Annotated in this window: 53 protein-coding genes and 1 pseudogene (1 of these 54 cut by a window edge); 35 read left to right on the top strand and 19 right to left on the bottom strand. The window is 57.0% G+C overall.

Going from position 1 to position 56,296, the window contains the following annotated elements:
- Window positions 1-622: the 3' portion of a glutamine synthetase family protein gene (locus ACZRMH_RS16080; RefSeq protein WP_464014289.1), read on the top strand. It extends 620 nt beyond the left edge of the window; the window shows 622 of its 1,242 coding nt (coding positions 621-1,242); its start codon lies beyond the left edge, outside the window; its stop codon occupies window positions 620-622.
- 65 nt (window positions 623-687) lie between these two features.
- Window positions 688-2,007, top strand: coding sequence for an MFS transporter (locus tag ACZRMH_RS16075; RefSeq protein ID WP_464014248.1), 1,320 nt, complete (start codon window positions 688-690; stop codon window positions 2,005-2,007).
- Between the two features lie 52 nt (window positions 2,008-2,059).
- Here ACZRMH_RS16075 and ACZRMH_RS16070 read toward each other — a convergent pair whose 3' ends face one another.
- The 4 genes from ACZRMH_RS16070 to flgA all read right to left on the bottom strand — a co-directional run bounded on the left by ACZRMH_RS16070 (window position 2,060) and on the right by flgA (window position 4,662).
- Window positions 2,060-2,800: a flagellar brake protein gene (locus tag ACZRMH_RS16070; RefSeq protein WP_464014247.1), complete on the bottom strand. Its 741-nt coding sequence runs from the start codon at window positions 2,798-2,800 to the stop codon at window positions 2,060-2,062.
- A gap of 96 nt (window positions 2,801-2,896) precedes the next feature.
- On the bottom strand, window positions 2,897-3,364 hold the full coding sequence (locus ACZRMH_RS16065; protein ID WP_464014246.1) for a flagella synthesis protein FlgN: 468 nt from the start codon (window positions 3,362-3,364) through the stop codon (window positions 2,897-2,899).
- 49 nt (window positions 3,365-3,413) lie between these two features.
- Window positions 3,414-3,740 carry a flagellar biosynthesis anti-sigma factor FlgM gene (gene flgM / locus ACZRMH_RS16060; protein ID WP_464014245.1) on the bottom strand — a complete coding sequence of 109 codons (327 nt, stop codon included), beginning with the start codon at window positions 3,738-3,740 and terminating at the stop codon, window positions 3,414-3,416.
- 151 nt (window positions 3,741-3,891) lie between these two features.
- Complete coding sequence (flgA, locus tag ACZRMH_RS16055; RefSeq protein WP_464014244.1) at window positions 3,892-4,662, bottom strand: flagellar basal body P-ring formation chaperone FlgA; 771 nt, start codon at window positions 4,660-4,662, stop codon at window positions 3,892-3,894.
- Between the two features lie 76 nt (window positions 4,663-4,738).
- On the opposite strand from flgA, the gene ACZRMH_RS16050 reads away from it, so the two are divergent.
- From ACZRMH_RS16050 to flgE, 6 genes are all read left to right on the top strand, one after another.
- The gene (locus ACZRMH_RS16050) at window positions 4,739-5,671 is read left to right on the top strand and encodes a chemotaxis protein CheV (RefSeq protein ID WP_464014243.1); all 933 of its coding nucleotides are present in this window, start codon (window positions 4,739-4,741) and stop codon (window positions 5,669-5,671) included.
- 44 nt (window positions 5,672-5,715) lie between these two features.
- Window positions 5,716-6,543 carry a protein-glutamate O-methyltransferase CheR gene (gene cheR, locus ACZRMH_RS16045; RefSeq protein WP_464014242.1) on the top strand — a complete coding sequence of 276 codons (828 nt, stop codon included), beginning with the start codon at window positions 5,716-5,718 and terminating at the stop codon, window positions 6,541-6,543.
- A gap of 297 nt (window positions 6,544-6,840) precedes the next feature.
- Window positions 6,841-7,248, top strand: coding sequence for a flagellar basal body rod protein FlgB (gene flgB, locus ACZRMH_RS16040; RefSeq protein ID WP_464014241.1), 408 nt, complete (start codon window positions 6,841-6,843; stop codon window positions 7,246-7,248).
- 3 nt (window positions 7,249-7,251) lie between these two features.
- Entirely contained in the window at window positions 7,252-7,695 is a 444-nt protein-coding gene (gene flgC, locus ACZRMH_RS16035; protein ID WP_464014240.1) for a flagellar basal body rod protein FlgC, read from the top strand.
- Window positions 7,696-7,710: 15 nt separating this feature from the next.
- Window positions 7,711-8,436 carry a flagellar hook assembly protein FlgD gene (gene flgD / locus ACZRMH_RS16030; RefSeq protein WP_464014239.1) on the top strand — a complete coding sequence of 242 codons (726 nt, stop codon included), beginning with the start codon at window positions 7,711-7,713 and terminating at the stop codon, window positions 8,434-8,436.
- 29 nt (window positions 8,437-8,465) lie between these two features.
- Complete coding sequence (gene flgE, locus ACZRMH_RS16025) at window positions 8,466-9,785, top strand: flagellar hook protein FlgE (RefSeq protein WP_464014238.1); 1,320 nt, start codon at window positions 8,466-8,468, stop codon at window positions 9,783-9,785.
- A 391-nt stretch (window positions 9,786-10,176) separates the two neighbouring features.
- On the opposite strand, the gene codA is transcribed toward flgE, so the two are convergent.
- The 3 genes from codA to bglX all read right to left on the bottom strand — a co-directional run bounded on the left by codA (window position 10,177) and on the right by bglX (window position 17,475).
- Window positions 10,177-11,415, bottom strand: a complete 1,239-nt coding sequence (gene codA, locus ACZRMH_RS16020; RefSeq protein WP_464014237.1) for a cytosine deaminase — start codon at window positions 11,413-11,415, stop codon at window positions 10,177-10,179.
- Between the two features lie 212 nt (window positions 11,416-11,627).
- Entirely contained in the window at window positions 11,628-14,501 is a 2,874-nt protein-coding gene (locus ACZRMH_RS16015; protein WP_464014236.1) for a ribonucleoside-diphosphate reductase subunit alpha, read from the bottom strand.
- Window positions 14,502-15,183: 682 nt separating this feature from the next.
- Window positions 15,184-17,475, bottom strand: a complete 2,292-nt coding sequence (gene bglX, locus ACZRMH_RS16010) for a beta-glucosidase BglX (RefSeq protein WP_464014235.1) — start codon at window positions 17,473-17,475, stop codon at window positions 15,184-15,186.
- A 243-nt stretch (window positions 17,476-17,718) separates the two neighbouring features.
- On the opposite strand from bglX, the gene ACZRMH_RS16005 reads away from it, so the two are divergent.
- The 11 genes from ACZRMH_RS16005 to ACZRMH_RS15955 all read left to right on the top strand — a co-directional run bounded on the left by ACZRMH_RS16005 (window position 17,719) and on the right by ACZRMH_RS15955 (window position 25,295).
- Complete coding sequence (locus ACZRMH_RS16005; protein ID WP_464014234.1) at window positions 17,719-18,327, top strand: LemA family protein; 609 nt, start codon at window positions 17,719-17,721, stop codon at window positions 18,325-18,327.
- A gap of 149 nt (window positions 18,328-18,476) precedes the next feature.
- Window positions 18,477-19,217 carry a TPM domain-containing protein gene (locus ACZRMH_RS16000; RefSeq protein ID WP_464014233.1) on the top strand — a complete coding sequence of 247 codons (741 nt, stop codon included), beginning with the start codon at window positions 18,477-18,479 and terminating at the stop codon, window positions 19,215-19,217.
- A gap of 27 nt (window positions 19,218-19,244) precedes the next feature.
- Window positions 19,245-19,859 (top strand): TPM domain-containing protein, encoded by a 615-nt coding sequence (locus ACZRMH_RS15995; RefSeq protein WP_464014232.1) that lies wholly within the window; start codon window positions 19,245-19,247, stop codon window positions 19,857-19,859.
- A 255-nt stretch (window positions 19,860-20,114) separates the two neighbouring features.
- On the top strand, window positions 20,115-20,336 hold the full coding sequence (locus ACZRMH_RS15990) for a LuxR C-terminal-related transcriptional regulator (protein ID WP_464014231.1): 222 nt from the start codon (window positions 20,115-20,117) through the stop codon (window positions 20,334-20,336).
- A gap of 56 nt (window positions 20,337-20,392) precedes the next feature.
- Window positions 20,393-20,944: a hypothetical protein gene (locus ACZRMH_RS15985; RefSeq protein ID WP_464014230.1), complete on the top strand. Its 552-nt coding sequence runs from the start codon at window positions 20,393-20,395 to the stop codon at window positions 20,942-20,944.
- Complete coding sequence (locus ACZRMH_RS15980) at window positions 20,925-21,509, top strand: 2OG-Fe(II) oxygenase (protein ID WP_464014229.1); 585 nt, start codon at window positions 20,925-20,927, stop codon at window positions 21,507-21,509. Before ACZRMH_RS15985 ends, ACZRMH_RS15980 begins: the two co-directional genes overlap by 20 nt.
- A gap of 3 nt (window positions 21,510-21,512) precedes the next feature.
- Complete coding sequence (locus ACZRMH_RS15975; RefSeq protein ID WP_464014228.1) at window positions 21,513-22,337, top strand: hypothetical protein; 825 nt, start codon at window positions 21,513-21,515, stop codon at window positions 22,335-22,337.
- A gap of 291 nt (window positions 22,338-22,628) precedes the next feature.
- Window positions 22,629-23,846: a class I SAM-dependent methyltransferase gene (locus tag ACZRMH_RS15970; RefSeq protein WP_464014227.1), complete on the top strand. Its 1,218-nt coding sequence runs from the start codon at window positions 22,629-22,631 to the stop codon at window positions 23,844-23,846.
- Between the two features lie 116 nt (window positions 23,847-23,962).
- Window positions 23,963-24,544, top strand: a complete 582-nt coding sequence (locus ACZRMH_RS15965; RefSeq protein WP_464014226.1) for a DJ-1/PfpI family protein — start codon at window positions 23,963-23,965, stop codon at window positions 24,542-24,544.
- Window positions 24,545-24,558: 14 nt separating this feature from the next.
- Window positions 24,559-24,864, top strand: coding sequence for a ribbon-helix-helix domain-containing protein (locus ACZRMH_RS15960; protein ID WP_464014225.1), 306 nt, complete (start codon window positions 24,559-24,561; stop codon window positions 24,862-24,864).
- Between the two features lie 98 nt (window positions 24,865-24,962).
- Entirely contained in the window at window positions 24,963-25,295 is a 333-nt protein-coding gene (locus ACZRMH_RS15955; protein WP_464014224.1) for a YegP family protein, read from the top strand.
- Window positions 25,296-25,361: 66 nt separating this feature from the next.
- On the opposite strand, the gene ACZRMH_RS15950 is transcribed toward ACZRMH_RS15955, so the two are convergent.
- Window positions 25,362-26,387, bottom strand: coding sequence for a DUF4917 family protein (locus ACZRMH_RS15950; RefSeq protein WP_464014223.1), 1,026 nt, complete (start codon window positions 26,385-26,387; stop codon window positions 25,362-25,364).
- Window positions 26,388-26,523: 136 nt separating this feature from the next.
- On the opposite strand from ACZRMH_RS15950, the gene yiaY reads away from it, so the two are divergent.
- Window positions 26,524-27,672 carry an L-threonine dehydrogenase gene (yiaY, locus tag ACZRMH_RS15945; RefSeq protein ID WP_464014222.1) on the top strand — a complete coding sequence of 383 codons (1,149 nt, stop codon included), beginning with the start codon at window positions 26,524-26,526 and terminating at the stop codon, window positions 27,670-27,672.
- Window positions 27,673-27,913: 241 nt separating this feature from the next.
- On the opposite strand, the gene ACZRMH_RS15940 is transcribed toward yiaY, so the two are convergent.
- A complete protein-coding gene (locus tag ACZRMH_RS15940; RefSeq protein WP_464014221.1) occupies window positions 27,914-29,437 on the bottom strand; it encodes a fumarate hydratase in 1,524 nt (507 codons plus the stop codon).
- 277 nt (window positions 29,438-29,714) lie between these two features.
- Here ACZRMH_RS15940 and ACZRMH_RS15935 point away from each other — a divergent pair, with 277 nt between their 5' ends.
- On the top strand, window positions 29,715-30,653 hold the full coding sequence (locus ACZRMH_RS15935) for an iron-sulfur-binding ferredoxin reductase (protein ID WP_464014220.1): 939 nt from the start codon (window positions 29,715-29,717) through the stop codon (window positions 30,651-30,653).
- A gap of 60 nt (window positions 30,654-30,713) precedes the next feature.
- Here the strand turns inward: ACZRMH_RS15935 and pyk are convergent, their stop codons facing one another.
- Complete coding sequence (gene pyk, locus ACZRMH_RS15930) at window positions 30,714-32,165, bottom strand: pyruvate kinase (RefSeq protein WP_464014219.1); 1,452 nt, start codon at window positions 32,163-32,165, stop codon at window positions 30,714-30,716.
- A 161-nt stretch (window positions 32,166-32,326) separates the two neighbouring features.
- Between pyk and ACZRMH_RS15925 the strand changes: the two genes are divergently transcribed.
- The 3 genes from ACZRMH_RS15925 (at window position 32,327) to sbcB (ending at window position 34,764) form a co-directional block, all read left to right on the top strand.
- Window positions 32,327-32,707: a tetratricopeptide repeat protein gene (locus ACZRMH_RS15925; RefSeq protein ID WP_464014218.1), complete on the top strand. Its 381-nt coding sequence runs from the start codon at window positions 32,327-32,329 to the stop codon at window positions 32,705-32,707.
- 198 nt (window positions 32,708-32,905) lie between these two features.
- On the top strand, window positions 32,906-33,265 hold the full coding sequence (locus tag ACZRMH_RS15920) for a PilZ domain-containing protein (protein WP_464014217.1): 360 nt from the start codon (window positions 32,906-32,908) through the stop codon (window positions 33,263-33,265).
- A gap of 47 nt (window positions 33,266-33,312) precedes the next feature.
- Complete coding sequence (gene sbcB, locus ACZRMH_RS15915) at window positions 33,313-34,764, top strand: exodeoxyribonuclease I (protein WP_464014216.1); 1,452 nt, start codon at window positions 33,313-33,315, stop codon at window positions 34,762-34,764.
- A 77-nt stretch (window positions 34,765-34,841) separates the two neighbouring features.
- Here the strand turns inward: sbcB and mvaT are convergent, their stop codons facing one another.
- A complete protein-coding gene (mvaT, locus tag ACZRMH_RS15910) occupies window positions 34,842-35,219 on the bottom strand; it encodes a histone-like nucleoid-structuring protein MvaT (RefSeq protein ID WP_016782206.1) in 378 nt (125 codons plus the stop codon).
- Window positions 35,220-35,570: 351 nt separating this feature from the next.
- Between mvaT and purU the strand changes: the two genes are divergently transcribed.
- Window positions 35,571-36,419: a formyltetrahydrofolate deformylase gene (purU, locus tag ACZRMH_RS15905; protein ID WP_463997036.1), complete on the top strand. Its 849-nt coding sequence runs from the start codon at window positions 35,571-35,573 to the stop codon at window positions 36,417-36,419.
- 134 nt (window positions 36,420-36,553) lie between these two features.
- Window positions 36,554-36,814 carry a hypothetical protein gene (locus tag ACZRMH_RS15900; protein ID WP_464014290.1) on the top strand — a complete coding sequence of 87 codons (261 nt, stop codon included), beginning with the start codon at window positions 36,554-36,556 and terminating at the stop codon, window positions 36,812-36,814.
- Here the strand turns inward: ACZRMH_RS15900 and ACZRMH_RS15895 are convergent.
- Together ACZRMH_RS15895 and ACZRMH_RS15890 are read right to left on the bottom strand one after the other, a co-directional pair.
- Window positions 36,737-37,501: a methyl-accepting chemotaxis protein gene (locus ACZRMH_RS15895; protein ID WP_464014288.1), complete on the bottom strand. Its 765-nt coding sequence runs from the start codon at window positions 37,499-37,501 to the stop codon at window positions 36,737-36,739. The genes ACZRMH_RS15900 and ACZRMH_RS15895 overlap by 78 nt on opposite strands.
- Before the next feature lie 93 nt (window positions 37,502-37,594).
- Window positions 37,595-38,626, bottom strand: a pseudogene (locus ACZRMH_RS15890) (HAMP domain-containing protein); the annotation flags it as partial.
- A gap of 195 nt (window positions 38,627-38,821) precedes the next feature.
- Here ACZRMH_RS15890 and ACZRMH_RS15885 point away from each other — a divergent pair.
- On the top strand, window positions 38,822-40,306 hold the full coding sequence (locus ACZRMH_RS15885; protein ID WP_464014215.1) for a helicase HerA-like domain-containing protein: 1,485 nt from the start codon (window positions 38,822-38,824) through the stop codon (window positions 40,304-40,306).
- A gap of 174 nt (window positions 40,307-40,480) precedes the next feature.
- Here ACZRMH_RS15885 and ACZRMH_RS15880 read toward each other — a convergent pair whose 3' ends face one another.
- Complete coding sequence (locus ACZRMH_RS15880) at window positions 40,481-40,936, bottom strand: DUF721 domain-containing protein (RefSeq protein ID WP_464014214.1); 456 nt, start codon at window positions 40,934-40,936, stop codon at window positions 40,481-40,483.
- 307 nt (window positions 40,937-41,243) lie between these two features.
- Here ACZRMH_RS15880 and secA point away from each other — a divergent pair, with 307 nt between their 5' ends.
- The 4 genes from secA to ACZRMH_RS15860 all read left to right on the top strand — a co-directional run bounded on the left by secA (window position 41,244) and on the right by ACZRMH_RS15860 (window position 47,002).
- The gene (gene secA / locus ACZRMH_RS15875; protein WP_464014213.1) at window positions 41,244-43,994 is read left to right on the top strand and encodes a preprotein translocase subunit SecA; all 2,751 of its coding nucleotides are present in this window, start codon (window positions 41,244-41,246) and stop codon (window positions 43,992-43,994) included.
- A gap of 115 nt (window positions 43,995-44,109) precedes the next feature.
- Window positions 44,110-45,327: a bifunctional glutamate N-acetyltransferase/amino-acid acetyltransferase ArgJ gene (gene argJ / locus ACZRMH_RS15870; RefSeq protein ID WP_464014212.1), complete on the top strand. Its 1,218-nt coding sequence runs from the start codon at window positions 44,110-44,112 to the stop codon at window positions 45,325-45,327.
- A gap of 101 nt (window positions 45,328-45,428) precedes the next feature.
- The gene (locus ACZRMH_RS15865) at window positions 45,429-46,061 is read left to right on the top strand and encodes a glutathione S-transferase family protein (RefSeq protein ID WP_464014211.1); all 633 of its coding nucleotides are present in this window, start codon (window positions 45,429-45,431) and stop codon (window positions 46,059-46,061) included.
- Window positions 46,058-47,002: a Nudix family hydrolase gene (locus ACZRMH_RS15860; protein ID WP_464014210.1), complete on the top strand. Its 945-nt coding sequence runs from the start codon at window positions 46,058-46,060 to the stop codon at window positions 47,000-47,002. Before ACZRMH_RS15865 ends, ACZRMH_RS15860 begins: the two co-directional genes overlap by 4 nt.
- Window positions 47,003-47,130: 128 nt before the next feature.
- On the opposite strand, the gene ACZRMH_RS15855 is transcribed toward ACZRMH_RS15860, so the two are convergent.
- From ACZRMH_RS15855 to ACZRMH_RS15845, 3 genes are read right to left on the bottom strand one after another with little or no spacing between them, the layout of a single operon-like run.
- Window positions 47,131-47,712 (bottom strand): cob(I)yrinic acid a,c-diamide adenosyltransferase, encoded by a 582-nt coding sequence (locus ACZRMH_RS15855; RefSeq protein ID WP_464014209.1) that lies wholly within the window; start codon window positions 47,710-47,712, stop codon window positions 47,131-47,133.
- 2 nt (window positions 47,713-47,714) lie between these two features.
- Window positions 47,715-49,751: a sensor histidine kinase gene (locus tag ACZRMH_RS15850; RefSeq protein ID WP_464014208.1), complete on the bottom strand. Its 2,037-nt coding sequence runs from the start codon at window positions 49,749-49,751 to the stop codon at window positions 47,715-47,717.
- Between the two features lie 46 nt (window positions 49,752-49,797).
- Window positions 49,798-50,763, bottom strand: a complete 966-nt coding sequence (locus ACZRMH_RS15845) for a putative 2-dehydropantoate 2-reductase (protein WP_464014207.1) — start codon at window positions 50,761-50,763, stop codon at window positions 49,798-49,800.
- A gap of 116 nt (window positions 50,764-50,879) precedes the next feature.
- Between ACZRMH_RS15845 and ACZRMH_RS15840 the strand changes: the two genes are divergently transcribed.
- A complete protein-coding gene (locus ACZRMH_RS15840; protein WP_007906601.1) occupies window positions 50,880-51,365 on the top strand; it encodes a YajQ family cyclic di-GMP-binding protein in 486 nt (161 codons plus the stop codon).
- A 136-nt stretch (window positions 51,366-51,501) separates the two neighbouring features.
- On the top strand, window positions 51,502-52,344 hold the full coding sequence (locus ACZRMH_RS15835) for a mechanosensitive ion channel family protein (RefSeq protein ID WP_464014206.1): 843 nt from the start codon (window positions 51,502-51,504) through the stop codon (window positions 52,342-52,344).
- Window positions 52,345-52,612: 268 nt separating this feature from the next.
- On the opposite strand, the gene ACZRMH_RS15830 is transcribed toward ACZRMH_RS15835, so the two are convergent.
- The gene (locus ACZRMH_RS15830) at window positions 52,613-53,896 is read right to left on the bottom strand and encodes an OprD family porin (protein WP_464014205.1); all 1,284 of its coding nucleotides are present in this window, start codon (window positions 53,894-53,896) and stop codon (window positions 52,613-52,615) included.
- Between the two features lie 770 nt (window positions 53,897-54,666).
- Here ACZRMH_RS15830 and ACZRMH_RS15825 point away from each other — a divergent pair.
- Together ACZRMH_RS15825 and ACZRMH_RS15820 are read left to right on the top strand one after the other, a co-directional pair.
- Window positions 54,667-55,092: an HIT family protein gene (locus ACZRMH_RS15825; RefSeq protein WP_464014204.1), complete on the top strand. Its 426-nt coding sequence runs from the start codon at window positions 54,667-54,669 to the stop codon at window positions 55,090-55,092.
- 2 nt (window positions 55,093-55,094) lie between these two features.
- Window positions 55,095-55,301: a SlyX family protein gene (locus ACZRMH_RS15820; protein ID WP_029611570.1), complete on the top strand. Its 207-nt coding sequence runs from the start codon at window positions 55,095-55,097 to the stop codon at window positions 55,299-55,301.
- A 67-nt stretch (window positions 55,302-55,368) separates the two neighbouring features.
- Here the strand turns inward: ACZRMH_RS15820 and ACZRMH_RS15815 are convergent, their stop codons facing one another.
- Window positions 55,369-55,971 (bottom strand): cold-shock protein, encoded by a 603-nt coding sequence (locus ACZRMH_RS15815; RefSeq protein WP_464014203.1) that lies wholly within the window; start codon window positions 55,969-55,971, stop codon window positions 55,369-55,371.
- Window positions 55,972-56,296 lie beyond the last annotated feature (325 nt).

Below are 56,296 nucleotides of genomic sequence, written 5' to 3'. Positions count from 1 at the left end.
CTGTATGGCCAAGCCGCTGGCGCATACCGCTGGCAGCTCGATGCATATTCACCAGAGCGTGGTTGAGCTGGGCAGCGGTCGTAACGTATTCAGCGACGAAGCGGGGCAGCCGACGGCCGCTTTCCGCCATTTTATCGGCGGGCAGCAGGCGGGTATGGCTGACTTTACCGCGCTGTTTGCGCCGAACGTGAATTCCTACCAGCGTTTGTTCCACCCTTATGCGTCGCCCAACAATGCCTGCTGGTCCCACGATAACCGATCTGCTGGCTTGCGGATTCCGGCCAGCTCGCCGCTGGCGCGGCGGGTCGAAAACCGTTTGCCGGGCGCGGATGCCAACCCGTACCTGGCGATTGCTGCCAGCCTGGCGGTCGGGTTATATGGTATCGAGCACGAGGTGGAACCGACTGCCGCGATACAGGGCGAATTCGCAGTGCCTGAGGCGCTGTCACTGCCCTGTACCTTGCATGCAGCACTTGAGCGCCTCAAGCGCAGCCACTTGGCGATTGAACTGTTCGGCACTGAGTTCATCGAAGGCTACATCGCGTCCAAGATGCTGGAGCTGACCAGCTTCCATGACGAAATCACTCCCTGGGAGCGTCGCGTGCTGGCGGCTCAGGCTTGACCGTTTAAATTTGTGCTGCCGGGCCAGTGCCTGGTTGCAGCCACAAGGAGCCACACGGAAAGCCAATGCACCAGATCTGGAAGTCGTTTCGAGCGTTGTACTTCGCCTCACTGATGATGTTGATCGGCTCGGGCCTTTTGAGCACCTATCTGGCCCTGCGCCTGGCGGCCGACAATGTCGACGGCCTGTGGATCGGTGCCCTGATGGCGGCCAACTATTTTGGCCTGGTGCTGGGTGGCAAGATCGGCCACCGGCTGATTGCCCGGGTGGGGCATATTCGTGCCTACGCCACCTGTGCCGGTATTGTCGGCGCGGCGGTGCTGTGTCACGGGCTGACGGACTGGCTGCCGATATGGCTGCTGCTGCGGGTGATCGTCGGCCTGGGCATGATGTGCCAGTACATGGTCATCGAAAGCTGGCTCAACGAGCAGGCCGATGCCAAGCAGCGTGGTGTGGTGTTCAGCCTGTATATGATCGCGTCGTACCTGGGCCTGGTGCTCGGGCAACTTATCCTGGCGATTCACCCGGCCCTTGGCCTTGAGTTGCTGATGGTGGTGGCCTTGTGTTTTGCGTTGTGCCTGGTACCAGTGGCCATGACCCGGCGCATTCACCCGGCGCCCCTGCATCCGGCACCGATGGACCCGAAATTCTTTATCAAGCGAGTGCCGCAGTCGTTGATCGCAGTGATGGGCGCGGGCCTGCTGGTGGGGTCATTCTATGGCCTGGCACCGCTGTATGCGTCGCAGCAGGGGCTGTCGACCGAACTGGTCGGTGTGTATATGGGCAGCTGCATTTTTGCCGGGCTGCTGGTGCAGTGGCCGCTGGGCTGGTTGTCTGACCGTTATGACCGGCCATTGCTGATCCGGGTTTTCGCGTTCTTGCTGGCGCTGGCTTCATTGCCGCTGGCGATCCTGCCGTCGGTGCCTTTGGAAGTGCTGTTTGTGGCCGGGGGCATGGCGGCCCTGATGCAGTTTTGCATCTATCCGCTGGCCGTGGCCTTTGCCAATGACCATATCGAGGCTGAGCGTCGGGTGTCGCTGACGGCCATGTTGCTGGTGACCTACGGTATCGGCGCAAGCGTCGGGCCGCTGGTGGCGGGGGTACTGATGAAGGTGCTGGGCAGTCAGATGCTCTATGCCTTTTTCAGCGTGGCAGGATTGATCCTGGTATGGCGAATCCGCCCGAATGCGGTGACCAATCTGCACCAGGTCGACGATGCGCCGCTGCATCACGTGGCCATGCCCGACAGCATGTCCAGCTCACCGCTGGTGGCTGCGCTTGACCCACGGGTAGATGAGCAGGATGTGCAGGATCAGATGGTGCAGGAGCCGGTGGTGGAAGAGGTTGATCCGCAGACGGACACCGAGTCACAACCCAAGCCGTAGCCATATGACCCTGTGGGAGCGGCGGTGCGACGACTCCCACACTATTCAGGGTTTAGTAATCATCATCTTTATCAAACTGCCGCGCCTCGCGCTGCAGTTGATAGACAAACCGCTCGACCTGACGCTGTACTGCGCCGCTGATATTGTGAAAGCGCATGCCGGCAAAGGTAATATTCAGCCGCTCTTCAAAGTGCAGGTAACGCAACTCCACCGGCGTGGAGATCAGGCCAAACGGCAGGTCGGCGCTGAAGCGCTCATACACCTGGCCCGGTTGCATGCCCTGGCTGATATCGCCCTCAAAGCGCAACTTGCAACCGGTGGCCGAAACGTCCAGCAGTTTGCCCTTGATCGGGTTTTTAAGCTTGTCCCCGGCCACTTCCACGCTGACCAGATTGGCCAGACGCAGTGCTGCACGAAACGCGCTGCGGCGCTGGTGGTACGACACTTCGCGGGGCAATGCGCCGCGATAGCAGCGGTGGTCGTTGCTCTCATCAATGGTCAGCTGGGTGGTGCATTCCCAGGCGATGCGCACACCGTCATGGAAGCCCTCAACCCGAAACGGTACACCCGCCTCAAGAAAACGTTCGCCACCCCGTGGGATCATTTCGTCCAGCGCCATGGAGTTGCGCTCGCGATCGACATCCACCACGTAGCTCTGGAAACGCTGGGTGCGGTCCTCGAACGTGATGATCAGCGGGTCATGGCTCTCTTGCAGCATCCGCAGGTTGGAAGCTATTTCCAAAGGCGTAGTCAGCACCTTTGGCGGTTGCGGAGCATCTTGGGCGTCGAACACGGTTGATCAATCTCCAGACAAAATACAACGACACGCAAAAGATGGGCATTCTGCCATCATGTTGTGTGTCTCGCTATATACGGTGGTGGCGCGGGTTCAAGCCTGGCTGTAGGCGCGGTGCTTGTTGAGCATCGAAGTGGTGCCGCGGGCGTCATACAGCGACGGAGCTTCGCCGCCATGCAGAATGCGCAGCTGGTTGGCAGTGATCGCCTGCTGGGTCTGGATCGACTGGCCATTGAGCAGGTTGGCGGCCTGGCATTGAGCCAGCAACTGGTTCAGCACATCGCTCTGACTGAGCAGTTGTGCACCCACGCTGGAATGGCTGGCAAGGCTTTCGAGGCCGCTACGATTGGTGGCCAGGCCAAGACTGGCGAGGATCTCGCTGCGCCTGCGGCCATGTTGCTCAAGCAAAATGATCAGCGACTGCTTGCGCGCCAGAATAGTCTCCAGCACCTGCATGTCGCGGCCTTTAAGGGCGATGGACTCGTCCTGCAACAAACCGAGCAATTGCCCGGCGGGTGCGAGGTCATCGTTGATCAATTGCAGTAAATTTTCGTCGTGCATGGCGGGCTCTGGGAGTTAAGCGTCCAAAAGCGCGGCACTGGCCGTGGGCCTAGCGCTGGGCTTCCATGTCAAGCAGTTTGCTGGCGACCCGCTCGCTGTCGACTTTATAGCTGCCGTCAGCGATGGCTTGTTTAAGCTCGGCCACCCGATTTTTATCGACGGCAGGTTGGTCACGCAACGAGTCGCTGATCTTCTGCAACTGTTGAGCCTCTTGGCTGAGGTGAACAGATTCCCCGCTTGGGGCGCTGGCGCTGGTTGGCTCAGGGCTTTTTGCCGGGGCCGCTTGCGTGGCAGTGCCGGCTTCCTGACTGGCGTTGCTGCGCGTACTGCCGGCGAGGGGCGGGGCGCTGTTGAGACGACTGAAGTCGATGACCATAACGAAAAACCTCGGGGTATTTGGACGCTTGCCATGTTTTCGGCCATACCCGGGAAAACTTTAGGCTCGATTAATCATAGCTTCACACAGAACTGTACTGATCTGCGTCAAACCACAGTGTAGGAAAGTCAGGAGACTGATGCCAACTTTCCTACAATGCCACTTCTACTTGCCCGGGCCCAGTGACCCGGGCGCGGATTACACGTTTGGAATTCAGGTTTTTTACCCGTATTTGCTCGCTAAGGCCACCGTCTGACAGGGCCTCGCCGGGCATTTTGACACTTAATGTGCCACTGCGGGCGCTGATCACCACATGATCGCCCTTGCGCACGGCAGCCGCCTGCTCCAGATGGGTGAGGGTCAACACCTGGTCGGTGACCATGGGCCGCAGCAGTTTTTGGCCTACGGCCAGCTCGGTCGCGGTCAGGTAGCCCTGGCTGATCAGGCTGACATCGCGTTCGCGCAGGGTCACGTCGGGGTAGTCGATAACCATGCCGCGCTTGAGTGGATGATTGACGGTGACCACATCGCGGAACAGTTTGACCTGGGCCGGCACAAAAATGGTCCAGGGCGACAGCCCTTCGCAGCGCACGCGCACGATCACGCGGCCCATGGGTTGCGCCGGGCTTTCCAGGGTGGCTGTCAATTCCTTGTCGCACTCGGCCAGACGCAAGCGCGGGTCCAGATTGTTGACCTGGATCTGATAGCGTCCTTCGGTCTGGCTGGTGGCCAGGTAGTCTTCAACGGTGAATTCAAGAAAGCCCTGGGTCACGCCGATAAGCTTTTCAGGCGATGTAAATGCGTCAGCCCTGCTATAAGTGCCTACGCTGAGCAAGGCTCCGGCGGCCAGCACGCTCAGGCAGCAGCGGCGCAGAGTCAGCGGGAAAAGTCGGTGGCAGGAATTTGTCGTTTTGGCGTTCATGGCCGATAAAAAGCAAGCCCCGTGCCGTTTACGGAGAATGCGGGTTGAAACTTTAAGTTTTTAAGAGGAGCTGAGTATGGCCGGAGTGATGGATGCGGTTAACCAGCGCACTCAACTGGTGGGGCAAAACCGCCTGGAGCTGTTGCTGTTTCGCCTGGATGGGCCACAGCTTTACGGGATTAATGTGTTCAAGGTCCGGGAGGTGCTGCAATGCCCCAAGCTGACCATGATCCCCAAGTCCCACCCTGTGGTGTGTGGCGTGGCGAGCATTCGCGGTGCGACCATTCCGATCCTCGATCTGGCAATGGCCACCGGGGCGGGTGCCTTGCAAGACCAGAGCAACCCGTTTGTGATCATCACCGAGTACAACACCAAGACCCAGGGCTTTCTGGTGCGTTCGGTCGAGCGTATCGTCAACATGAACTGGGAAGATATCCATCCACCGCCCAAGGGCACCGGCCACGACCATTACTTGACGGCCGTGACCCGGATGGACGACCAATTGGTCGAGATCATCGATGTTGAAAAGGTCCTGGCGGAAGTTTCGCCATCGCCGGAAACCATCACCCATGGTGTGGTCGATGTCGAAACCCGAAGCAAGGCGCTGTCATTGCGGGTGCTGACCGTCGACGATTCGTCGGTGGCGCGCAAGCAGGTTGCCCGCTGCCTGCAAACGGTGGGCGTGGAAGTGGTGTCGTTGAACGACGGCCGACAGGCGCTGGACTACCTGCGCAAGCTGGTGGAAGAGGGCAAGGACCCGGCCGAAGAATTTCTGATGATGATCTCGGATATCGAGATGCCGGAAATGGACGGCTACACCCTGACGGCGGAAATCCGCAACGATCCACGGATGCAAAAGCTGCACATCATTCTGCATACTTCGTTGTCCGGGGTTTTCAACCAGGCAATGGTCAAAAAGGTCGGTGCCGATGACTTTTTGGCCAAATTCAGGCCTGACGACCTGGCATCCCGGGTAGTTGACCGGATCAAAGCAGCAGACTTCAGCTAGGGGCTCAGCCCCTGGCGGTCAAAACGATTTAAGAGGCAGGACATTTGTCGACGGCTAATTTGGATTTTGAACAATTCCGGGTCTTTCTGGAAAAAGCCTGTGGCATTTTGCTGGGTGAAAACAAGCAGTACCTGGTCTCCAGCCGGCTTAACAAACTGATGGAGCAACAAGGCATCAAGTCGTTGGGCGAGTTGATTCAGCGTATCCAGAGCCAGCCGCGCAGTGGGCTGCGCGAGCAGGTGGTCGATGCCATGACTACCAACGAAACCTTGTGGTTTCGTGATACCTACCCCTTTGAAGTGTTGAAAAACAAGGTGCTGCCGGAGCAGATCAAGGCCAGCCCGGGCCAGCGTTTGCGTATCTGGTCGGCGGCCTGTTCTTCGGGGCAGGAACCCTATTCACTGTCGATGGCGATCGACGAGTTCGAGCGCAGCAACCTGGGGCAGTTGAAGGCGGGTGTGCAGATTTTTGCCACCGATCTCTCCGCGCAGATGCTCAATACCTGCCGCACCGGCGAATACGACAATCTGGCGATTGGCCGCGGCCTGTCACCTGAACGCCTGCAGCGTTATTTCGACCCCAAGGGGCCGGGGCGCTGGGTGATCAAGGCGCCGATCAAGAGCCGGGTCGAGTTCCGCCCGTTCAACCTGCTGGACAGTTACGCAGGCTTTGGCAAGTTCGATATCGTGTTCTGCCGCAACGTGCTGATCTACTTTTCGGCAGAAGTGAAGAAAGACATCCTGCTGCGCATCCACAGCACCCTGAAGCCGGGCGGTTACCTGTTTCTGGGCGCCTCCGAAGCGCTTAACGGCTTGCCGGACCACTATCAGATGGTCCAGTGCAGCCCGGGGATTATCTACCAGGCCAAATAGCCACCCTCTCTGTGGGAGCTGGCTTGCCTGCGATGCAAGCGCTGCGGTTTGTCAGAAAACCGCATTGATGCCATCGCGAGCAAGCCCGCTCCCACATGGGTCATGTGTTGTAACTGCAAAGCGGCAGAAAAGCGGCAGTCAGCGGTCAAGCGTTGCCGCTTTTCTGGCATTGCCGCCCTGCGCTACAGGTAAAACCCTTGATTTACGGGGCTGTAAAAACTGGCACGGGGTTTGCTCTATCCCTGTCATGTAAAACCTGAATCACTTTCTCAGGTCAGCCCACAAAGGTTTTTCGACATGAGCATCAGCTTCGACAAAGCGCTCGGTATCCATGAGCAAGCCCTTGGCTTTCGCGCTCAGCGCGCTGAAGTGCTGGCGAACAATATCGCCAACGCCGACACCCCGAACTACAAGGCTCGGGATCTGGACTTTGCCTCTGTGCTCGCCGCACAAAGCGACAAAAACCAGAACGGCACTTTTGCGTTGAACAAGACCAATACCCGCCATATCGAAGCCCAGGGCCTGAGCAGCGGCGACGAGTCGTTGCTGTACCGCACGCCGATGCAACCGTCGATCGACCAGAACACCGTGGACGCTCAGATCGAGCAGTCAAACTACGCAGAGAATGCGGTCAACTTCCAGGCCAGCTTCACCCTGCTCAACAGCAAATTCAAAGGGCTGATGTCGGCCCTGCGCGGGGAGTAACCCATGTCTCTAGCCAGTGTGTTCAATATTGCCGGCAGCGGCATGAGTGCCCAGACCACGCGTCTTAATACCGTGGCCAGTAACATCGCCAACGCCGACACCGTGTCGTCGAGCATCGACCAGACCTACCGCGCCCGTCACCCGGTATTCGCCACTATGTTCGAAGGCGCGCAAGGCACTGGCGGCGACTCGCTGTTCCAGAACCAGGACGCTGCCGGCAAAGGCGTGCAGGTGACGGCGGTGGTCGAAGACCAAAGCGAGTTGCAGGCCCGTTACGAGCCTAACCATCCATCTGCCGACGCCAAGGGCTACGTCTATTACCCCAACGTCAACGTGGTTGAAGAAATGGCTGACATGATTTCCGCCAGTCGTTCGTTCCAGACCAACGCCGAAATGATGAACACCGCCAAAACCATGATGCAGAAGGTCCTGACCCTGGGTCAGTGATAAGGGGCGAGACAAATGAGTGTGACCGATTCCACCAGCGGCTTGACCCTTAACCAGGTGCTTGCCAACTCCGCCCAGGCCAAGACCACCGATACCAGCGTGGCAGCGGCCACCAAGGGCGTGACGGGCAACACGGCACTGGGCAAGGATGCGTTTCTGCAACTGCTGGTCACCCAGCTGAAAAACCAGAACCCGCTGGACCCGCAGGACAACACGGCGTTTGTTGCGCAGCTGGCACAGTTCAGCAGCCTGGAAGGCATCACCACGCTCAATGACACGGTCAACTCCCTGTCGGGCGGTTTGCAGTCCTCACAGGCTCTGCAGGCCTCGTCGTTGGTGGGGCGCTCGGTCATCGTGCAAACCAGTGAAGCCTACGTAGACCCCGCCAGCGAAAAACCATTCAACGGCACCGTGGTGGTCAAGGACGCCGACTCCAAGCCCACTATCACCATTACCGATGCTGACGGCGAAGTGGTCCGCACCATCGAGATGGGCAGCCAGAAAGCCGGCAACGTGGACTTTACCTGGGACGGCAAGGACGACGACGGTGTGCTGCTGGACAAGGGTTCCTACACCTTCACCGCATCGAGCAAAACCGACACGGCGACCACGGCGCTCACTACCTATCTGCCAGCCACGGTCAACAGCGTGACCCTGAGCAAGACCGGCGGTGAAATCATGCTCAACCTCGCAGGCCTGGGCAGCATTGGCATGTCCAAAGTCCAGACCATTGGCCTCTAAGCCGACTCATACGCCTCAAGGAGAGAAACATGTCATTCAATATCGGCCTTAGCGGCCTCTATGCGGCGAACAAGCAGCTCGACGTGACCGGCAACAACATCGCCAACGCGGCGACCACCGGTTTCAAGGCCTCGCGCGCAGAATTTGCCGATATCTACTCGGCCAACAAGCTGGGCATAGGCAGCAAGACCATCGGCAGTGGCGTGAACCTGGCAGCGGTCTCGCAAAACTTTGGTCAGGGCTCGGTCAACAACACCGGCAACCTGCTGGACATGGGGATTCAGGGCAGCGGCTTTTTCGTGCTGAGCGATAACGGCTCCTTGAGCTACACCCGTGCCGGTACCTTCAAGTCCGATAGCAACGGTTACGTGACCAGCTCTGATGGCACCGCGCGCTTGCAGGGCTACGGCGTGGATGCCAACGGCAATATCATCAACGGCGTGTTGACCGACCTGCGGATCGACACCTCGAACCTGGCGCCCAAGCCGACCGGTTCGGTGACGTCAGAGATCAACCTGAACTCCAGCTCCGATGCGATCGATCAGACCAAGGTTCCGTTCGACCCGACCGTATCCACCAGCTACACCAAAAAATTCAGCACCACGGTCTACGACACCCAGGGCAACGCGCACCCGATGGACCAGTACATGGTCAAGACCGGGGCCAATACCTGGAGCTCTTATACCCTGATCGACGGCCGCAACCCGGATGGCACCCTGGCGTCAGGGGAAGGTGCCACGGCGCCCGTGGCCTCGACCATGGAGTTTGACTCGTCCGGTGCGCTGACCAAGGTCAGCCAGCCTGATCCGGTCGAGGATCAAGCTGAAAACACTCTGGTCGTCAGCGGCTGGAAGCCGGGCGCCATGATCAATGGTGAGTGGAAAGAGAACGGTGCAACGGCCAAAGTGGGTGGCATCGTCATCAATATGGCCAAAACCACCCAGTACAACACCGACAGTTCGCGTAACCCGCCGACCCAGGACGGTTATGCCACCGGCCAGATCAACAACCTGACCATTGACGGTTCGGGCGTGATGTTCGCCAACTTCAGCAACAACCAGAGCCGCGCCATTGGCCAGATCTCCCTGGCCAGCTTTACCAACGAACAAGGCCTGCAACCGGTAGGCGGCACTGCCTGGAAAGAAACCTATGCCTCGGGCATGGCCGGTTACGACGCACCGAAGATCGGCAGCCTGGGCGCGATCCAGTCCAACTCGCTGGAAGACTCCAACGTCAACCTGACCAATGAGCTGGTGGATCTGATCAAGGCGCAGAGCAACTACCAGGCCAACGCCAAGACCATTTCGACCCAAAGTACCATCATGCAGACCATTATTCAGATGACGTAATACCGGGCTCACAATGATCCTGCTGAGATGGGGTTTTGTGAGCGATTCAAAACCTGTGGGGCTGGCTTGTTTGCGATGGATCACCTCGGTTTGCCAGGCAGACCGTCATCGCCTGCATCGCGAGCAAGCCCGCTCCCACAATAGTCCCTGCAATGCTCAGATTTTGTGTTCAGCGCAAAACTTGTGGGAGCAGGCTTGCCTGCGATGGGCCACCTCGGTTCGTCTGGCAGACTTCACCGCCTGCATCGCGGGCAAGCCCGCTCCCACAATAGTCCCTGCAATGCTCCGATTTTGTGTTCAGCGCAAAACTTGTGGGAGCAGGCTTGCCTGCGATGAGCCACCTCGGTTCGTCTGGCAGACCGCGTAGCCGCTCTCGAAGGGAGACTACACCTCAAGTAAAGAACTCAACCCGCTCCGGCACCCGGGTCATCAGCACCTTACCGCCACGGATCGACACCCGCGCCTTGGCCTGACGGCGCACCGCCTCATAATCGCTCTCGGCATCCAGCACCAGCAGGTTGGCCGGGCGCCCCACCTTGATGCCATACCCTTCACCCAGATTCAGCGTGCGTGCGCTGTTGTCGGTCACCAGATCCAGGCAGCGCGCCAGATCCTCAAAACCCATCATGTGGCAGATATGCAAACCGGCATCCAGCACCCGCAGGATATTGCCGTTGCCCAGGGGGTACCACGGGTCCTTGATCGAATCCTGACCGAAACACACATTCATCCCGGCCCGGTCCAGTTCGGCCACCCGGGTCACGCCACGACGTTTCGGGAATGTGTCAAAGCGCCCTTGCAAGTGAATGCTCTCGGTCGGGCATGAGACAAAATTGATCTGCGAAGTCTTGAGCAAGCGGAACAGCTTCGAGCAATAGGCATTGTCATAAGAACCCATGGCCGTGGTGTGGCTGGCGGTCACCCGGCTGCCCATGCCGCGTACGCGGGTTTCTTCGGCCAGCACTTCCAGAAAGCGCGAATGCGGGTCATCGGTTTCGTCGCAATGCACATCCACCAGGCAGCCGGTGCGCTCGGCCAGGTCCATGAGGAACTTGATCGAACTGACCCCTTGCTCCCGGGTGTTTTCAAAGTGGGGGATACCGCCGACCACATCTGCGCCCATTTCTATTGCGCGAGTCATCAGTTCGCGCCCGCCTGCGTAGGACTCGATCCCTTCCTGTGGAAAGGCAACGATTTGCAGGTCAATCAGATGGCGGGCCTCTTCGCGCACTTCCAGCAGCGCCTTGAGCGCGCCAAGGGTCGGGTCGGTTACATCAACATGGGTGCGCACATGCTGGATGCCATGCTCGGCGAGCATGCGAATAGTGGCGTGGGCGCGCTGCTTGGTGTCTTCGTGGGTAATGGTGGCCTTTCGCTGTGCCCAGCGCTCGATGCCTTCGAACAGCGTGCCGCTCAGGTTCCATTCTGGCTGGCCCGCTGTCAGGGCTGCATCCAGGTGGATATGCGGCTCTACAAATGGCGCAATCAGTAACTGGCCTTTGGCATCAATATCGCCGTCTTGCGCAGGCACTGTGCCGGGCTGCAAAGTGATGGCGCTGATGCGCTCGCCTTCGCAACTGACCGTATACAGGCCGGGAGTTTTCCGCAGCGTGGCATTGATTATTTTCATGGGCGTTCCTGTCGTTGGCCTCCATGCAATGTAGTCGCTGGCGAGGCACGAAGGCTGCGAGCTTTTGATTTAAAGCTCGCAGCCTTCGTGCCTCGCCAGCGACTACGGGGAGTTTTTTCTCCCCACAAAACAAAACCCCCGCCAAACCCAGCTGTTACCAGGGTTTGACGGGGGTTTTGGGTCAGGCGGTTTGACCCGCCTGCCAGCTCAGCTTATTGGCAAGCTTCGCAATCCGGCTCGTCGATCGCGCAGGCCTTTGGCACCGGTGCTGGACCGGCAGGGGCTGCGACGACGTCTTCACTATGGTTGCCGCTCGATACTGCGTTGAGCTTGCCAGTGTTGACGGTGGACTTCTCGGTGCTGGTCGCGGCCAGGGCACGGAGGTAGTAAGTGGTTTTCAGACCACGGTACCAGGCCATACGGTAGGTCACGTCCAGTTTCTTGCCCGAAGCGCCAGCGATGTACAGGTTCAGCGACTGAGCCTGGTCGATCCACTTCTGACGACGGCTGGCGGCGTCAACGATCCACTTGGTGTCCACTTCAAACGCAGTGGCATACAGCTCTTTGAGCTCTTGCGGGATGCGTTCGATCTGCTGCACGGAACCGTCGTAGTACTTCAGGTCGTTGATCATCACCGAGTCCCACAGATCGCGGGCTTTCAGGTCGCGAACCAGGTACGGGTTGATCACGGTGAATTCGCCCGACAGGTTCGATTTCACATACAGGTTCTGGTAGGTCGGTTCGATCGACTGCGATACGCCAGTGATGTTGGCGATGGTGGCGGTCGGTGCGATGGCCATGATGTTGGAGTTACGAATGCCTTTCTGTACACGGGCACGAACCGGTGCCCAGTCCAGGGATTCGTTCAGGTCAACATCGATGTACTTCTGGCCACGCTGCTCGATCAGGATCTGTTGCGAATCCAGTGGCAGGATGCCTTTGGACCACAGCGAACCCTGGAAGGTCTCGTAAGCGCCACGCTCGTCAGCCAGGTCGCAGGACGCCTGGATCGCGTAGTAGCTGACCGCTTCCATCGACTTGTCGGCAAATTCAACGGCGGCTTGCGACGCGTAAGGAATGTGCTGCAGGTACAGGGCGTCCTGGAAGCCCATGATCCCCAGGCCAACCGGACGGTGCTTGAAGTTCGAGTTGCGGGCTTGCGGCACCGAGTAGTAGTTGATGTCGATAACGTTATCGAGCATGCGAACGGCTACGTCGATGGTGCGCTTGAGCTTGTCGGTGTCCAGCTTGCCGTTGACGATGTGGTTCGGCAGGTTGATCGAACCCAGGTTGCAAACGGCGATTTCGTCCTTGTTGGTGTTCAAGGTGATTTCGGTGCACAGGTTCGAGCTGTGTACCACGCCGACGTGCTGCTGCGGGCTGCGCAGGTTGCACGGGTCTTTGAAGGTCAGCCATGGGTGGCCGGTTTCAAACAGCATGGAGAGCATTTTGCGCCACAGGTCTTTGGCCTGGATGGTCTTGAACAGCTTGATCTTGCCCGGGTACTGGGACAGGGCTTCGTAGTACTCGTAGCGCTCTTCGAAGGCCTTGCCGGTCAGGTCGTGCAGGTCCGGTACTTCGGACGGCGAGAACAGGGTCCACTGGCCGTCATCGAAGACGCGCTTCATGAACAGGTCAGGGATCCAGTTGGCGGTGTTCATGTCGTGGGTACGACGACGGTCATCACCGGTGTTCTTGCGCAGTTCGATGAACTCTTCGATGTCCATGTGCCAGGTTTCAAGGTAAGCGCACACGGCGCCTTTACGCTTGCCACCCTGGTTAACGGCTACGGCAGTGTCGTTCACCACTTTCAGGAACGGTACAACGCCCTGGGATTTGCCGTTGGTGCCCTTGATCCACGAACCCAGTGCACGTACCGGCGTCCAGTCATTGCCCAGGCCACCGGCGAATTTGGACAGCATGGCGTTGTCGTGGATCGCGTGGTAGATGCCCGACAGGTCGTCCGGCACGGTGGTCAGGTAGCAGCTCGACAGCTGCGGACGCTGAGTACCGGCGTTGAACAGAGTCGGGGTCGACGACATGTAGTCGAAGGACGACAACAGGTTGTAGAACTCGATTGCACGGTCTTCTTTCTGCTTTTCTTCGATCGCCAGGCCCATGGCCACACGCATAAAGAAGATTTGTGGCAGTTCGAAACGTACGCCATCGTGGTGGATGAAGTAACGGTCGTACAGGGTTTGCAGACCCAGGTAAGTGAACTGCTGATCGCGCTCGTGGTTGATCGCCTTGCCCAGTTTTTCCAGGTCGAAGGTGGCCAGCACCGGGTTCAGCAGGTCGAACTCGATACCTTTGGCGATGTAAGCAGGCAGAGCCTTGGCGTACAGGTCGGCCATCTCGTGGTGAGTGGCGCTGTCAGCGACTTGCAGGAAGCTCAGGCCTTCGGCACGCAGGGTGTCCATCAGCAGGCGGGCGGTCACGAACGAGTAGTTCGGCTCGCGCTCTACCAGGGTACGGGCGGTCATCACCAGGGCGGTGTTGACGTCGCTCAGCGCTACGCCGTCGTAGAGGTTTTTCAGGGTTTCGCGCTGGATCAGGTCGCCGTCGACTTCTGCCAGGCCTTCGCAGGCCTCGGTCACGATGGTGTTCAGGCGGCCCATGTCCAGCGGCGCGAACGTGCCGTCGGCAAGGCTGATGCGGATCGACGGGTGCGCCTGCACGGCGTCTTCGGCCGGTGCGCGGGTGGCGCGCTCTTTGGAGCGTGCGTCACGGTAGATCACATAGTCGCGGGCCACTTTTTGCTCGCCGGCGCGCATCAGGGCCAGTTCAACCTGGTCCTGGATTTCTTCGATGTGGATGGTGCCACCCGATGGCATGCGGCGCTTGAAGGTTGCAGTAACCTGTTCGGTCAGGCGTGCAACGGTGTCGTGAATGCGCGACGAAGCGGCAGCATTGCCACCCTCAACTGCGAGAAACGCCTTGGTGATGGCAACGGTGATCTTGTCATCGGTGTAAGGAACTACAGCCCCGTTACGTTTGATCACGCGCAGCTGGCCTGGCGCGGTCGCAGACAGATCCAGATTTGAATCGGTACCCTGCGAGTTCTCGCGAGTTGTATCGGTTTGCATGGGGGTGTCTCCACATTCTCTATGTTTGTTTGGGCGCCTTTTGGGTGCCCACCGTTCCGTCCTGAAGCACTACAACCGGTAATGAGCCGGGCATAACAACTTCGGGACGTACAGAAGGGGGGTTAAGCCGCTTCCGTGCCGAAGTCCTGGTTCACGCAGACCGCGTAAAACCGTATTCCTGTTGGATGACAGTATTTTTACTGCAACACCCGGGCCGCTTTCCGACCTTTGGGTTGGAAAGCGGTTGCCATCCGCATAAGCGGCTTGGACTTTGAAAACTGCGTTTGGTTTAACCCGACAGGCGCGAGAAAAGGGCTTGAAATTCTCGTCTGAGTTGTGTTGGGTTTTTGGCCTGAAACCCTACATATGGGGTTTTTTGGCGGAGCTGATACAAGATATGCGTTTTATAGGGGTTGTGCAACGTACTGCCTGTGGATAACCCTGTGTGTAAATTGTGTGTGAAAGCTTGAAGGTCCACGTAGGCCGCACTGCACCGGCATTTAGCCGTTTGTCACCGGATTTAGCCGGAACAAATCCGTTGTGCTGCATTTTGAGGGCGCGAACCCTACCACAAAAAACAGCGCTGTCCGAACGCATTTTCTGGCGGGCGCAAAGATAGAAAAGGTCAAGCGAAAAGACGTGCCGGGAGGCCGCAGGGGGCCTGCCCGGCAATTGTGCGGAATTACTGCAACTGGAAGCTGTTTTGCTCGACGTTTTGCGAGTCCAGGCCGATTTGCACGTTGAATTCGCCGGGTTCGGCGACATGCTGCAACTGCGCGTTGTAGAACTTCAGGTCGTTGTCGCTGAGGGTGAATTGCACGACCTTCTGCTCGCCAGGTTTGAGCATGATCTTCTCGAAGTTTTTCAGCTCCTTGACCGCTCGGCTCATGGACGCAGTGACGTCCTGAACATACAGCTGAACCACGGTTTCCCCTGCACGTTTACCGGTGTTTTTCACCGTCACGCTGGCCGTCAGGGTCGCGCCCGGTTTCAGGGTTTTGGCCGACAGAGTTACAGCCGACAGGCTGAAGTCGGTGTAGCTCAAGCCATAGCCAAACGGATACAGCGGGCTGTTGGCCTCATCGAAGTACTGCGAGGTGTAGTTGCCCGGCTTGCCCGGTGTGAAGGGGCGGCCAATGCTCAGATGGCTGTAGTAAGTCGGAATCTGGCCAACCGAGCGTGGGAAGGTGATCGGCAGTTTGCCGGACGGGTTGTAGTCGCCGAACAGTACGTCAGCAATCGCATTACCGCCTTCGGTGCCGCTGAACCAAGTCTCCAGCACTGCATCAGCCTGCTGCTGTTGCATGTCGATCGACAACGGGCGGCCATTCATCAAAACCAGTACCAGCGGCTTGCCGGTGGCTTTGAGCGCAGTGATCAGGGCGCGCTGGCTGGCTGGAATGTCCAGATTGGTGCGGCTCGACGACTCGTGGGACATGCCCCGGGATTCGCCTACCACGGCAACCACCACATCTGCCTGCTGTGCGGCCTTGACTGCCTCGTCGATCATCTCCTGCGCCGGGCGCGGGTCGTTGACCACTTCAGGTGCATCGAAGTTGAGGAAGTTCAGGTAGTCGACGACGCTTTGGTCGTCAGTGATATTGGCGCCACGGGCATAGATCAGGTTGTCCTGCTGGCTGATGGCATTGCGCATACCGTCATATACGGTCACAGATTGCGCAGGCTGCCCGGCGGCTGCCCAACTACCCATGATATCGATCGGAGCCTTGGCCAGCGGACCGACCAGAGCAATGCGTGCCTGCTTTTTCAGGGGCAGGGTGTCATTCTGGTTTTTCAGCAGGACCAGGCTCTTGCGTGCCACTTCGCGGGCTTCGGCACGATGCAGGCGACTTTCGGCTTTGGTGTCGGCCGGGTCATCCTCAGCCTTGCCGATACGCAGGTATGGGTCGGCAAACAGGCCCATGTCGTACTTGGCGCCGAGCACTTCACGTACGGCATTATCCAGATCGCTCTGCGGAACTTCGCCGGACTTGAGCAGGCCGGGCAGCTCTTCGCCGTAGGCCTTGTCGTTCATGCTCATGTCGATACCGGCCTTGATCGCCAGTTTGGCGGCCTCGCGGCTGTCCTTGGCCACGCCGTGCTTGATCAGTTCGATGATCGCGCCGTGGTCGCTCACCGCCACGCCTTTAAAGCCCCATTGCTTGCGCAGCAAATCCTGCATCAGCCACATGTTCGAGGTGGCTGGCACGCCATTGATCGAGTTCAGGGCCACCATCACGCTGCCCGCGCCCGCTTCAATCGCGGCGTGGTAGGGCGGCAGATAGTCCTGGAACATGCGTGTCGGGCTCATATCGACGGTGTTGTAGTCCCGTCCGCCTTCCACTGCGCCATACAGGGCGAAGTGCTTGACGCTGGCCATGATATTGCCGGGCAGGGCAGGGGATGCACCCTGATAGGCTTGCACCATGACCTTGGCGATGCGCGAAACCAGGTAGGTGTCTTCACCGAAGCCTTCGGAGGTGCGACCCCAGCGCGGGTCACGGGCAATGTCGACCATAGGCGCAAAGGTCAGGTCGATACTGTCGGCGCTGGCTTCCCTGGCGGCGATGCGGCCGCTCAGGCTGATGGCATCCATGTCCCAGCTCGACGCCAGGGCCAGGCTGATCGGGAAAATGGTGCGATGGCCGTGGATCACGTCATAGGCGAAAAACATCGGGATCTGCAGACGGCTGCGCATGGCGGCGTCTTGCATCGGGCGGTTTTCGTCGCGACTGATGGAATTGAATGTCCCGCCGATACGGCCAGCGGCGATTTCCTTGCGGATCATCTCGCGGGGCATTTCCGGGCCGATACTGATCAGGCGCAATTGCCCGATCTTTTCAGCCTCGGTCATTTTTTTCAGCAGTTGCGCAACAAATACATCTTTTGGCGCAAGCGGGGCGGGTGGGGTTTGGGCCCACGCGGTGTGACTGGCCAGGCTGATGACGATGCCCAGCAAACACATATTTCTCATTGGATTCTTCTGCGCAGCCGCTCACTTGAAGCGAGGCAAGCCTGCGCTCGTGCAGCGATATTGTTCTGGGGAGGTATCAGGAGTACTTGGATTAAAGTTTTGACCTACCTTTAGAACAGAGTATTCCTGCATGGCAGGGAGTCTTTTAGCTGATTCACCGCGAGCAATCCAGTGTTGCCGGGAGTTTTTAGGCGTGGTGTGTGGTCAATAAACCCAATGTGGTTATTTCGGAGCGTCACAAACATGGGAATACAAAGTATTAGGGCCCCGGGGTGGAAAGTCATGGCCCTGTTGGCCTTGAGTAGTGTGCTTGCCGGGTGCGGCATCAATACCATTCCGACCCTCGACGAGCAGGTCAAGGCAGCCTGGTCACAAGTGCAGAACCAGTACCAGCGCCGCTCCGACCTGATCCCCAATCTGGTCGAAACGGTCAAGGGCGCGGCGAAACAGGAACAGGCGACCCTGACGGCGGTGATTGAAGCGCGGGCCAAGGCAACCTCGATCCAGGTCGATGCCAGCACCCTGAACAACCCGGAAAAGCTCAAGCAGTTCCAGGAAGCGCAAAACCAACTGACGGGGGCCTTGAGCCGATTGATGGTGATGGTCGAGCGCTACCCGGACCTCAAGTCCAACCAGAATTTCCTGTCGCTGCAATCGCAGCTTGAGGGCACGGAAAATCGCATCAGCGTGGCCCGTCGTGACTTTATCCTCGCGGTTGAACGCTACAACACCGAGATACGCACCTTTCCGGGGCGTTTGTGGCATGCAGTGATGTACAGCGACCTGCCGGTTCGCCCCAACTTTGAAGCCACCACCCCGGATGCCGACAAAGCGCCAGAAGTGAAGTTTTAACGGGCTTATGCAGATCCCTCCCTTTTTGTGGGAGCGGGCTTGCCCGCGATGGCATCAACGCGGTTCGGCAGGCTGACCGCAGCGTCTGAATCGCGAGCAAGCCCGCTCCCACAAATTGTCAGGTGTCAGATTCAATTTTTGAGGTGACGATGCGCGTATCAAGACTGGGCCTGGGCCTGCTGCTGTGGCTATTTATAGCCACGGCCCAGGCGCTGACATTTCCCGCACTCAGCGGGCGGGTGGTGGACGACGGGCAAATGCTCGCCCCCGCGACGCGCCAGCAACTGACGCAAAAGCTTGAGGCGCACGAAAAAACCACCGGCGAGCAAGTGGTGGTAGTCACCGTGCCCGACCTGCAAGGCACCCCCATTGAAGAGTTCGGCTACCAATTGGGCCGTGCCTGGGGCATCGGGCAGAAGGACAAAAACAACGGTGCCTTGCTGATCGTTGCCCGCGATGACCGCAAATTGCGTATCGAAGTCGGCTACGGCCTGGAAGATCGCCTCACCGACGCCCAGTCCTCGGTGATCATCAATCAGGTCATCACTCCGGCCTTTAAAGCAGGGGACTACAACCAAGGTATCAGCGACGGGGTTGACGCCATCCTGCAAGTATTGGGCGGCGCACCCTTGCCCGAACCCGCCTACGCCAGCGGGCAAGGCGCTGGCAATGACTTTATGGCCGAACACCCCACCGTGGTTGTGCTGCTTTTTATACTGTTTGTGTTGGTCGTTGCAGCCTGCCAATTCTATGGCATATGCAACTCGGGTGGCGGCGGTGGTTCGCGCTCGGGCGGCTTTGGTGGCGGCGGTTTTGGCGGTGGTGGAGGCGGTGGCTTTCGCGGCGGTGGCGGCAGTTTCGGCGGCGGTGGCGCTTCCGGCGGCTGGTAATTCACTTTTTAATGAGTATCGACAGTTATGGCTTTGTTAACCCTAGAGCAACAACGGCAGGTCGAAGAAGCCGTCAGCCGTGCCGAACAGCGCACCGATGCCGAAATCGTCACCGTACTGGCCCCGCGTGCCGACGACTACAGCTATATCCCCTTGCTGTGGGCCAGCCTGGTGGCCTTGCTGGTGCCTGCAGTGGTGCATTTTCTGATCGGTGGCGTGGATACCTATTCCTTGCTGATGCTGCAATGGGCCAGCTTTGTCTTCCTCAGCCTGATCTTTCGCATCCCGGCTATCACTACCCGCTTGATCCCGCCCCGTGTGCGGCATTGGCGCGCCAGCAACCTGGCGCGGCGCCAGTTTCTGGAGCAAAAGCTGCATCACACCCAGGACCGCACCGGGGTGCTGATTTTTGTCAGCGAGGCCGAGCGTTACGTCGAAATCCTGGTGGATGAAGGCATCTCCCGGCATCTGCACGACAGCGACTGGGGCTCCATCGTCAACGACTTCGTGCGCCGTGTGGCATTGGGGCATACCGCTGAGGGTTTTATTGCCTGCATCGATGCCAGCGCTGAGTTGCTCGCGCAGCACATACCGAAAACCCAGCCGCGTAATCAATTGCCGAATCGGTTGGTGATGTTGTAATAATTTTCTCTTTGATTTTGATATGCCCGACACTTCGATAAGAAGTGTCGGGCTTTTGTGGTTTTCTCTTTGAGGTTTGTTTCTTATCTGTTTGTAAGTAAGTTCTTGTTGATTTGTAATATATGTATGCGTTGATTATAGTTTTCGATATTTTGAAGATCTGTGTTGTCATTTTTTTAAATGATGGCTAGGTTGTATTGTGTCTGGGTGTTTTTGAATGGGCTCAGAGGCATGGTAAGAATTTGGAGAAAAGGAATGAAGCTTACATGTAGAGAGGGGGAGGTGCTTGAATTGCTTGTGCAGGGACACACAAACAAGAAGATAGCGCAACGGCTGCGCATTAGTGATTTTACGGTTCGGGATCACGTATCGTCATTGTTGTTCAAGTACGGCGTAGGGAGCCGTATGGCACTAATAGTGGAGGTTGGTCGTGTGGGCGACGGGGCCCGGGGAGTGATGGATCCCCTACATCGGTAGCGTTGCCATATCAGTATTGAAAGTTTAGTTTTAAATCAGATGAGTAAGAGGCTGGGATGAAGAAGTCACCTTTCTATATATCGCCTGATTACGTGGCGACTCCCATGGATTTAGTGGTGATGGTCTTTGGTTGTCTGCTTATGTTTGGGCTTGGTTTGATGATGTGGAATGAGTTGGTGGAAGTGCCACCGGTGCCGAAAAAAATGGTGCTGCTCAGCGCCTATGTTACCCAGCCTTTGACTGGGTCAAAATCATCAGCGTATTTGTATTTTGATGTGGAGCGAGTTGAGAGTGATTATAAATATAGTATTGAGTTTCCCAGTCGTGAAGCCAGGTTGTTGGGTGTTCGCAAGCATAAAAAGTTATGGGTGGCTGTAGACGCAGATACCGATAATAAATTTGTGTGGGCCGTCTATGATGATGAATTTCGACTGATGATGAGCCGTCAGCAGATAGCGCAATGGGCGAAGGGTAATAATGCTAGGGGTTATATTATGATGGTCTATTTCTGTTTGGCTATAAGTTATTTTGTGTTTTATATAATTAAGTACGGTATTTATAATCGATCTTGCCAAAGGAAGGGATTCAATGATGATAGAGAAAATTGACGAGTCAATTTATGTGATTGATGATTTTTTGACAGAAGCTGAAGAGAGTGAAATCAATATTCAGCTCAAGGGAGAGGTGTGGCGGTATAACTGGCCAAATTATGAGACTTTACCCTTTATCAGACCATGCTGGCATGTATTTATAGCCGGCAAGGGTCGCCCGCTTGGCCAGTCAAGCCTTGAGGAGTTGAGGGGCAATCAGGCTTGGGGGTTTTTGACGGGTGTGTGGGAACGATTTTTAGCATTGCATAAATTTAAAGCGACCTTGCTAGGTGTTTATGCAAATGGACAGACGTTTGGCCAAGACACGATTATTCATCGAGATAATAAAGTTCATCCGGGTTTAACCATTATTGTATTTTGCAATGAGTATTGGCCGACCTCGTGGGGTGGTGAGCTGGTTTTTTACGATGAAACTAAAGAAAATATTATTAAGGCGGTGCTTCCTAAATCAAAGAGAGTGGTTGTGTTCGATGGGCGAATCCCCCATGCAGCTCGATCACCTTCGGCCAAGTGCGATCAGGTCAGGATGACTCTGGCGTTTAAAACAATAATTGAGGAATAGCAGATGGCAGGGAAAACAGAAATAATTATAGGTGTGATTAATGACGGTGCTACAGTCGGTTCGGGTGCAACTGCAATCTCAGATCAGTTTATAGTTAATAACCAAGGAATGGAGTTGGTGAGTCAGACGGCACAGACCGGGGCTGTTATCGCCAGTATTACTTCAGTGACAAAATTGGCTGGCCCTTATGTGCCAATCATAAGCATGCCTGGCAATATCATCGCAGGCACTATCACTTTTTTGAAGGTGGGAGTGGATATCAGAGAGGGTCGAGAAATAAGACCAGGAGATGTATTAAGTCTGATAGGGAATGTGGCAGGAATTATTGGCACTTTCGCTATTTTGGTTGGAGCTGGTTCTAACCTTGTCGTAGGGATTGCCGTGGTTTCTGCAGGGGTGAGTTTGCTGTCGATCATTAACTCTGAAACACTTGGTCGACTTATGAAGTCGGCTGGAGATTTCTTTAACAGTAATCCTTCCAGCAATTACTTGGGGTATTTCTGTGCACCTGATATGAGGTTTGTTGACCGTGATGCGCTGAGGTGGGAGTACTCCAATATGATGCTTGCCTGTATTTTGAGCGCGGAGGATGGTGAGTTGCTGCCTCACTCAGTAGTTGTGCCCGATAAAAAAGTGTATCATGAAGGCGGTGGTGGTGAGGTTGGATTTGGCGGAGGGTCAGTTGGTAATTCATCCGGGGCTATGAGTTTGTCGCCTTCCCCACATAATGTAGGTAATGTAGGTATAAGTATTATTGTTGGTGGTAACACCTATGATGCTGGAGATCAGTATGGATGCTGCACAGGAACCAGTGATGGTTATATATAATTTTTCATGGCTGGCATGTTTGTCGATATGATAAATAGTTGAAGTGTCAAGTTTGTGTTGTTCGAATGACCGCTTATGTATGCCGGCCGGCATTTCCAGGGTTTAATCCATGTCAATTTCATGTGGTTGGTTACGCCACTGAGTCTTTGCAATTGCAGAAATGGCGCTTATCAGTGCACTGTTGAATATTGCGCAGCAAAATTACCCCGTGCCCTGCGCCGCCAACCCGCCTAAAATGCCCGCCATTGTTTTCTGATTTCCCCTCCTGCACCCCCTGAGGCACCTTTTTCAATGTCAGTGACTGCTACCACCGCCGCGTCTGTGCCGGATCATCGTGCGCAATTTTTGAACCTGCTGGAAACCGGCCTGGCTCAGAATTCCTTTATCAAGCTGGTGCTGGCCAAGTACGTCGGCCCCGAGGCCGAGCTGCAGCGGGTGATCATCAAGCAGGTGACGGTCAAGGAGCAGCCTTGCCTGTCCTTTGTCTATCGCTATAAAACCCGTGATATCACCAAGAATTTTCCCCTTGAAGAAGGTGTGGCCAATATTGCTGCGCTGCTGCCAGAAGCGTTCAAAAACGCCCACCTGCTGACCCTGACCGACGAAGTGCAGCTCGAATACAGCAAAAAGGGCAAAAGCTCGCTGTTCAAGGGCAAGAGCCAGCAAGAGCGCGAAGTGCCGTCGGCGGAGCACAATCGCGAGAAAAACCGCTTTCTGGATCTGTCCCGACCGTTTCTCGCGGATCTGGGCGTGACCAACAAGCAGCAAGAGCTGATCCCGGCGATGTCGCGCAAGTGGAAGCAGATCAACAAGTTTATCGAGGTGTTTTCCCACGCCCTGAGCAACTCGCCGCTCAAGCTCGATCAGCCGGTCAAGGTGGTGGATTTCGGTTCGGGCAAGGGCTATCTGACCTTTGCCATTCACGACTACCTGCGCCACAGCCTGCAAGCCGAAGGCATGGTCACCGGGGTTGAGCTGCGCGAAGACATGGTCACGCTGTGCAATAACGCTGCCCAGCGCCTTGAACACCCGGGGCTGACCTTCCAGCATGGCGATGTGCGCAGCTTTGCGCCGACCCCGATCGACGTGATGATCGCCCTGCATGCCTGTGATATTGCCACCGACTATGCCATCCATATGGGTATTCGTTCGGGCGCGGCGATCATCATGTGCTCGCCGTGCTGCCACAAGCAGATCCGCCTGCAAATCCAGAGCCCGGCGCTGCTCAAGCCAATGCTGCAATACGGTTTGCACCTGGGCCAGCAGGCCGAAATGGTCACTGACAGCCTGCGCGCGCTGTTCCTTGAGGCCTGCGGTTATGAAACCAAGGTGTTCGAGTTCATCTCGTTGGAGCACACCAACAAGAACAAGATGATTCTCGCGGTCAAACGCGCCGAACCGTTGGACCCGGCGCAGTTGCTGGTGAAAATCCAGGAGCTCAAGGCGTTCTACAACATTCAGGAACACTGCTTGGAAACTCTGTTGCAAGCGGATGGCTTGTTGAAATAAACCTGTAAGTTGCGTCTGGCGGGTACGTAGTACCTGGCTATTACCCGGCCGGGCGCGCAGGGGTTACCTTGGCTACTCTTACTGGCCCAAGGTCTTACCCCACAGGAGCACGCAGCATGGCAGCGAAAAAAATTCTGATGCTGGTTGGCGATTACGTCGAAGACTATGAAGTGATGGTGCCGTTCCAGGCGCTGTTGATGGTTGGCCATCAGGTGCATGCGGTATGTCCGGGCAAAACCTCGGGCCAGACTGTGCGCACTGCTATCCACGACTTTGAAGGCGACCAGACCTACAGCGAAAAGCCCGGACATTTGTTTGCCCTGAATTTTGATTTCGACAAGGTCAAGGCAGGTGATTACGACGCGCTGCTGGTGCCGGGTGGGCGTGCGCCGGAATACCTGCGTTTAAACGAAAAAGTACTGGAGCTTGTGCGTGACTTCGACAAGGCGGGCAAGCCGATTGCTGCCGTGTGTCATGGCGCGCAATTGCTGGCAGCTGCTGGCATCCTGGAAGGCCGTGAGTGCAGTGCGTACCCGGCTTGTGCGCCAGAAGTACGCCTGGCGGGCGGTACTTATATCGATATCGATGTGACCAAGGCCCATGTGCAGGGCTATCTGGCCACGGCACCGGCCTGGCCTGCACACCCTGCATGGCTGGCGGCGTTCCTGGGGTTGCTCGGTACCAAAATCACCTTGTAAAAGGAGGGGTGGCCATGTGTGAGCTCTATGTAAAAGCCGATCCGATTCTGTACGAATCGCGCTCACGGTCGTTGCGTATTTGCGGCGTGGTCACCACCTTGCGCCTGGAAAATCAGTTCTGGGACATTCTCAGCGAAATCGCCGAAGTTGACGGCATGACCACTAACCAATTGGTGGCCAAGTTGTATGAAGAGGTGATGGATTATCGCGGTGAAGTGGTCAACTTCGCGTCGTTTTTGCGTGTGAGCTGTACCCGCTATCTGGCTCAGCGCCGGGTACAGGTCCCGGAGTTGAGTGTGGTGACGCGTCAACTGGCCTGAATGTGTAATGTTACTTCTGGATAATACCTGCGCATAAACGGTAGATGAGGTCTTTACTGGATAAAGAGTAAACATCCTAATTATCCAGGAGAAAGGCTATGTCGGGTTGGTACGAGTTGAGCAAGACCAGCAGCGGGCAGTTCCGTTTTGTATTGAAGGCAGCAAATGCCGAAACCATTCTGGTCAGCGAGCAGTACACCACGCAGAGTGCTGCCCAAAACGGCATCGCCTCGGTGCAGGCCAACAGCCCGCTGGATGAGCGCTACGAGAAGAAAGTGGCGAAAGATGGCAAACCCTACTTCAACCTCAAGGCAGCCAATCACCAGATCATCGGCACCAGCGAACTGTACTCCTCAGAAGCCGCGCGGGATAAAGGCATTGCCAGCGTTAAACACAATGGCCCGACAACGGTGATCAAAGAGAAGTTTTGATGCGCTGAAATCGGTCATGTGTGCCCTTGTAGTCGCTGCCGCAGCCTGCGGCAGCGATTACGGGGTTTACAGTTCCACGGGTACTGAATGTTTCGTATAACCCAGTGGATGGGTTTTTGAATTAAAAAAGCGCAACGCCAGCTTCTTGTCGGCAAACAGTGCGCTGTAATGATTTTTCTGGAAGCGGATAAACGCCTCGCTGCGCGGGTAGATGGCGATACACAGGGTTTTCAACGGGGCCTGGCGCAGGGCATCGATCAGGTGCTGGTCCTGTTCGCCCAGGCTGTGACCGAAGATGCACAGCGCGTCTTTATGGGTCATCAATTGTTCATGGCAAAACGACAGGTAATCGGACTGTCGAATGGATTTGCGTTTGTCGTCGCTGCTGCTTTCGCTGATAAATAATGGCACATCGTCCAGGGCGCTGATCGAGTGGTTGATCGCAAAGTTGCTCAACAGCGTTGGCTCATTGGCGGTAATTCTGCGTGCCTTGCCTTCCTGGTTCCTCACCAGATGCAGCGCACCGTGCAGGTACAGCACACGGGTGGCTTTGCCCTTGGCGGTACTGGCACTCAGCTCAAAGGTCGAGCCGGGGGTATTGAACAGCTCGTTGAACTGTTTGGGTGCCTGCATCACGGCCCAGGGCGCCAGCAGATCATAGTTGGAGCAATACACCGTGGCGTAGCGTGCCAGTTCTTCGTGCCAGCAGGCCAGGGTTTCGGCCTGCATAAGGCGCCAGGGGATATGGACGTCCTGGGTGCAGTTGATCAGGGCTTCCTTGATCGCGTAATAACGTTTGCGCGGCGAAGCCGAGTTGATGGCCAGCGCCTTGTTGACCTTGCTCGCGGTTTTCAGGGCGCTGAGCACATGTTCGAAATTGCGCGTGCCAAGGGCCTCGAACACGCTGAGTTCGGTCTGGCTCAGGGGCTTTTCGGTGACGCTTTTGGCTTTGTCGAACAGTGATTCGTAATAGAAGTCATGCCACACGGCCATGCTTGCGCCGTTGCCGATCAGCAGACCGTTGCACGGTGTGCTGGTGCGCAACGTGTTCCAGTTTTCTAGTTCGGCATCAAATTCCTGGAAGGGGGTCATCGCAGATATCGTCTCGGGCGTGGTCGGTAGCGGACTTTATCACGCTCAAGTGTTGAGCCAGATCAACATTGGCGCTTTGTGATTGGAGGAAGCTGTGGAGACCGACTTAGCCAATGACCCGCGAAGAGGACTCGACATGACCAGCACTTTCTTTATTCCCGCTGTAAACATTATGGGTAACGGTTGCCTGGACGAAGCCATGACTGCGATTCGCAATTATGGTTTTCGCAAGGCCTTGATCGTGACTGACGCGGGGCTGGCCAAGGCGGGGGTGGCGACGCTGATCGCTGAAAAGCTCGCGCTGCAAGACATTGATTCGGTGATTTTCGACGGTGCCAAGCCCAACCCGAGCATTGCCAACGTCGAGGCCGGTCTGGTGGTGCTCAAGCAGCATCACTGCGACTTTATCGTGTCGCTGGGCGGCGGTTCGCCCCATGACTGTGCCAAGGGTATTGCCCTGTGCGCCACCAATGGCGGGCATATCCGTGATTACGAAGGCGTTGATCGCTCGGCCAAGCCGCAATTGCCGCTGGTGTCGATCAACACCACGGCGGGTACAGCCAGTGAGATGACGCGTTTTTGCATCATCACCGACGAAGAACGCCATGTGAAAATGGCCATTGTCGACCGTAACGTGACGCCGCTGCTGTCGGTCAACGACCCTGAATTGATGGTGGCCATGCCTAAAGGGCTGACTGCAGCCACCGGTATGGACGCGCTGACCCACGCCATTGAGGCGTATGTGTCGACCGCCGCCAACCCTATTACCGATGCCTGTGCGATCAAGGCGATGGAATTGATCAGTCAGAATCTGCGTCAGGCGGTGAATGATGGCAAAGATCTGACAGCGCGGGAGAATATGGCTTACGCGCAGTTCCTCGCGGGCATGGCCTTCAACAACGCCTCCCTGGGTTTTGTGCATGCAATGGCGCACCAATTGGGCGGTTTCTATGATTTGCCCCACGGTGTGTGTAACGCGGTGCTGCTGCCTCATGTGCAGACGTTTAACGCCAGTGTGTGTGCTGGACGCTTGACTGATGTGGCCCACGCGCTGGGCGCTGATGTGCGTGGCTTGAGCCCGGAAGAGGGCGCCCAGGCGGCCATTGCGGCAATTCGCACCCTGGCCCGTGATGTCGAGATTCCTGCCGGTCTGCGGGATTTGGGGGCCAAGCTGGACGATATCCCGATCCTGGCCACCAATGCGCTGAAAGATGCTTGTGGTTTTACCAACCCACGCAAGGCCGATCAGGGGCAGATTGAGGAGATCTTCCGCAATGCATTTTGATGGGTGCTTGTGGGAGCGGGCTTGCTCGCGATTCAGACGACGCGGACTGCCTTCAAGCGACACAAAATCTGTGGGAGCAGGCTTGCCTGCGATGCAAGCGACGCGATCTGCCAGGTAAATCGCAGTGATGCCATCGCGAGCGAGCCCGCTCCCACAGAAAGCACTACTGGGCTTTTGAGCAGGCATAAAAAAACGGCCAGGTTATTAACCTGGCCGTTTTTATGTCTGGCTTTAAAAGTGCTTACTGCACTTCTACGGCCAGGCTGTCGCTGATTTTCTTCTGCCAGATCGCCGGGCCGGTGATGTGCACCGACTCGCCGTTGCTGTCGACTGCCACGGTAACCGGCATGTCTTTAACGTCGAACTCGTAGATCGCTTCCATGCCCAGTTCGGCAAAGGCCACCACACGCGACTTCTTGATCGCCTGGGCAACCAGGTACGCAGCACCGCCCACAGCCATCAGGTACACGGCTTTGTGTTCCTTGATCGCTTCGATGGCGGTAGGGCCCCGCTCGGACTTGCCGATCATGCCCAGCAAGCCGGTCTGATCAAGGATCTGGCGGGTGAACTTGTCCATCCGCGTAGCCGTGGTCGGGCCGGCAGGGCCAACTACTTCGTCACGCACCGGATCAACCGGGCCAACGTAGTAGATAAAGCGGCCTTTGAGGTCTACCGGCAGGGTTTCACCCTTGTTCAGCATCTCGACCATACGCTTGTGCGCGGCATCACGTCCGGTCAGCATTTTGCCATTTAGCAGGACGGTTTCGCCCGGCTTCCAGCTCTGCACGTCTTCCGGGGTCAGGGTGTCGAGGTTGACGCGGCGGGCCGACGGGCCTGCTTCCCAGACGATTTCCGGGTAGGCGTCCAGCGGTGGCGCTTCGAGGGCTGCAGGGCCGGAGCCGTCCAGTACGAAGTGGGCGTGACGGGTGGCCGCGCAGTTGGGGATCATGCACACCGGCAGCGAGGCTGCGTGGGTCGGGTAGTCCATGATTTTCACGTCGAGCACGGTGGTCAGACCGCCCAGGCCCTGGGCGCCGATACCCAGTTGGTTGACCTTCTCGAACAGCTCGATGCGCATCTCTTCGATACGGTTGGACGGGCCGCGCTTGATCAGGTCATGAATGTCGATGGATTCCATCAACACTTCCTTGGCCATCACTGCCGCTTTTTCTGCGGTGCCGCCGATACCGATGCCGAGCATGCCTGGTGGGCACCAGCCCGCGCCCATGGTCGGAACGGTCTTGAGCACCCAGTCTACGATCGAGTCGGACGGGTTGAGCATGGCCATTTTCGACTTGTTCTCGGAACCGCCGCCCTTGGCTGCCACGTCCACTTCCACGGTGTTACCCGGAACGATGGAGTAGTGGATGACCGCAGGGGTGTTGTCCTTGGTGTTACGACGAGCACCGGCCGGGTCGGCCAGGATCGAAGCACGCAGGACGTTTTCCGGCAGGTTGTAAGCGCGACGCACGCCTTCGTTGATCATGTCGTCCAGGCCCATGGTGGCGCCGGTCCAGCGCACGTCCATGCCGACGCGTACGAATACGGTGACGATGCCGGTGTCCTGGCAAATCGGGCGGTGGCCGGTGGCACACATGCGCGAGTTGATCAGGATTTGCGCCATCGAGTCACGGGCGGCTGGCGATTCTTCGCGCAGGTAAGCCTCGTGCATCGCCTGGATGAAGTCCACGGGGTGGTAGTAGGAAATGAATTGCAGGGCGTCAGCAACGCTCTGAATCAGGTCGTCTTGCTTGATCACGGTCATGGGTCGCGCTCCTCTATAAGACGGGAACATACAATCAATAAGGTGTTTGCGACCTGGTGCTTCGGTCTGTCGAAAACATCTTTGCTGGGCATACCGGGCACGCATGACCGGTACAAAAAAGGCGCGGCAGTATAACCCGGTACACTCACTGATACACCCGTAGGGGCAAAACTTGTAGTCGCTGCCGAAGGCTGCGATAAGGTTCGAAGAACCTTCGCTGCTTATCCAAAGATTGTAAATTATGCAAAGGTTGTACATCTCTCGCAGGAGGCCGTAATTGCCCCAGTTACACGTCGCTGACCAACACTGGTCAGTTGCCCCGAACACCAATCTGCTCGACGCCTTGAATCAGGCGGGTGTGGCGGTGCCCTACAGTTGCCGGGCGGGCAGTTGCCATGCCTGCCTGGTGCGTTGCGTGCGCGGTGAGCCTGCCGAACTCAAGCCCGAGGCATTGAGCTGGGACCAGCGCGAGCAGGGCTGGCGTCTGGCCTGTCAGTGCAGGGTAGTCGAGGATCTTGAAGTCGAAGCGTTCGACCCGCTGCGCGACGGCATGCCGGCACAGGTGCTGGCACTCGACTGGCCTGGCCCGAGCGTGCTGCGTTTACGCCTCTCGCCGCAGCGCCCTATGCGTTATCGCGCAGGCCAGCATCTGGTGCTGTGGACTACCAGCGGCATCGCGCGCCCGTACTCGCTGGCCAGCCTGCCTGAAGAAGACAGCTTTCTGGAGTTTCACCTCGATTGCGCCCACCCCGGCGAGTTCGTCGATGCGGCCCGGCAGTTTAAAGTCGGTGATTGTGTGCGCTTGGGCGAACTACGCGGCGGCGCGCTGCGTTATGACCCGGACTGGCAGGAACAGCCGCTCTGGCTGCTGGCCTCGGGCACCGGGTTGGGTCCGTTATATGGTGTGCTGCGCGAAGCGTTGCGCCAGGAGCATCAGGGTCCGATCCGGCTAGTGCATGTAGCCCGTGACAAGGCCGAGCATTATCTCAGGGATGAACTGCTGGCCTTGGCCGGGGCTTATCCAAAACTTGTGGTCGAAAACCTTGAGCGCCCGCAGTTGCCCGACTATCTGTTACAGATGCGTGTTGTCTCACGCCAGACCCACGCCCTGGTTTGCGGAAACCCCGATAGTGTTGATGCTTTTGCCAAACGCCTGTTTCTGGCGGGGCTGCCACGCAACCAACTGCTGGCGGATGCTTTTCTGACCCGCAGCTAAGCACAAAAAAAGCCCCGCCTGAGTGATCAGGCGGGGCTTTGTGTTCAAGCCTTGTAGGGCTTAAACCATTTTGTCGCCGACATGCAGGATCTTCATGCCGTTGGTACCACCGATGGTGTGGTAGCTGTCGCCCTTGGTCAGGATGACCCAGTCGCCATTTTGAACCACGCCCAGTTTCAGCAGTTCGTCGATGGCAGCCTGGCTGACCTGTTCTGGCGGCAGCGATGCCGGGTCGAACGGTACGGTGTACACACCACGGAACATGGCGGCACGGGCCTGGGTTTCACGGTGCGGGGAGAACGCGTAAATCGGCACCGAGGAGCGGATGCGCGACATGATCAACGGTGTGTAGCCGCTTTCGGTCAGGGCGATGATCGCCTTGACACCCGGGAAGTGGTTGGCGGTGTACATGGCCGCCAGTGCGATGCTTTGATCGCAGCTTTCGAAGGTTTTGCCGATACGGTGGCTGGAGGTTTTGCTGGTCGGGTGCTTTTCAGCTCCGACGCAAATACGTGCCATAGCCTGCACGGCTTCCAGAGGATAAGCACCAGCAGCACTTTCAGCCGAGAGCATCACGGCGTCGGTGTAATCGAGAACGGCGTTGGCAACGTCGGACACTTCGGCACGAGTTGGCATCGGGTTCTGGATCATCGACTCCATCATCTGGGTCGCAACGATCACCGCTTTATTGTGGCGACGTGCGTGCAGAATGATTTTCTTCTGGATGCCCACCAGCTCGGCATCGCCGATTTCAACGCCCAGATCGCCACGGGCAACCATTACTGCGTCGCTGGCCTTGATCAGGCCGTCGAGGGTTTCGTCATCCGCTACCGCTTCGGCACGTTCAATTTTCGCCACCAGCCAGGCAGTACCGCCCGCTTCGTCACGCAGTTGACGGGCGTATTCCATGTCCGCAGCGTCGCGTGGGAACGACACAGCCAGGTAGTCGACTTCCATTTCGGCAGCCAGCTTGATGTCAGCCTTGTCTTTTTCAGTCAGGGCCGGCGCAGTCAGACCACCGCCACGACGGTTGATGCCTTTATGGTCGGACAGCGGGCCGCCGATCAACACGGTGCAGTGCAGGGCGTCGTCGGTGGCAGTGTCTACACGCATTACTACGCGGCCGTCGTCGAGCAGCAGCTCGTCGCCCACGCCGCAATCCTTGACCAGATCAGGGTAGTCGATGCCGACCACTTCCTGGGTGCCCTCGGTCAACGGATGGCTGGTGGAGAAGGTGAACTGGTCACCGACTTTCAGCTCGATCTTTTTGTTGGCGAATTTGGCAATACGGATTTTCGGGCCTTGCAGGTCACCCAGCAGGGCTACGAAGCGGCCATGCTTGGCGGCGATTTCGCGCACCAGCTTGGCACGAGCCTTGTGCTCATCGGGAGTGCCGTGGGAGAAGTTCAGACGGGCAACGTCCAGGCCAGCCAGGATCAGCTGCTCCAGCATTTCCGGTGAATTGCTGGCAGGGCCAAGTGTGGCAACAATTTTGGTTCGACGAACAGACATGCAAAGACTCCTGAGTTCAAGCGCTGCCAAAGGCTACTATGGTCTTTCGCTGTAGTCATTGTTCCTCTGCACTACTTTCTGCTTAAGTTGTGGTGCATCGGGTCGGTTGTCTGAAGAATCTGGCCGTGGGGTCGATACACTGTTGTGAACAGGAGATCCTCATGCGAATTGTGCTCGTTTTAGTCTTGCTCGCCACTGTGGCTGGCTGTACCCGTTGGTCGATGAACCATCATTTGAACAATGCCTATCGTGCTTATGATCGCGGTAATTGCGAAGCTGTGATGCTGGAATTGTCCGAAGTTGACCGCGACAGTCGAAGCCGGCCTTACATCTGGCCACAAACAGCTATGCTCCGTGGACTGTGCCTGGAACGTACCAAGTTTTACCTGGATGCGGCCCAGACCTACCAGTACATCATCAACGAATTCCCGAAGAGCGAGTACGCCTATCGGGCCAAGGCGCGGATCGAGACACTGCGCATTCTCAAGTTTATTCCAGGGCCCGGGGCAACCGCGGCGGCGGTGCCTGTGAGCATTCCATGATGAACGAAATTTAAACTGGCCATTTGTACGTCCTTGGCTAATCTTGTATTCGTTTGGATGTATTTGGTGTTTTTTTGTGTCCAAGCGGGTGTGGGGTTCGGTGTCTGCCGGCTGTGCCGGGCTTCATTAGCAGGCGTACGGGGTCATTCGAAGCGCTGACGCGGCCATGTCAAATGGCCTTTTATAGTGATAGTGAACATGGTTATAGAGCGGCGTATCCAGCGGCACCAACTGACGAGTTTCCTGAAAGTGTTCAATCGCTTCACGGACAAGCCCATCGGCTATCTGGGCAATGTCTCTGATGGCGGTTTAATGCTGGTCAGCCAGCTGCCGATGCTGGTGGACGCCAATTTCGAATTGCGGCTCAAACTTCCCGACACCGACGGCTGCCCGCAGTTTATTGACCTGACGGCACGCTGCCTGTGGTGTCACGAGGATGCTACGCCGCACTGTTATGACTCCGGGTTTATCCTGTATCAGCCACCTGCCGAGTACGCCACGCTGATCAGTGCCTTGCAGCGCTACTTCAGCTTTCAGTCCTTGCAGGCTTCTGCCTGAGGGATTGAACGCCTAGACTGTTGGGGTCTACTGTTCAGGAACACCCCGTGACCTCTATTTTTTGGTACGACTACGAAACCACCGGCATCAATCCGCGTTGCGACCGGGCCGTGCAAGTGGCTGGCATCCGCACTGATCTGCAACTCAACGAGATCGATCAGCCGGTCAATCTCTATTGCCAGCCCAGCGACGATATCCTTCCTCATCCCATGGCTTGCCTGATCACTGGTATCACCCCCGGTCGTCTTGAAGACAAGGGTCTGGGCGAAGCCGAGTTCATGACCCGCACTCACGCGCAACTGGCGTTGCCCGGCACTTGTGGTGCGGGCTACAACTCGTTGCGCTTTGATGACGAGGTCACGCGCTACAGCCTGTATCGAAACTTCTTTGATCCCTATGCCCGTGAATGGCAGGGCGGCAACAGCCGCTGGGACCTGATTGATGTGGTGCGCACGGCCTACGCCCTGCGCCCGGAGGGGATTGTCTGGCCAGAAGATGAGGGGCGGGTAACCCTCAAACTGGAGCGTTTGACCGCGGCCAACGGGATCGATCATGGTCAGGCCCACGATGCGTTGTCCGATGTGCGGGCGACTATTGCCCTGGCCCGGCTGATTCGTGACAAACAAGCCAAGTTATATGACTGGCTATTCCAGTTGCGCACTAAGCAGCGGGTGCTTGATCAAATTCGACTGTTGCAGCCGATGGTGCATATCTCCGGGCGTTTTTCTGCGGCCAGACATTACCTGGGCGTGGTATTGCCGTTGGCCTGGCATCCGAAGAATCGCAATGCGCTGATTGTCTGCGACCTGCACTTTGATCCGCAGCCTTTGCTGGATATGGATGCAGAGTCCTTGCGCAAAATGCTCTATACCCGGCGTGAAGATTTACCGGAAGGTCAGTTGCCGGTGCCGCTCAAACTGATCCAGATTAATCGGTGCCCGGTGGTGGCGCCCTTGAATGTTCTGCGAGCGCAAGATCAGCAGCGCTTGCAACTGGATATGGACCTCTATCAAGCGCGAGCCCGCCGTCTTGTTGATGCTCAGGAAGTTTGGCAAGACAAGTTGTCAGCCATTTATGCCCGTGAAGACTTCATCCCCAGTGAAGACCCCGAGCAGCAATTGTATGACGGCTTTATCGGTGATCGTGACCGTCGACTGTGCGAGCAAGTCAGGAACAGTGACCCGGAGCAGTTGGCCAAAGATACATGGCCTTTTGATGATGAGCGCTTGCCCGAATTATTATTCCGTTACCGCGCGCGAAACTTTCCCCATACCCTGGATGCGCAAGAAGTGGAGCGCTGGCATGTGTTCTGCCAACAGCGTTTGTCGGATCCGGCCATGGGTGCGCCGATCACTCTGGAGGGCTTTATGCAGGCCGCGGACGAGTTGTCCCGTAGCGCCACGCCAGCCCAGCTAAAGCTGTTGGCGGAGTGGCAACGCTATGCGCAGGCGTTGAGTCGCCGTGTGGGGCTGAGCCAGCCGGGCGATAGCGGGGCTTAAAAGGCAGACAATAAAAAACGCCAGCAAGCTGGCGTTTTTTAATAGCAGCGCAAAAAGGTTTGCGTGCAGGGTGTTACTTAGTCCAGCAAAGTCGCCCAGCCTTCAACCACGTCGCTGCCCCACTTGGCTTTCCACTCTTTCAGAGTTTTGTGGTTGCCACCTTTGGTTTCAATCACTTCACCGTTGTGCGGGTTTTTGTATTGTTTAACCTTGCGGGCACGTTTGGTGCCGGTGGTTTTAACAACACCGCGTGGTGCTTTGCTTACTTTGGATTCTGGGTCCAGAAGGGCGATGATATCGCGTAGCGATTTTTGGTACTCGCCCATCAGAGTGCGCAGTTTGCCTTCAAATTCCAGCTCGGTTTGAAGTTTGTCGTCTTCGGACAGGTTCTTCAGGCGGGCTTGCAGTTCTTTGATAGCTTCTTCTGTTGCGCGGTATTCGTTGATCAGGGACATGAGGATAACCTTATGTTGAAAAGGGGTAACAGGGATACAGTGGCGCAATAGTAGTCAGACAGTAACTGCAAGTAAACCGGTAATAGGCGATTAATTTAAAATTTTATTCATTAACTTTGCGTTCGCCAATATGCGCGCTATTAAATACGCGGGGTGCAGCTGGGTTATTAACGGCGATTAATAACTCGTGTCAATTGTACGTTAATAGCAGCGCAGGCCACGTCGATGCTGGCGTGAAGCCACAAGCTGCGCGACCCCATGGCGCAGGCGGCGGGGCGCAACGAATACTGCAGTTTTGCCGCGCACTCGCTAGAATGGCGGCCTTAGTAAAGTTTTTGGAGTTTTCCCCTCATGCGCACTTTTCGGTTGGTGATTGCCTGCCCCGACGGCGTCGGCATTGTCGCCAAGGTCAGCAATTTCCTTGCCTCCCACAATGGCTGGATCACTGAAGCGAGTCATCACTCGGACGATCAAAGCGGTTGGTTCTTTATGCGTCACGAGATTCGTGCCGATTCCTTGCCATTCGGGCTTGAGGCTTTTCGTGAGGCATTTGCCCCGATTGCCGAAGAGTTTTCGATGGAATGGCGCATTACCGATACCGCGCAGAAAAAACGCGTGGTGTTGATGGCCAGCCGTGAATCCCACTGCCTGGCCGATTTGTTGCACCGCTGGCACAGCGATGAACTGGACTGCGATATTTCCTGTGTGATTTCTAACCACGACGACTTGCGCAGCATGGTCGAGTGGCATGGCATTCCGTTCTATCACGTACCGGTTGACCCGAAGAACAAAGAGCCGGCGTTTGCCGAAGTCTCGCGTCTGGTCAAGCACCATGCGGCTGAAGTTGTAGTACTGGCCCGTTACATGCAAATCCTGCCGCCGGATCTGTGTCGCGAATATGCAGGGCAGGTTATCAACATTCACCACAGCTTTTTGCCGTCGTTTGTCGGCGCCAAGCCTTATCACCAGGCATCGCTGCGTGGGGTGAAACTGATCGGTGCAACTTGCCATTATGTCACCGAGGAGCTGGACGCAGGTCCGATCATCGAGCAGGACGTCGTGCGCGTCAGTCATAGCGACAGCATTGAAGATATGGTGCGTTTCGGTCGTGATGTCGAGAAGATGGTGCTGGCCCGTGGCCTGCGTTATCACCTCGAAGACCGCGTGCTGGTGCATGGCAACAAGACCGTGGTGTTCTAATCGTTTCTTGTGCGAACACTGTGGGAGCCGGGCTTGCCCGCGATGGCATCACTGAGGTCTGTCAGGCAAACCGAGGTGAAGCTATCGCAGGCAAGCCAGCAGCCACAGGTTTGCAGCAGTGCAGGGGAGGTGTCATGAGTGATCCACTCGACAGGGCCACATCCAGTGCCCCGGCGACCTTGGGTGAGGGGTGTTTGAGTCGCTATGACCCGGACGCCCTCAGCCCCGAGGACGGCACCGACTTTGCCGATGCCGCCCGGCTTTGGGGTGAGCTGCAGCAAGCTCCAGGCGACGGGCCTGAAGCTGCTCCCGGCAAATCAGAGACGGAAACTGCCCACCAACTGCTTCAAGCGGGCAGCCTGCTGTTCCAGGTCGGAACAGGCGCGCAGCGTTGACTGAAGGTTTTCCACGCCTTCCTGGTTAAGCGTGTTGATTTCGGTAATGTCCATGTTGATCGACTCGACCACCGAGGTTTGCTCTTCGGTTGCCGTGGCGACGGACTGGTTCATGCCGTCAATCTCACCAATGCGCTCAGTCACGCTGATCAGGCGCTCGCCCGCGCGATTGGCGATTTCTACGCTGTCCTGGCTATGGCGCTGGCTTTCTTCCATGGTACTCACCGAACCACGGGCGCTGACCTGCAATTCCTCGATCATTTTTTGCACTTGCTGTGCCGACTCCTGGGTGCGGTGTGCCAGGTTGCGCACTTCGTCGGCGACTACGGCAAAGCCGCGCCCGGCCTCACCGGCGCGGGCCGCTTCAATGGCGGCGTTGAGCGCGAGCAAGTTGGTTTGCTGGGAAATGCTGGTGATCACTTCCAGGATCTGGCCGATATTTACCGTCTTGTCGTTCAACGATTCGATATGCCCGCTGGAGGTGCCGAGCAGTTGCGACAGTTGCTGCATTGAACTGATGCTGCGCTCGACCACTTGCTGGCCTTCTTCGGCCAGGCTGCGGGCATCGCTGGCCTGATGCGAGGCCTGGGCTGCGTTGCGGGCGATCTCTTGCGCCGCGGCGCCCAGCTCGTTGATGGCTGCGGCGACACTGTTGGTGCGGCTTGCTTGCTCGTCAGAGTTGAGCATCGAAGAGTTGGATGCGCTGACGACCCGCAGGGCAACTTCATTGAGCTGTTCGGTGGCCGAGGCCACTTCGCTGATCGAAGTGTGAATGCGTTCGACAAAGCGGTTGAACGCGCTACCCAGGGTGCCGAATTCGTCCTGGGACTCGACGGCCAGGCGGCGGGTCAGGTCGCCTTCACCTTCGGCAATGTTCTGCATGGCGCGGGTCATGACATGCAGTGGCTGCATCAGCAGGCGGATCAGCAGGCCGAGCAGGGCGATGATCGAAACCACGGCAATCACCGTGGCAATGATCGCTGAAGTACGGAACTCGCTGAGTGCGGCGAAAGCCTGATGCTTGTCAACCGACAAGCCAATGTACCAGTTCACCGAACCCAACCCTTTGACGGGGGTAAAGGTCACAATCCGGGGTTTGCCGTTGACCTGGATCTTGCTGAACCCGGCACTGATCGAAGGCGTGTCCTGTGGGTAGATATCCTTCAGGTTCTTCGTCACCAGGGCTTTGTCCGGATGCACCAGGATCTTGCCGTCGGCGCTGATCAAAAAGGCATAGCCCATGCCGTTGAAATTCAGGGCGTTGATGCTGTCGGTGATGGTTTGCAGGGTCAGGTCGGCGCCAATCACGCCCAGGGTTTGCCCGGCTTTTTTCACCGGCGCACCGATGGAAATAACCATCTGCCCGGTGGCTGCGTCGATATAGGGTTCGGTCAGGCTCGACTTGCCGCTGTTCTGCGCATCCTTGTACCAGGGGCGGGTGCGTGGGTCGTAGCCGTCAGGCATCTTGCTGTCGGGGCGAATGGTAAAACCGCCCTGGCTGTCGCCAAAATAAACCGACATAAAGGTACTGCTGAGGGTTTTTTGCTCCAGCAGATTCGCCACCTGGGCGGGCTCCGGGGTCAGGGCGATGGATTCGGCAAGATTTTCCGCCAGCAGAATGCGGCCTCCGAGCCAGGTTTGAATAGTATTGGCCGTGACACTGCCCATTTCATGCAGGTAGTTGTCCAGGTTGTGGCGGATGGCGTTGCGTTGCAGATAGTCGTTGTACAGCGTAAATAGCGAAAAGGCGGCTATTACGATCAGGGACGCAGCAAGCAGGATTTTATGGCTGAAACGCAGGTTTTTATTCATGGCTTGTAGGGTCCGCTAAAGTCTGAAAGTGTGCGACATACACTCTGGTAAAACGCGCGCTCTACACATCACTGTGCCAACAGGGCAAGTGGTCTGTTTATCGAGGCGCTTTACGACGCTAAATCCGTTTATTTCTGGTCTAGCATTGAGGGTGTATCGACCCGCGATCGCGAAAGATTAATCAAAGGTGGCAAAATGCCTGACTCTTCTGCTCTAGTACTCGGTGCCGACCTTTCGGGTCAGCCCATCGCTCAGTCCTTGCGCCTGGCCAACCGCCACGGTCTGGTGGCGGGGGCCACGGGGACGGGTAAAACCGTCACTCTCCAGCGTTTGGCCGAGCAGTTCAGCGATGCCGGGGTGGCAGTTTTTGCTGCTGACATCAAGGGCGATCTGTGTGGCCTGGGCGCAGCAGGCAATCCCCAGGGCAAAATCGCGGAACGGATTGCGGGTATGCCGTGGCTCAACTACCAGCCCAAGGCGTATCCGGTGACCCTATGGGATATCCAGGGCAAGACCGGTCATCCATTGCGTACCACCTTGAGTGAAATGGGCCCGCTGTTGTTAGGCAGCTTGCTGGAGCTGACCGACAGCCAGCAGTCGGCGCTCTATGCCGCTTTCAAGGTGGCGGACCGTGAAGGCCTGCTGCTGCTCGATCTTAAGGACCTCAAGGCACTGCTCAACCACCTGCGCGATAACCCCCAGGTACTGGGTGATGACGCGGCGCTGATGACCACCGGCTCCAGCCAAGCGCTGTTGCGTCGCCTGGCAACCCTTGAGCAGCAGGGCGCTGAAGCCCTGTTTGGTGAGCCTGCACTGCAACTGGAAGATATCTTGCAGCCGGCCAGCGATGGTCGCGGGCAGATTCATCTGCTCGATGCCAGTCGTCTGGTGCATGAAGCGCCCAAGGTATATGCAACCTTTCTGCTATGGCTGCTGGCAGAGCTTTTCGAGCAGTTGCCCGAGCGCGGTGATGCCGATAAACCTTTGCTGGCGCTGTTTTTCGATGAGGCGCACTTGCTGTTTGCCGACACACCCAAAGCCTTGCAGGACCGACTGGAGCAAGTGGTGCGGCTGATTCGCTCCAAAGGTGTGGGGGTGTATTTCGTCACGCAATCGCCAGCGGACTTGCCGGATGCGGTACTTGCACAACTGGGATTGCGCATCCAGCACGGCTTGCGGGCCTTTACGGCAAAAGAACAGAAGTCCCTGAAGGCCGTAGCTGAAGGCTTTCGGCCAAATTCGGCATTCAGTGCGCTGGCGGTGCTGACCGAGCTGGGCACAGGCGAGGCGCTGGTGGGTATGCTTGAGGAAAAAGGCACGCCAGCCATGGTCCAGCGGGTACTGATTGCGCCGCCGCAATCACGGATAGGCCCACTGACTGAGGCTGAGCGAACTGTCTTGATCAGCCGCTCGGCGTTGCAAGGGCGTTATGACAAGCCTGTCGATAGGGAGTCGGCTTACGAAATCCTGATGGCACGCAAGGGGCTGGCACCCGAAGTACAGGCACAAGCACAGACTGCGCCTCAGGAACCGGGCTTTCTCGACCAGGCAGGTGATTTCCTGGGCTCTACAGCAGGCAAGGCATTGCAGTCCATGGCGCGCCAGGCTGCAAGCCAGGTAGGGCGTCAGTTGGTACGTGGTTTATTGGGATCGCTATTGGGTGGCAGTAAACGCAAATAAACAGGTGCGCAAATGCCCCTGTGGGAGCGCAATGCTGTTCACTTAAGAGCAACGCTGCTCAATTGTGGGAGCGGGCTTGCCCGCGATGGTCTTCAGAGCGACGCATTTACTCAGTAAATACGCGTCATCGTTTACGACCATCGCGAGCAAGCCCGCTCCCACAGCTCCTGAATCTCAGGGCTTTGGTTTGGCGTGACTCGCCAGGCGCTCAAGGGCCGCGCGCAAGGCCGGGTCGGTTATGCCGTCGGCGGTTGCCTGAATGGTCTGGGCGGCATCGACGGACAAATCCAGGGTGTGCCCCGCGACCTTGGCCAGCACCGTGGGCGGCTGCACCTTGAACAGAATCCGGGTCAGGCTGGCGAACTCGTCAAAAACCTGCAACTGGCGCAGCAGGCGTTTTTGCTGATAGCGCAGGCGAGTGGCCCAATGCCCGTCAGTTACGATCAGCAACAAACTGCCTTCACGCCATGAGGCCACATGGCAATGCTCGCGTGCAGCAGGTTGCAGCTGGCTTTCAAGCAGGCGTTGCAGGTGCGCCAGGCGCTTTGCATGGCCGAAAATGGCTTTTAGGGGTTTGGCCTCGCGCAGTAGAACAGAGGGTGCCCGTGCCGGGTGTGGGCGAAATGCCATATTCAAGCACCAGAGAAAACAGAGCGGCAATCTTAGCAGAAACCTCCTGTTTCACTCCTCGGGACTCAGATGAATCTGAATTAATTTATGAAATCAATGAGTAACTTCTTGTGCAAACGGGTTGAAGTTCAGCAAAAAGCCCTTATTTTAGGAAAGCCCCTTCACAAGCAGTACCAGTATCGTGGAATAACGCCACTTTCCTCACCGCCGTTTCCGGGTAGAATGATCGTTCGCATGCGGCCATCAGGGCTGCTCGGGCGACTCTCGGGGCCGCCCTCCATCCCTATGTGTGGAAGATCCTGCCGATATGTTTGCGCCTTTGTTAAAGAAACTTTTTGGAAGCAAGAACGAGCGCGAAGTCAAACGCATGCTCAAAACAGTTCAGGTCGTCAATTCCTTGGAAGAGCAAATGGTTGCTCTGACTGATGAGCAATTGCGCGCCAAGACCCAAGAGTTCAAGGCCCGCATAGCCAAAGGTGAGACCCTCGACCAACTGTTGCCGGAAGCCTTTGCGGTCTGCCGCGAAGCAGGCAAGCGTGTTATGGGCATGCGCCACTTCGACGTACAGCTGATCGGCGGCATGACCTTGCATGAAGGCAAGATCGCTGAAATGCGTACCGGTGAAGGCAAGACCCTGGTAGCGACCCTTGGGGTTTACCTCAATGCGCTGTCGGGCAAAGGCGTGCACGTAATTACCGTGAACGACTACCTGGCTCGCCGGGATGCCAACTGGATGCGTCCGCTCTACGAATTCCTGGGCCTCACGGTCGGTGTGGTAACGCCGTTCCAGCCGCCTCAGGAGAAGCGTGAAGCCTACGCAGCCGACATCACCTACGGTACCAACAACGAGTTTGGCTTTGACTACCTGCGCGACAACATGGCTTTCAGCATGGAAGAAAAATTCCAGCGTGAGCTTAACTTCGCGGTAATCGACGAAGTCGACTCCATCCTGATCGACGAAGCCCGTACTCCGCTGATCATCTCCGGCCAGGCCGAAGACAGCTCCAAGCTCTATACCGAAATCAACAAGCTGATCCCGCGCCTTGAGCTGCATGTCGAGGAAGTCGAAGGCGAAGTGACCAAGCCTGGTCATTTCACCATTGATGAAAAGACCCGCCAGGTTGAGCTGAACGAAGCTGGTCACCAGTTTGTTGAAGAAATGCTGACCCAGATCGGTCTGCTGGCAGAAGGCGAGAGCCTGTACTCGGCGCATAACCTGGGCCTGTTGACCCATGTGTACGCTGCGCTGCGTGCTCACAAGCTGTTCAACCGCAACGTTGAATACATCGTTGAAGACGGTCAGGTACTGCTGGTTGACGAACACACCGGTCGTACCATGCCGGGTCGTCGTTTGTCTGAAGGCCTGCACCAGGCCATCGAAGCGAAGGAAGGCCTGAATATTCAGGCAGAAAGCCAGACCCTGGCCACGACCACCTTCCAGAACTACTTCCGTCTGTACAACAAGCTCTCGGGCATGACCGGTACTGCAGACACCGAAGCGTTCGAATTCCACCAGATCTACGGTCTGTCGGTGATGGTTATCCCGCCGAACAAGCCGCTGGCGCGTAAAGACTACAACGACCTGGTGTTCCTCACTGCCGACGAGAAGTACGCAGCGATCGTGGCTGACATCAAGGACTGCATGGCCAAGGGCCGTCCAGTGCTGGTGGGTACAGCGACTATCGAAACCTCCGAGCACATGTCCAACCTTCTGAACAAGGAAGGCATCGAGCACAAGGTTCTGAACGCCAAGTTCCACGAAAAAGAAGCTGAAATCATTGCCCAGGCTGGCCGTCCAGGCGCGCTGACCATCGCTACCAACATGGCCGGTCGTGGTACTGACATCCTGTTGGGCGGTAACTGGGAAGTGGAAGTGGCTTCTCTGGAAAACCCTACACCTGAGCAGATCGCACAGATCAAGGCCGACTGGCAGAAGCGTCACCAGCAAGTGCTGGAGTCGGGTGGTCTGCATGTAATCGCTTCGGAACGTCACGAATCGCGCCGTATCGACAACCAGTTGCGTGGTCGTGCCGGTCGTCAGGGTGATGCGGGTTCCAGCCGTTTCTATCTGTCGCTTGAAGACAGCCTGATGCGCATCTTCGCCTCTGACCGGGTGAAGAACTTCATGAAGGCCCTGGGCATGCAGTCCGGCGAAGCGATTGAGCACCGTATGGTGACCAACGCGATCGAAAAGGCCCAGCGCAAGGTTGAAGGTCGTAACTTCGATATTCGTAAGCAATTGCTGGAGTTCGATGACGTCAACAACGAACAGCGTAAAGTGATTTATCACATGCGTAACACGTTGCTGGCGGCCGACAATATCGGTGAAACCATCGCCGACTTCCGCCAGGACGTTCTCAACAGCACCATCAGCGCCCATATCCCGCCACAATCGTTGCCGGAGCAGTGGGACGTTGCAGGTCTGGAAGCTGCGATCGAAAGCGGCTTTGGGGTGAAACTGCCGATCCAGCAATGGCTCGACGAAGATGACCACCTGTACGAAGAAACCCTGCGCGAGAAGCTGTTGGCTGAACTGATCGCGGCTTACAACGAGAAAGAAGAGCAGGCCGGTGCTGAAGCACTGCGCACGTTCGAGAAGCAGATTGTTCTGCGTGTCCTGGATGACCTGTGGAAAGACCACTTGTCGACCATGGACCACCTGCGCCACGGTATCCACTTGCGCGGTTATGCGCAGAAGAACCCGAAGCAGGAGTACAAGCGCGAGTCGTTCAACCTGTTCTCCGAGCTGCTTGATTCGATCAAGCGCGACTCGATCCGCGTGTTGTCCCATGTCCAGGTTCGTCGCGAAGACCCGATTGAAGAAGAATCGCGTCTGCGTCAGGAAGCTGAAGAGCTGGCCTCGCGCATGCAGTTCCAGCATGCCGAAGCTCCTGGCCTGGATCAGCCGGACGCGTTGGCTCAGGTGCTGGAAGGCGTCGATGTGGCTGACGTGGTGGCTACCGAGCCTGCTCGCAGCGAGCCGAAGCTGGGTCGCAACGAACTGTGCTACTGCGGTTCGGGCAAAAAATACAAGCACTGCCACGGGCAAATCAGTTAAAGCCTGCTTCAGTTGCTGAAACACCTGCGCCGCGACCGGCTTTAGCCGTCGCGGCGTTTTACCATTGAATTCCCGTCCTTTTGCGGCGGCGCACAGAACTTTTTAGGAGCGCGTCATGGCTGTTGGTCTTGGTCCTTTGCCTGTTTTGCACCCGGTGGCCGGTTTTGAGCTGGGTATTGCTTCTGCCGGTATCAAGCGTGCGGGGCGCAAGGATGTGGTGGTTATGCGCTGTGCCGAAGGCTCCAGCGTGGCGGGTGTCTTCACTCTCAATGCGTTTTGTGCTGCGCCCGTGATTCTGGCCAAGCAGCGTGTGCAAGGCCCGGTTCGTTATCTGCTGACCAATACCGGCAATGCCAACGCTGGCACCGGTGAGCCGGGGCTGGTTGCCGCTACCCGTACCTGCGCCCGGCTTGCCGAGCTGACGGGCGTTGACGCCAGTGCCGTGCTGCCATATTCCACCGGTGTTATCGGTGAGCCGCTGCCGGTCGAAAAGATCGAAGGCGCATTGCAAGCTGCCCTGGACGATTTATCCGAAAATCACTGGGCTGAGGCCGCAACCGGCATCATGACCACTGACACGCTGCCAAAGGGTGCCAGCCGCCAGTTCGATCACGAAGGTGTGACCATCACCGTGACCGGCATCAGCAAGGGTGCGGGCATGATCCGCCCGAACATGGCCACCATGTTGGGTTACATCGCCACCGACGCCAAAGTTGCTCGCGACGTACTGCAAAACCTGCTGCTCGATGGTGCCAACAAGTCGTTCAACCGCATCACCATCGATGGCGACACTTCGACCAACGATTGCTGCATGCTGATTGCTACCGGCAAAGCCGCACTGCCTGAAATCACCCAAGCCAGTGGCCCGCTGTTTGCCGCCTTGAAACAGGCTGTACTGGAAGTCTGCATGGAAGTGGCTCAGGCCATCGTGCGCGACGGTGAAGGCGCAACCAAGTTTGTCACCGTTGAAGTGAATGGCGGCGCCAATCATCAGGAATGCCTGGATGTGGGTTATACCGTGGCCCATTCGCCGCTGATCAAGACCGCGCTGTTTGCCTCCGACCCGAACTGGGGCCGTATCCTGGCCGCGGTGGGCCGTGCCGGTGTGCCGGATCTGGATGTGAGCAAGATTGATGTGTTCCTCGGTGAAGTCTGCATTGCCAGCGGTGGCGCACGTTCGGTCACTTACACTGAAGAGCAGGGTTCGGCAGTAATGGCCCGTGAGGAAATCACCATTCGCATCGAACTGGGCCGTGGCGCCTGCAGCGAGACTATCTGGACTACAGATCTGTCCCACGAATACGTGAAAATCAACGCCGAATACCGTACCTGAGTCGTATCGACATCACGGGCCGGTCAGTCGATCCTGTACTGATTGGCTTGTGACACCTCCCGCATCATCAGTCTCTCTCTCTCTTCTCAAGGTGTCCTGATATGAGCTTCCATCTGATCATTGGCGACAAGCTGCACTCTTCGTGGTCCTTGCGTGGCGCGTTGGTGCTGGATCTGGCGGGTGTTGGGTATACCGAGCAACTGATTAAATTGGGTCAGCCTGATACCCGGGCACACATTCTGCTGCACTCGGCAACGGGCAAAGTACCGTTGCTCAAGACCGAACACGGCACCATTGCTGATTCGTTGGCGATCGCGGAATACCTGAATGAACGTTTTCCGGCGGCGCAATTGTGGCCGGCGGATATCGCTGCGCGTGCCCAGGCCCGGTCGGCCTGTGCGCAAATGCACAGCGGATTTTTCGGGTTGCGGGGTAACCTGCCGTTTGATTTGAGCCGTGATCAGGCGCTGGTCCCCATGCCCGCTGAGGCTCAGGCTGATATCGAGCGAATCAGTGCGCTATGGGCGGAGTGCCGCGCAGCGGCGACCGAGCGCGGGCCATACCTGTTTGGGCAACTGAGTGTGGCTGATGCGTTTTTCGCGCCGGTGGCAGCGCGTCTTCGCACGTATCGCGTGGAGCTGCCAGCCGAAGATCAAGCCTATATCGACGCCATTTACCAATGGCCAGCGTTTAAAGCCTGGCAACAGGCCGCATTAGAGGAAATACAAGGGTGAAACGAGTTCATGTGGCTGCGGCCGTTATCCGAGGCACAGACGGCAAGATTCTGATCGCCCGACGTGCTGACACTCAGCATCAAGGCGGCCTCTGGGAGTTCCCTGGCGGCAAGGTCGAGGCGGGGGAGTCGGTCGAAGCTGCGCTGGGCCGCGAGTTGCAAGAGGAACTGGGTATTGTGGTCAAGGCTGCCCGGCCCTTGATCAAGGTTCAGCATGATTATCCGGATAAGCATGTGCTGCTCGATGTGTGGGAAGTTTCGGAATTTACCGGTGAGCCTCATGGTGCAGAAGGTCAGCCCCTGGCTTGGGTCAGTCAGCGTGAATTGGCTGATTACCCGTTCCCGGAGGCCAACCAGCCGATTGTGGCGGCGGCGCGTTTGCCTGATCAGTACCTGATCACCCCGGATGGTCTGGAAACCCCGGAGCTGTTGCGCGGTATCCAGAAGGCCATTGCCGGGGGGATCAAGCTGGTTTCGCTGCGTGCGCCCAATGGCTATGACCCCAAGTACCGCGATCTGGCAGTGGATGCGACCGGTTTGTGTGCCGCCAAGGCGCAGTTGATGCTCAAGGGGCCGCTGGAGTGGCTGGGGGACTTTCCCTCGGCAGGCTGGCATTTGACTGCTGCGCAACTGCGCAAGTACGCCGCCAAGGGCCGCCCGCTGCCGAAAGAACGCTGGTTGGCTGCTTCATGCCATAACGCCGAAGAGCTGGCGTTGGCTGAGCAGATGGGCGTGGACTTCGTGACCTTGTCGCCGGTTCTGCCGACCCAGACTCACCCCGATGCAGAGCCGCTGGGTTGGGAGCAGGCGCAGCAACTGATCGCCAATTTCAGCAAGCCGGTGTTTTTGTTGGGCGGGCTGGGGCCTGATGATCGCCAGCAGGCCTGGAGCATTGGTGCGCAAGGCGTTGCCGGGATTCGCGGGTTCTGGCCGCAGGCTTGAGCTCTGTGTGATCTACTGTGGGAGCGGGCTTGCTCGCGATTGGATCGCCGCGGTTTGGCAGGCAGACCGCGCCGCCAGCATCGCAGGCAAGCCAGCTCCCGCAGGGGGGGGGGGTGTCTGATCTGCTATCAGGCTTTTGGTTTTGCCGCCGCCTGCCACAGGATCTCGGCAATTCCCTGGCGCCTGGCAATCAGGCGTGCCGCGACAAACAGCAAGTCAGACAGCCGATTGATATAAGCCAATCCCACCCCGGCCAGCGGCTCCAGTGCATTAAGCTGTTGGCAGCGGCGCTCGGCACTGCGGGCCAGGCTGCGGCAAACATGGGCTTGGGCGATCAGGCTCGAACCGCCGGGCAGAATGAAGTTTTCCAGCGGCCCCAGCTCTTCGTTCCAGCGATCAATTGCTGCCTCCAGCCGTTCTATTTCGGCATTGTCGAGCGCCTGATAAACCGGCATCGCCAACTCACCGCCCAGATCAAACAAGCGGTGCTGGCAAGGCTCAAGTACGTCAATCAACTCTGAGAGCCCAGGATTCTGTTCGCTGTGCTCGACAAGCCCGGCCAGAAGCAGCCCTAGCTGGCTGTTTAGCGTATCGACTTCGCCGATGGCTTCTATCCGCGGGTGATCCTTGGGTACGCGGCGGCCGTCCCCTAGCCCTGTTTCGCCCTTGTCGCCGGTGCGGGTGTAAATTTTCGATAAACGAAAGCCCATGTTTACAGTTCCACGTTGGTTGATTCGGGGGTGGTCAGCAGGTTGCCAGCCAACGGCAGGCGCAGGGTAAAGCAGGTGCCCTGGTCCTGGTTTGAGTGCACTTCCATTTGGCCCTTGTGGTTATTGGTAATGATGAAGTACGACACCGACAGGCCCAGGCCTGTGCCCTGGCCAACTTCCTTGGTGGTGAAAAAGGGTTCGAAAATCCGTTTGCGCACAGCCTCCGGCATGCCAACGCCGTTGTCTTCGACCTGTATTTCAGCCCACGGCGGGTTCAGCCGGGTGCGCAGGATAATACGCCCCGGCTCGCTTTTTTCGGTGCGTTGATGAATAGCCTGAGCGGCGTTTTTCAGCAGATTGAGCAGTACCTGCTCCAGTTCATTGGGAATTACGGGTACAGGCCCCAGCTGCGGATCAAATTGGCGGATGATGGCCTGCCCCTTGAAATCAAAGCCAATGGCCAAGTCGAAATCATTGCTGGCGATGTCCAGAGCCTGATCAATAAGCGCCGATAAATCACAGGGGCTCATTTGCCGATTGCTGCGCCGGCTGAAGCTAAGCATGTGGGTAACAATTTTTGTCGCACGGGCCCCGGCCTGTTGAATACCGTCGAGCAGCTGCGGGATTTCCCGGGCTTGCAGGTACTGATTGACTGCATCCAGATCAATGCCGGTCTGTTGCGCTTGCTCGATATTTTTCGGCAGGTCACACGACAGGCGACGGCGAATGTTCTGCACATTGTGCAGGATGGCGCCCAGCGGGTTGTTGATCTCGTGAGCCATGCCAGCGGCCAGACCACCGACGGAGAGCATTTTTTCCGACTGCACCATCATGTCTTCCAATGTCAGACGCTGGGTTATGTCATCGATACGGATCACGGCACCGTGCCCGGCACCACCCATCAGCGGGTAGAAGGTCAGGGCGTAATGGCGGGCTTCTTCGCCATGGCCCCAGGTCACCCGTTCAATTTTCACCACCCGTTGGTGTTCGATGGTGTCCTTGAGTTGTGGCAGAAACGGCTTCAGGGGTGCAAAGGCCAGGTAAACGGGCTTGCTCATGGCATCGTCCAGGGGGGTGCCGGAGAGGGCGCTGGCCTCCTGGTTCCATTGGGTGACATAGAGTTCTTCATCCAGTGCAATCAGGGCCGAAGGCATGGAGTCGATGATGCAATTGAGGTAGTTCTGGAAGCCGGTGAGTTTTTTCTCGATTTTGCTGCGAACCTGCACCTCAAGTTCCAGCTTGCGATTGGTGTGGCGGGTTTCCTCGGCCAGCGCCTGGGCCTGGTCGTAGGCTTCCCTGGCTTCGTCCCGGGCGCGCTTGAGTGCCTGGTCACGCACTTCAATACGCGACAGCATGGTGTTGAACGCCTCTGCCAGGCTGCCGATTTCATCGTTGTTGCCCGGCGCGGCACGTAATGCGTAATTTTCCTCGCGAGTCACCTGGCGGGACAATTCTTCGAGGCGGTGAATGGGCTGAGTGATCAGGCGTTTGATCTGTCGGGCCACCACAAACCAGAGTAAAACGCTGAATAACAGGATGCCCAGGCTGGCAGTCAGGGTGCCGGTATAGAAGGCCATGGGCAGTTCGCTGCTGGCGATCAACAGCAAATGCCCGGGCGGTTGGTCGCCGTGGTACAGGCGTGTCACCTGATGACTGCGCAGTTCGGTCAGGCTCCAGGCCTCAAGCTGACGATAGTGCTCAGGGAGCGGCAGGTGTTCGCCATGCTGCAATTGCACCAGCAGATTGCCGGCGCTGTCATAGATTGCTGCAGAGCGAAGGGGGGCATAGGTGCCAATTTCATTGAGCAGGGCTTTTGCGTTCTGCGGCGAGTCCAGTGCATGGACGATCAGGTCGGGATTGGAAGTCAGTTGCCCCAGTGTCTGCAAGGCCTGCGGGGCGGTGCTCTCGTGGGAGATCCAGTACGCCACGCTGATAAAGGTCAAATTGGCCACTAGCAATACCGCAGCCAGCAGGACGAGCAGGGCGGCCAGCAACTTCTGGCCTACCGGGAGGTTTTCAAGGCGCTGGCGCAAAGGCATGGGGTGACCGCTTGGAAAAGAACATACAGGCAGGGTAGCGCGGGCCTCAGTTGCAGGGCAATCCGCGCTGTTGCAGATGATGGGTCAAGCGCTGGTGCAACTGCTGCAAGTGCGGCACAGCGAGCTCTCGGCTGCAGGCGGCTTCACAGGCATGGCCCAGCAGGTAACTGATTTCGGTGCGACGACCCTGGGTAACATCCTGATGCATCGATGAATAGTTATTGGCGGTGGCCTGTATCACCCGCTTCACGTCCATGGCCAGATCAACCGCAGCATCGGGTTGGCCGCAATGCTCAAGCAGGGCGCCGAGTTCGGTGCACAGTGCATCCACTTCAGCGCTGTGGGCCTGCAAGCCGCCATTGCGGCAGTTATGCAGGACTGTAAGCGGATTTATCGCACAGTTGAGGGCAAGTTTTCGCCAGAGCCGGCTCAGAATATTCGGGCTCCACTCGTGGGCAATGCCACTTTGTTGCAGCTCTTCAAGCCATTCTGGGGCCGGGCCTTGATCAGCATCACCCAGCCAGGTGTAGCCGCGGCCGGCAAACACCACGCGCCAGTCGCCATCGCGAAAGGCACCTTCAGTGCTGGAGGCAAAGATGCAGCGTGCTTGCGGCACCAGGGCAGCAACCGCCTGCTGGCTGCCGAGACCGTTCTGCAACAGGATCAGTTCGGCATTCGGCGCAAGGCGCCCGGCGATTTGCGCAACGGCCTGCTCTGCGTCATAGGCTTTGCATGTGACCAGCAGGCGCTGGATCGGCTCGTCCGTTTCAGGGATTTGCGCGCTGATGGCCCATTGTTGCGAATCTTCGTCTTCAATCAGGGTCAATCCTTGCGCCACTTCATAGGTTTGCAGGCGCTCGGTGTTGCGCAGGATAAGCTTGACTGGCAGGCCCGCTCGCGCCAATCGCGTGGCCCACAGCATGCCCATGCTTCCGGCGCCAAGAATGTGCCAGGTGACACTGGTTGTGGCCAGGGCGTCGGGTTGGTCATGGGGCAGGGCTGAATCAGGCATGTGAGCTCGCAAGTGAATGAAGTCGAAGAACCGCTATAATGCCCGCGCATTTTAACTGTCAGGCCAGGCGTGCTCCATCTGTGTTGAGCGCGCCCTTTATTATTGGAGAAAATTACATGCCGTCGTTCGACGTGGTATCCGAACTGGACAAGCACGAAGTCACCAACGCCGTCGAGAACGCCGTCAAGGAGCTGGACCGTCGTTATGACCTCAAGGGCAAAGGCACGTTTGAGTTCAAGGAGAAGGATCTGACGGTCAACCTGACCGCTGAAGCCGACTTCCAGCTCGAAGCAATGATCGAGATCCTCAAGCTGGCACTGGTCAAGCGCAAGATCGACGTTCAGTGCCTTGAGGTCAAGGACGCTTATGCTTCGGGCAAATTGATGAAGCAGGAAGCCGTGCTCAAGGAAGGCATTGATAAAGAGCTGGCGAAGAAAATCGTCGCTCACGTCAAGGATGCCAAGCTCAAGGTTCAGGCCGCGATTCAGGGTGAGCAAGTGCGCATCACCGGTAAAAAACGTGATGACCTGCAAGAAGCCATTGCTGCGCTGCGTGCCAAAACCTTCGACATGCCGCTGCAGTTCAATAACTTCCGCGACTGATCACAGGCCTGGGAACCTCTGGCGCTCATTGGCGTCCGATTTTCCTGGGCGCTGCACAAACGATTTAGCGGCTACGGCTGCTTTATGGTTTTGCTGAGTAAATGACGCAGCCGGGTATTGGCGCGAGGAGATGTAAATGGATTTGAACACTGAAGTGGATCAATTGATCAAGGCCTCACAGGCCTGGGTCCCGATGATCATGGAATACGGCAGCCGTGTGCTGCTGGCATTGGTAACGCTGGCGGTGGGCTGGTGGCTGATCAACCGGCTGACTACCAAAATCGGGCATTTGCTGGCATTACGCAAGGCTGACCTGGCGCTGCAGGGCTTTATCAGCAGCCTGGCCAATATTATTCTCAAGGTGTTGCTGATTGTCAGTGTCGCCTCGATGATCGGTATCCAGACCACCTCGTTTGTCGCGGCCATTGGTGCGGCAGGCCTGGCCATTGGTCTGGCGTTGCAGGGTAGCCTGGCAAACTTTGCCGGCGGGGTGCTGATTCTGTTGTTCCGCCCGTTCAAGATCGGCGACTGGATCGAAGCGCAAGGCGTGAGCGGGACTGTCGACAGCATACAGATCTTCCACACCGTGCTGCGTACCGGTGACAACAAGACCGTCATCGTGCCTAACGGCAATCTGTCCAACGGCATTATCACCAACTACAACCGCCAACCGACGCGCAAGGTGGTGTTTGATGTGGGCGTGGACTACGAAGCGGACCTGCAGAAGGTGCGTGAAGTGTTGCTGGCCCTGGCTGATGACCCTCGCGTGTTGAAAGAGCCGGCTCCTGTGGTTGTGGTTACGGCCTTGGGCGACAGTGCGATCACCATGTCTCTGCGTGTTTGGGTTAACACCCCGGATTACTGGGATGTTCTGTTTATGCTCAACGAGCATTCGCGCGATCGCCTGAAAGCCGAAGGCGTTGATATTCCTTTCCCACAGCGTGTTGTTCGTGTGGTTCAGGAAGTGGCAACGCAATAAGGACGGCAACGAAACCTGATACTTGAGTCAGGCACGGGCAAACAATTAAAGGGGCGCATGCCCCTTTAATTGTTTTTGTCGCTTGTGGTCATGAGTGGTGAATGCAACAGCGGGTAAATATAGACAACTGATAATTAGTTGCATTTGATGTTGTTAGTTAGCTTGCTATATAAGTGGCTTTTACACGGATAAATAAAAAGCCACACCCTGAGACAGGGTGTGGCTTTCACTAAACGCAGTCTTTGTAACTATTGCCCGAAGGCAATGATTACAAGATGTTCAGTGGGTACTCAGCAATCAGACGGAAATCGTTAACGTCATTGCCGTTGTTGCTGGTGGTGCGGTAGATCGCGCTACGCAGACGGAAAGACAGGTCTTTGGCCGGGCCTTCCTGCAGTACGTACTTGGTCTCGAAGTCGAACTCGTGCTCTTTGCCTTCGCCGTCAGTGGTGGTGATGTTGTCACCCTTGACGTAGCGAGCCATAAAGCTCAGGCCTGGCACGCCGTAGCTGGCCATGTTCAGGTCGTAGCGACCCTGCCAGGAGCGTTCGTCACGCTGGTTGAAGTCGGAGTACTGTACGGAGTTGGCGAGGAAAATGGAGCCGCCGCCATCTACGCCGTAGTAGTAGGCATTGTCACCGGTGGAGCGCTGGTGAGCGATGGTGAACTTGTGCGCGCCCAGGCTATAGGCTGCTGCCAAGCTCCAGATCTTGTTGTCTACGTCGCCAGCCAGTTCCTGGCCCTGGCTCGAGGTTCTGTAGCCGTTGAAGTCGAAGTTCAGGGCTTGAGACTCTGCGATCGGCAGGGTGTAGTTCAGGTTGATGTACTGCTTCTTGAAGTAGTCATCAACATCGGAAGCAGCAATGCCACCCACGAAGTTGTCAGTGAACTGGTAGGTAGCGCCGGCAATGTTGGCCGCGGTCAAACCTGGCTCGCCTTTACCGTTGATGCTGTCGCGGGCCATGCCGGTCTGCGAGCTCAGTGCAGTAAAGCGACCTGCAGTCAGTTCCAGGCCCTTGATTTCCTTGCTGGTGATCAAGGTACCGGTCGCGACTTCTGGCAGCAAACGGCTGTCGTCAGTGGAGAAAACCGGGCTGGCAACGAACTGGTTGCCGTATTTCAGCTCGGTGTCGGAGAGGCGGAATTTAACCGCGCCGCCGATTTTCGACTGGGTATCTTCCGGAGAACCGTCGCTCTTGCTGGCGAACAGGCCGTTGCCTTGACGACCAGCGCCGCCGTCCAGGCGTACTGTACCCATGGCGAACGCATCAACACCGACACCAATGGTGCCCTGAGTGAAGCCGGACTGGTAGTTAAGCAGTTCGCTCAGGCCCCAATCTTCACGGTAGCCGCTTTTGAACGTGCCATCGGCCTGCTGCTTGTTGCCAGCACCGTTACGGAAGTCACGGTTCATGTACAGCATGCGGGTTTTGGAAGTCAGTGTGCTGTCTTCGATAAAACCCTTGGATTCGTCCTGGGACGAAGCCATTGCGAACTGAGTAGTGCCGGCTGAAACAGCCAGGGCGATCATGCTCCACTTCATCACGCGCATCGTGATTTGCTCCTTTGGTTTTTAGGAAGAGTACTGCCGTCCCACCTGAATTTATTATCTGGGCGGCTCTTTCTTTTTGTGTCGGCGCAAACTTATATCACGCCGCCATTGTTGGCGATACTTGCTCTCATAACCTTTCAGCTTCTTTACAGCTATGTCGCAAATCGCACCCCACATGTCGCAAGCGCGTAGCTTAGAGCCGTTTTCCAGCATCTATTCAGTGCTGTTTCCAGTGTAAGGCACATGATTAATTTCACATTGCCTACAATGAAAACTCCAAATTCCTACGGTCCAGCTATTGTTATTTATCGTCAGGTTGCTGCGCTCCTGCTCAGGCCTGGCGACTATGCCAATGGTCTATGCAACAAGCATGCTCAAAATCCAGGGTGAATGAAAAATAAATAATTTTGTCCGTTTTTGAGCTATCAGGCCTGATCTTGCTTGGGTCAAATGGCGATAAGGCAGTATCTGGCGTCTTGTTTTTTGTTGCAAGGAGCCGTTCTTGTCCTGGACGTGCGCCTAAAACGTTACCGGTTAACACCTGCTGGGGTGGTAGGTGACGTTTTGGCGCACTAAAAACATCCATTTTGTGCAGTTTTGGTGCACAAGTGTTTGAGCACTGTTGATTGGGGGTGCATCGCGACATTTCGCGTGTGCGTGTGATGCTGGCCGCAATCAAGGGTATCCTTGGTTTCTGTCATCCGGCCTGCGATAAATTTCATCGGGCGCCGGGTTGAGCTGAAATGAACGGTCAAACAGGAGAGCTCCCAGTGTTCGCTTTGGATACACGTCTTCAAGAGGATACCCGGCTGATAGGGGACTTCCCCTTGTGCCGCTTGCTGCTTTCCAACGACTCGAATTACCCCTGGTTTATCCTGGTGCCGCGACGCGAGGGTATAACCGAACTGTTTCAATTGAATGACGCTGATCAGCAACTGATGTGGGCTGAGACCACGGCTTTGGCGCGGGTGCTGAAAGCGTTGTACGGTGCGGATAAAATGAATGTTGCCACGCTGGGGAATGTAGTCAGTCAGTTGCATATGCACGTGATTGTTCGTTACCAGGCTGACGTGGCATGGCCGGGGCCGGTTTGGGGCAAGCATCCTGCAAAACCCTATGCGCCGGCAGATGTGCGCGCAGTCCGGGACAGGCTGGCGTCGGCTCTTGACGCAAGTTTTACTTTTTCGGAGGGTTGATCGTGACGCTTGAAGCGCGAGTGATGGACCTTGAGAGCCGCTTGGCTTTTCAGGATGACACCATTCAGGCATTGAATGATGTGCTGGTGGCCCAGCAGAACGCGGTGGATCGTCTGCAGATGCAGATGGCTGCCTTGCTCAAGCGCCAGGAGGAAATGGGCGGGCAGTTCGAGTCTTTTGAAGAAGAGGCTCCGCCGCCGCACTATTGATTTTTTGTGCAGGCATAAAAAAACCGCGATTCAGCCAGGCTGATCGCGGTTTTTTTTCAGGCTTGAATCAGCGGCGCGGCAATGCTGCGATCACGTCTTCGGCCTGCAGGCCCTTGTCGCGGTTCATTACCGAGAACTCGACACGCTGCCCTTCCACCAGAACACGGTGGCCTTCGCCACGAATGGCGCGAAAGTGGACAAAAATATCATCGCCGGAATCTCGGGAGATAAAGCCGAAACCCTTTGAAGTGTTGAACCATTTGACCGTCCCTGTATCGCGGTTGGTCATGTCATAACTTTGCGAGGATGACGAAGGTGAAGATTTATAGAAGCTGACAGCAAGATGCAGCAGCACGGCAATGACAGCAGGAGTAAGGCCGAGCAGTACAGCAGGCTGATCACCGATCGGCAGCAGAAGTCCGAACAGGGTCAGTGTTTGCAGAACAACGGAAAGCACCAGCAGGGCGCTGACCAGGTTTTGCAGTTGGTGACGCGGGCCTTTATTCCAGAACGGAATGACAGGGGCCAGTGTCAGGTTCAGCAGGCCAAAAAACGCCAGGTAAAGGGCATCAGGATGTTGGAGGTAAGGTACAGCTTCGGATTGCAGGCTGGGAATAAAGGACAGCAGCAAGGCCGCTGCACCTGTTATCAGGTGGACGATTTTCAACATTTCAATGACTCACATTAAGATGGATCACAAGGAAGAGCTGATTGCACACGGTTCGCTTCAGAAAAAATGGAGGCGCTGGACACGTGAGTTCGTCAGCCTATGCGCCCTCGCCAGAGGCGAAAATAGGGCAACACGCTGCCAATTTAACAGTAAAGGCTGGGCCTACTCAAATTAAGCGTATGGGTCTATCTGTGAGCGACGCTGCTTGATGTGGCCTGGGCAATATCTGGGCGGCCGCGAAAACTGAGTGCAACACCTGACCTTTCCGGTACGGTGCTGCCCCTATGTCCTATTCCGAACTCAGCGTTGAAGAGCGCGCGATCAT

It is taken from the genome of Pseudomonas sp. B414, assembly GCF_055408445.1.
This window is presented reverse-complemented; position numbering and strand designations above follow the sequence as displayed.

Excerpts from the sequence above, each read along its gene's own strand:
- ACZRMH_RS15960 (WP_464014225.1), top strand. The coding sequence starts at position 24,559 with ATGTGTGAGCTCTATGTAAAAGCCGATCCGATTCTGTACGAATCGCGC.
- ACZRMH_RS16065 (WP_464014246.1), bottom strand. The coding sequence starts at position 3,364 with ATGCACGACGAAAATTTACTGCAATTGATCAACGATGACCTCGCACCC.
- ACZRMH_RS16005 (WP_464014234.1), top strand. The coding sequence starts at position 17,719 with ATGGGAATACAAAGTATTAGGGCCCCGGGGTGGAAAGTCATGGCCCTG.
- flgB (WP_464014241.1), top strand. The coding sequence starts at position 6,841 with ATGAGCATCAGCTTCGACAAAGCGCTCGGTATCCATGAGCAAGCCCTT.
- ACZRMH_RS15895 (WP_464014288.1), bottom strand. The coding sequence starts at position 37,501 with ATGCTCAACTCTGACGAGCAAGCAAGCCGCACCAACAGTGTCGCCGCA.
- ACZRMH_RS15835 (WP_464014206.1), top strand. The coding sequence starts at position 51,502 with ATGGATTTGAACACTGAAGTGGATCAATTGATCAAGGCCTCACAGGCC.
- ACZRMH_RS15830 (WP_464014205.1), bottom strand. The coding sequence starts at position 53,896 with ATGCGCGTGATGAAGTGGAGCATGATCGCCCTGGCTGTTTCAGCCGGC.
- ACZRMH_RS15865 (WP_464014211.1), top strand. The coding sequence starts at position 45,429 with ATGAGCTTCCATCTGATCATTGGCGACAAGCTGCACTCTTCGTGGTCC.
- ACZRMH_RS16015 (WP_464014236.1), bottom strand. The coding sequence starts at position 14,501 with ATGCAAACCGATACAACTCGCGAGAACTCGCAGGGTACCGATTCAAAT.
- ACZRMH_RS15925 (WP_464014218.1), top strand. The coding sequence starts at position 32,327 with ATGCGAATTGTGCTCGTTTTAGTCTTGCTCGCCACTGTGGCTGGCTGT.
- ACZRMH_RS15845 (WP_464014207.1), bottom strand. The coding sequence starts at position 50,763 with ATGCCTGATTCAGCCCTGCCCCATGACCAACCCGACGCCCTGGCCACA.
- ACZRMH_RS16050 (WP_464014243.1), top strand. The coding sequence starts at position 4,739 with ATGGCCGGAGTGATGGATGCGGTTAACCAGCGCACTCAACTGGTGGGG.
- ACZRMH_RS16075 (WP_464014248.1), top strand. The coding sequence starts at position 688 with ATGCACCAGATCTGGAAGTCGTTTCGAGCGTTGTACTTCGCCTCACTG.
- flgC (WP_464014240.1), top strand. The coding sequence starts at position 7,252 with ATGTCTCTAGCCAGTGTGTTCAATATTGCCGGCAGCGGCATGAGTGCC.
- flgA (WP_464014244.1), bottom strand. The coding sequence starts at position 4,662 with ATGAACGCCAAAACGACAAATTCCTGCCACCGACTTTTCCCGCTGACT.
- ACZRMH_RS15900 (WP_464014290.1), top strand. The coding sequence starts at position 36,554 with ATGAGTGATCCACTCGACAGGGCCACATCCAGTGCCCCGGCGACCTTG.
- flgE (WP_464014238.1), top strand. The coding sequence starts at position 8,466 with ATGTCATTCAATATCGGCCTTAGCGGCCTCTATGCGGCGAACAAGCAG.
- ACZRMH_RS15995 (WP_464014232.1), top strand. The coding sequence starts at position 19,245 with ATGGCTTTGTTAACCCTAGAGCAACAACGGCAGGTCGAAGAAGCCGTC.
- ACZRMH_RS15965 (WP_464014226.1), top strand. The coding sequence starts at position 23,963 with ATGGCAGCGAAAAAAATTCTGATGCTGGTTGGCGATTACGTCGAAGAC.
- yiaY (WP_464014222.1), top strand. The coding sequence starts at position 26,524 with ATGACCAGCACTTTCTTTATTCCCGCTGTAAACATTATGGGTAACGGT.
- purU (WP_463997036.1), top strand. The coding sequence starts at position 35,571 with ATGCGCACTTTTCGGTTGGTGATTGCCTGCCCCGACGGCGTCGGCATT.
- mvaT (WP_016782206.1), bottom strand. The coding sequence starts at position 35,219 with ATGTCCCTGATCAACGAATACCGCGCAACAGAAGAAGCTATCAAAGAA.
- codA (WP_464014237.1), bottom strand. The coding sequence starts at position 11,415 with ATGAAAATAATCAATGCCACGCTGCGGAAAACTCCCGGCCTGTATACG.
- pyk (WP_464014219.1), bottom strand. The coding sequence starts at position 32,165 with ATGTCTGTTCGTCGAACCAAAATTGTTGCCACACTTGGCCCTGCCAGC.
- ACZRMH_RS15950 (WP_464014223.1), bottom strand. The coding sequence starts at position 26,387 with ATGACCCCCTTCCAGGAATTTGATGCCGAACTAGAAAACTGGAACACG.
- ACZRMH_RS15940 (WP_464014221.1), bottom strand. The coding sequence starts at position 29,437 with ATGACCGTGATCAAGCAAGACGACCTGATTCAGAGCGTTGCTGACGCC.
- ACZRMH_RS16000 (WP_464014233.1), top strand. The coding sequence starts at position 18,477 with ATGCGCGTATCAAGACTGGGCCTGGGCCTGCTGCTGTGGCTATTTATA.
- ACZRMH_RS15920 (WP_464014217.1), top strand. The coding sequence starts at position 32,906 with ATGGTTATAGAGCGGCGTATCCAGCGGCACCAACTGACGAGTTTCCTG.
- ACZRMH_RS15850 (WP_464014208.1), bottom strand. The coding sequence starts at position 49,751 with ATGCCTTTGCGCCAGCGCCTTGAAAACCTCCCGGTAGGCCAGAAGTTG.
- ACZRMH_RS15970 (WP_464014227.1), top strand. The coding sequence starts at position 22,629 with ATGTCAGTGACTGCTACCACCGCCGCGTCTGTGCCGGATCATCGTGCG.
- flgM (WP_464014245.1), bottom strand. The coding sequence starts at position 3,740 with ATGGTCATCGACTTCAGTCGTCTCAACAGCGCCCCGCCCCTCGCCGGC.
- ACZRMH_RS15980 (WP_464014229.1), top strand. The coding sequence starts at position 20,925 with ATGATGATAGAGAAAATTGACGAGTCAATTTATGTGATTGATGATTTT.
- ACZRMH_RS15990 (WP_464014231.1), top strand. The coding sequence starts at position 20,115 with ATGAAGCTTACATGTAGAGAGGGGGAGGTGCTTGAATTGCTTGTGCAG.
- ACZRMH_RS15955 (WP_464014224.1), top strand. The coding sequence starts at position 24,963 with ATGTCGGGTTGGTACGAGTTGAGCAAGACCAGCAGCGGGCAGTTCCGT.
- ACZRMH_RS15880 (WP_464014214.1), bottom strand. The coding sequence starts at position 40,936 with ATGGCATTTCGCCCACACCCGGCACGGGCACCCTCTGTTCTACTGCGC.
- ACZRMH_RS15855 (WP_464014209.1), bottom strand. The coding sequence starts at position 47,712 with ATGGGCTTTCGTTTATCGAAAATTTACACCCGCACCGGCGACAAGGGC.
- argJ (WP_464014212.1), top strand. The coding sequence starts at position 44,110 with ATGGCTGTTGGTCTTGGTCCTTTGCCTGTTTTGCACCCGGTGGCCGGT.
- flgD (WP_464014239.1), top strand. The coding sequence starts at position 7,711 with ATGAGTGTGACCGATTCCACCAGCGGCTTGACCCTTAACCAGGTGCTT.
- ACZRMH_RS15885 (WP_464014215.1), top strand. The coding sequence starts at position 38,822 with ATGCCTGACTCTTCTGCTCTAGTACTCGGTGCCGACCTTTCGGGTCAG.
- secA (WP_464014213.1), top strand. The coding sequence starts at position 41,244 with ATGTTTGCGCCTTTGTTAAAGAAACTTTTTGGAAGCAAGAACGAGCGC.
- ACZRMH_RS15975 (WP_464014228.1), top strand. The coding sequence starts at position 21,513 with ATGGCAGGGAAAACAGAAATAATTATAGGTGTGATTAATGACGGTGCT.
- ACZRMH_RS15985 (WP_464014230.1), top strand. The coding sequence starts at position 20,393 with ATGAAGAAGTCACCTTTCTATATATCGCCTGATTACGTGGCGACTCCC.
- ACZRMH_RS15840 (WP_007906601.1), top strand. The coding sequence starts at position 50,880 with ATGCCGTCGTTCGACGTGGTATCCGAACTGGACAAGCACGAAGTCACC.
- bglX (WP_464014235.1), bottom strand. The coding sequence starts at position 17,475 with ATGAGAAATATGTGTTTGCTGGGCATCGTCATCAGCCTGGCCAGTCAC.
- ACZRMH_RS15815 (WP_464014203.1), bottom strand. The coding sequence starts at position 55,971 with ATGTTGAAAATCGTCCACCTGATAACAGGTGCAGCGGCCTTGCTGCTG.